The 41,538-nt window shown below is 48.3% G+C and carries 37 protein-coding genes; 18 read left to right on the top strand and 19 right to left on the bottom strand.

Annotation, left to right across the window (positions count from 1 at the left end):
- The first annotated feature begins 82 nt into the window (after nt 1–82).
- The 4 genes from A8707_RS19415 to A8707_RS19430 all read left to right on the top strand — a co-directional run bounded on the left by A8707_RS19415 (nt 83) and on the right by A8707_RS19430 (nt 3,058).
- A complete protein-coding gene (locus A8707_RS19415; protein ID WP_074382536.1) occupies nt 83–490 on the top strand; it encodes an Rpn family recombination-promoting nuclease/putative transposase in 408 nt (135 codons plus the stop codon).
- Between the two features lie 63 nt (nt 491–553).
- Nucleotides 554–964: a hypothetical protein gene (locus A8707_RS19420; protein ID WP_068818861.1), complete on the top strand. Its 411-nt coding sequence runs from the start codon at nt 554–556 to the stop codon at nt 962–964.
- An 8-nt stretch (nt 965–972) separates the two neighbouring features.
- Nucleotides 973–2,334: an ATP-binding protein gene (locus A8707_RS19425; protein ID WP_068818862.1), complete on the top strand. Its 1,362-nt coding sequence runs from the start codon at nt 973–975 to the stop codon at nt 2,332–2,334.
- Nucleotides 2,335–2,464: 130 nt separating this feature from the next.
- On the top strand, nt 2,465–3,058 hold the full coding sequence (locus A8707_RS19430) for a PDDEXK family nuclease (RefSeq protein ID WP_068818863.1): 594 nt from the start codon (nt 2,465–2,467) through the stop codon (nt 3,056–3,058).
- Nucleotides 3,059–3,075: 17 nt separating this feature from the next.
- Here A8707_RS19430 and A8707_RS19435 read toward each other — a convergent pair whose 3' ends face one another.
- The 3 genes from A8707_RS19435 to dusB all read right to left on the bottom strand — a co-directional run bounded on the left by A8707_RS19435 (nt 3,076) and on the right by dusB (nt 5,504).
- Nucleotides 3,076–4,062, bottom strand: a complete 987-nt coding sequence (locus tag A8707_RS19435; RefSeq protein WP_068818864.1) for a DNA-methyltransferase — start codon at nt 4,060–4,062, stop codon at nt 3,076–3,078.
- A gap of 44 nt (nt 4,063–4,106) precedes the next feature.
- Complete coding sequence (locus A8707_RS30695; RefSeq protein WP_074382537.1) at nt 4,107–4,355, bottom strand: helix-turn-helix domain-containing protein; 249 nt, start codon at nt 4,353–4,355, stop codon at nt 4,107–4,109.
- Between the two features lie 90 nt (nt 4,356–4,445).
- Entirely contained in the window at nt 4,446–5,504 is a 1,059-nt protein-coding gene (dusB, locus tag A8707_RS19440) for a tRNA dihydrouridine synthase DusB (RefSeq protein ID WP_068818865.1), read from the bottom strand.
- 567 nt (nt 5,505–6,071) lie between these two features.
- Here dusB and ahr point away from each other — a divergent pair.
- Nucleotides 6,072–7,073, top strand: coding sequence for an NADPH-dependent aldehyde reductase Ahr (ahr, locus tag A8707_RS19445; RefSeq protein WP_068818866.1), 1,002 nt, complete (start codon nt 6,072–6,074; stop codon nt 7,071–7,073).
- Nucleotides 7,074–7,188: 115 nt separating this feature from the next.
- On the opposite strand, the gene A8707_RS19450 is transcribed toward ahr, so the two are convergent.
- Entirely contained in the window at nt 7,189–8,805 is a 1,617-nt protein-coding gene (locus A8707_RS19450; RefSeq protein ID WP_068818867.1) for a DUF3352 domain-containing protein, read from the bottom strand.
- A gap of 563 nt (nt 8,806–9,368) precedes the next feature.
- On the opposite strand from A8707_RS19450, the gene A8707_RS19455 reads away from it, so the two are divergent.
- Entirely contained in the window at nt 9,369–9,785 is a 417-nt protein-coding gene (locus A8707_RS19455) for a fasciclin domain-containing protein (protein ID WP_068818868.1), read from the top strand.
- 83 nt (nt 9,786–9,868) lie between these two features.
- On the opposite strand, the gene A8707_RS19460 is transcribed toward A8707_RS19455, so the two are convergent.
- Nucleotides 9,869–10,399: a GAF domain-containing protein gene (locus tag A8707_RS19460; protein WP_068818869.1), complete on the bottom strand. Its 531-nt coding sequence runs from the start codon at nt 10,397–10,399 to the stop codon at nt 9,869–9,871.
- A 66-nt stretch (nt 10,400–10,465) separates the two neighbouring features.
- The gene (locus tag A8707_RS19465) at nt 10,466–13,381 is read right to left on the bottom strand and encodes a UPF0182 family protein (protein WP_068818870.1); all 2,916 of its coding nucleotides are present in this window, start codon (nt 13,379–13,381) and stop codon (nt 10,466–10,468) included.
- A 1,002-nt stretch (nt 13,382–14,383) separates the two neighbouring features.
- Here A8707_RS19465 and A8707_RS19470 point away from each other — a divergent pair.
- The 3 genes from A8707_RS19470 to A8707_RS19480 all read left to right on the top strand — a co-directional run bounded on the left by A8707_RS19470 (nt 14,384) and on the right by A8707_RS19480 (nt 21,182).
- Entirely contained in the window at nt 14,384–19,384 is a 5,001-nt protein-coding gene (locus A8707_RS19470) for a GAF domain-containing protein (RefSeq protein WP_156518738.1), read from the top strand.
- Between the two features lie 327 nt (nt 19,385–19,711).
- Nucleotides 19,712–20,305: a ribonuclease H family protein gene (locus A8707_RS19475; protein ID WP_068818871.1), complete on the top strand. Its 594-nt coding sequence runs from the start codon at nt 19,712–19,714 to the stop codon at nt 20,303–20,305.
- 289 nt (nt 20,306–20,594) lie between these two features.
- The gene (locus A8707_RS19480; protein WP_068818872.1) at nt 20,595–21,182 is read left to right on the top strand and encodes a hypothetical protein; all 588 of its coding nucleotides are present in this window, start codon (nt 20,595–20,597) and stop codon (nt 21,180–21,182) included.
- Between the two features lie 391 nt (nt 21,183–21,573).
- Here the strand turns inward: A8707_RS19480 and A8707_RS19485 are convergent, their stop codons facing one another.
- A complete protein-coding gene (locus A8707_RS19485) occupies nt 21,574–23,484 on the bottom strand; it encodes a transketolase C-terminal domain-containing protein (protein WP_068818873.1) in 1,911 nt (636 codons plus the stop codon).
- A gap of 136 nt (nt 23,485–23,620) precedes the next feature.
- Between A8707_RS19485 and A8707_RS19490 the strand changes: the two genes are divergently transcribed.
- From A8707_RS19490 to A8707_RS19500, 3 genes are all read left to right on the top strand, one after another.
- Entirely contained in the window at nt 23,621–24,409 is a 789-nt protein-coding gene (locus A8707_RS19490; RefSeq protein WP_231948210.1) for a DeoR/GlpR family DNA-binding transcription regulator, read from the top strand.
- Nucleotides 24,410–24,465: 56 nt separating this feature from the next.
- On the top strand, nt 24,466–24,960 hold the full coding sequence (gene msrB / locus A8707_RS19495) for a peptide-methionine (R)-S-oxide reductase MsrB (protein WP_068818874.1): 495 nt from the start codon (nt 24,466–24,468) through the stop codon (nt 24,958–24,960).
- 529 nt (nt 24,961–25,489) lie between these two features.
- Nucleotides 25,490–26,242, top strand: coding sequence for a YdcF family protein (locus tag A8707_RS19500; RefSeq protein WP_068818875.1), 753 nt, complete (start codon nt 25,490–25,492; stop codon nt 26,240–26,242).
- 347 nt (nt 26,243–26,589) lie between these two features.
- Here A8707_RS19500 and murD read toward each other — a convergent pair whose 3' ends face one another.
- Nucleotides 26,590–27,954 carry a UDP-N-acetylmuramoyl-L-alanine--D-glutamate ligase gene (gene murD / locus A8707_RS19505; RefSeq protein WP_068818876.1) on the bottom strand — a complete coding sequence of 455 codons (1,365 nt, stop codon included), beginning with the start codon at nt 27,952–27,954 and terminating at the stop codon, nt 26,590–26,592.
- 109 nt (nt 27,955–28,063) lie between these two features.
- Here murD and A8707_RS30700 point away from each other — a divergent pair, with 109 nt between their 5' ends.
- Together A8707_RS30700 and A8707_RS19510 are read left to right on the top strand one after the other, a co-directional pair.
- Nucleotides 28,064–28,261, top strand: coding sequence for a DUF6888 family protein (locus tag A8707_RS30700; RefSeq protein ID WP_074382538.1), 198 nt, complete (start codon nt 28,064–28,066; stop codon nt 28,259–28,261).
- Nucleotides 28,251–28,472 carry a DUF6887 family protein gene (locus tag A8707_RS19510; RefSeq protein ID WP_068818889.1) on the top strand — a complete coding sequence of 74 codons (222 nt, stop codon included), beginning with the start codon at nt 28,251–28,253 and terminating at the stop codon, nt 28,470–28,472. Before A8707_RS30700 ends, A8707_RS19510 begins: the two co-directional genes overlap by 11 nt.
- Before the next feature lie 8 nt (nt 28,473–28,480).
- Here the strand turns inward: A8707_RS19510 and glyS are convergent, their stop codons facing one another.
- The 9 genes from glyS to A8707_RS19550 all read right to left on the bottom strand — a co-directional run bounded on the left by glyS (nt 28,481) and on the right by A8707_RS19550 (nt 36,925).
- A complete protein-coding gene (glyS, locus tag A8707_RS19515; RefSeq protein ID WP_068818877.1) occupies nt 28,481–30,625 on the bottom strand; it encodes a glycine--tRNA ligase subunit beta in 2,145 nt (714 codons plus the stop codon).
- A gap of 39 nt (nt 30,626–30,664) precedes the next feature.
- Entirely contained in the window at nt 30,665–31,282 is a 618-nt protein-coding gene (locus A8707_RS19520) for a hypothetical protein (RefSeq protein WP_068818878.1), read from the bottom strand.
- Nucleotides 31,283–31,316: 34 nt separating this feature from the next.
- Nucleotides 31,317–31,610: a GtrA domain-containing protein gene (locus A8707_RS28425; RefSeq protein ID WP_156518740.1), complete on the bottom strand. Its 294-nt coding sequence runs from the start codon at nt 31,608–31,610 to the stop codon at nt 31,317–31,319.
- Nucleotides 31,589–31,891, bottom strand: coding sequence for a hypothetical protein (locus A8707_RS19525; protein WP_068818879.1), 303 nt, complete (start codon nt 31,889–31,891; stop codon nt 31,589–31,591). Before A8707_RS19525 ends, A8707_RS28425 begins: the two co-directional genes overlap by 22 nt.
- Nucleotides 31,892–32,083, bottom strand: coding sequence for a hypothetical protein (locus A8707_RS19530; protein ID WP_068818880.1), 192 nt, complete (start codon nt 32,081–32,083; stop codon nt 31,892–31,894).
- Nucleotides 32,084–32,188: 105 nt separating this feature from the next.
- Complete coding sequence (gene tkt, locus A8707_RS19535; protein ID WP_331711730.1) at nt 32,189–34,285, bottom strand: transketolase; 2,097 nt, start codon at nt 34,283–34,285, stop codon at nt 32,189–32,191.
- A 115-nt stretch (nt 34,286–34,400) separates the two neighbouring features.
- Entirely contained in the window at nt 34,401–35,654 is a 1,254-nt protein-coding gene (gene fabF / locus A8707_RS19540) for a beta-ketoacyl-ACP synthase II (protein ID WP_068818881.1), read from the bottom strand.
- Between the two features lie 115 nt (nt 35,655–35,769).
- Entirely contained in the window at nt 35,770–36,021 is a 252-nt protein-coding gene (acpP, locus tag A8707_RS19545; RefSeq protein ID WP_068818882.1) for an acyl carrier protein, read from the bottom strand.
- Nucleotides 36,022–36,241: 220 nt separating this feature from the next.
- Complete coding sequence (locus A8707_RS19550) at nt 36,242–36,925, bottom strand: Uma2 family endonuclease (protein WP_068818883.1); 684 nt, start codon at nt 36,923–36,925, stop codon at nt 36,242–36,244.
- Nucleotides 36,926–37,078: 153 nt separating this feature from the next.
- Between A8707_RS19550 and A8707_RS19555 the strand changes: the two genes are divergently transcribed.
- Nucleotides 37,079–37,984, top strand: a complete 906-nt coding sequence (locus tag A8707_RS19555; RefSeq protein ID WP_068818884.1) for a CoB--CoM heterodisulfide reductase iron-sulfur subunit B family protein — start codon at nt 37,079–37,081, stop codon at nt 37,982–37,984.
- Nucleotides 37,985–38,005: 21 nt separating this feature from the next.
- Here the strand turns inward: A8707_RS19555 and A8707_RS29220 are convergent, their stop codons facing one another.
- Complete coding sequence (locus A8707_RS29220) at nt 38,006–38,152, bottom strand: hypothetical protein (protein WP_197484903.1); 147 nt, start codon at nt 38,150–38,152, stop codon at nt 38,006–38,008.
- 3 nt (nt 38,153–38,155) lie between these two features.
- Here A8707_RS29220 and psaC point away from each other — a divergent pair, with 3 nt between their 5' ends.
- The 3 genes from psaC (at nt 38,156) to A8707_RS19565 (ending at nt 40,935) form a co-directional block, all read left to right on the top strand.
- Nucleotides 38,156–38,401: a photosystem I iron-sulfur center protein PsaC gene (gene psaC / locus A8707_RS27055; RefSeq protein WP_009458117.1), complete on the top strand. Its 246-nt coding sequence runs from the start codon at nt 38,156–38,158 to the stop codon at nt 38,399–38,401.
- 156 nt (nt 38,402–38,557) lie between these two features.
- The gene (gene glmS, locus A8707_RS19560) at nt 38,558–40,438 is read left to right on the top strand and encodes a glutamine--fructose-6-phosphate transaminase (isomerizing) (protein WP_068818885.1); all 1,881 of its coding nucleotides are present in this window, start codon (nt 38,558–38,560) and stop codon (nt 40,436–40,438) included.
- 8 nt (nt 40,439–40,446) lie between these two features.
- Entirely contained in the window at nt 40,447–40,935 is a 489-nt protein-coding gene (locus A8707_RS19565) for a hypothetical protein (protein ID WP_068818886.1), read from the top strand.
- Between the two features lie 12 nt (nt 40,936–40,947).
- Here the strand turns inward: A8707_RS19565 and A8707_RS19570 are convergent.
- Nucleotides 40,948–41,538: IS200/IS605 family accessory protein TnpB-related protein (locus tag A8707_RS19570; protein WP_156518742.1), on the bottom strand; the 591-nt coding region annotated here is incomplete at its 5' end.

Genomic DNA, 41,538 nt, shown 5'->3' on the forward strand with positions numbered 1-41,538 from the left:
TTGACGCAGGTCGTAGCTGTAGGGTTTTGACATCAATGGGTTGTCTTGAGTTGGACTTCCTTCAGTCTATGTCCTATCAGTCTTGGCGACCGCTATAGTATTTGTGGAGTTACCCAAATTCAAACAACCGTTGAACCGATTGGAAACTATTACAGACAAGTGGTTATATTTTCTCAAATGCGCCAACCAGCTTGAAGCAGTGCCGTCCAGCTTAGAGTCGATTCCGGCGATTAACCATGCTTTCAGCGTGGCGAAACAAAGCAAACTAAGCCGTAAGGAGTTAGAAGTCTTGGAGAATCGAGAGATCTTTACTCACGACAGCCGCAACGCAATTCTCAAGGCGCGACAGGAGGGACGAGAAGAAGGGGAAGCGATCGGAGCAAAGCAAAAAGCGATCACCATTGCTCGTCAGCTTCTTAACGTGCTAGATGTGGATACCATTAGTCAGATGACGGGACTCTCGATCGCAGAAATTCAAACCTTGACCTAAACTGCTTTCACGACTCGCAGATCAATATGACAAGATAGATAAGGTGTTTACTGCGTTTGTCTCATGTTTGAGGTTCCTCCTTCCCTTGATGTCAGGCTTATTCATCTCAAAGCTGTGCGAGTGTCGCTGCTGCGGCTCCACAAAGCCTTACTAGATTCTGAACGTGAAGCCTACGAGCAGACCCACGGACAAATCCGATCACAGGGCGAATTGTTTCAGCTTGTTTTAGAAGACAAGTGGTTTAGCTGGCTGCGTCCGATCTCACAATTTATTGTCCAGATCGATGAAGCATTCGCAGCAAAAGAGCCTGTGACGCTCAACCAGGCTAATCAGCTTATCGAGCAGGCGCACTCCTTGCTTAAACCCGATGCAGAAGGCGCTCCGTCACAGCAGCGTTATTATCAGGCGATTCAGCGCGATCCCAACATTGCGTTAATGAATGCAGACTTATCAATGTTGTTTGCTGAAGGGTAAAGGGCGATATGTTTCAGGTTACTCGTCGTCGTCTTGCGCTCTGGTATACTACAGTCACTGCCATATTGCTTTTAGTGTTCGCAAGCGGATTTTATTTGTATGTTCGCAGCACGCTAATTGAGCGCATTGACGACACGCTAAATCATGTGGTCGAAGTCGTGCAGCGATCGCTGGTGATTGAGCCAACCGATCCCCACTTTGAAGGCGGACAGGTGCGCGTCAACGTCGAGTCAAGCTTTCGAGATAATGCGATTCCGGTAGAGGACGACCACATCGATTTGGAGTGGTTTAGCTCACAAGGTAAATTGGTGTGGTCAACGTTTGCCGACGCGATCGCCGTTCCGCTAAACTTCAACAGCGCAGGTGAAACGGTTCACCAGTCAAAGGATCAGTTGCTGAGACAAGTCACGCAACGAGTGCAGATTGGGCGGCAAGTGTTGGGATATTTGCGGGTGAGTCATCCTTGGTTTGAGGTGACAAAACCCACTCGTGAGCTATTTTTAGATCTCACCGTTGGCACTACGGTCATGGTTGCGATCGTTGCCGCGATCGGGTGGTTTTTATCGGGTTTGGCAATGCAGCCAATTCGAGAATCGTATCAGCGATTAAAGCAGTTTACCGCCGACGCGTCTCATGAGTTGCGGAACCCGATCGCGATTATTCAAACGAATGTGCAAGTTGCACTTTCTGATCCAGATTCAGATCCCCAAATGCAACGCTATCATCTACAGGTCGTTGAACGGTTAACGCGTCGGTTAGGAAGACTGGTTGATGATCTGTTATTTCTCGCCCGACAAGACAGCAGTATGGTGCAACCGAGACGAGTTTTAATCAATCTCGATGAATTGCTGACTGAAGTAGTCGAAGAACAGCAGACGATCGCCGTCGAAAAAGGAATTTCGTTAAGTCTAAATCACAGCGCGGAATCAGAAGAACTTATCGCTAATCAGTCTACCCTTTTGAAGTCACTGCCACGGATTGAGAACTCGCTCTCGATTCAGTGTGATCGCGATCAGATTTCTCGACTCTTCACAAACCTCATCAGCAACGCCTTACAGTACACGCCGACGAATGGAAAAGTCACGATCGAGCTACAGCAACTCAAACGCACGAGTGGATCGTCTCTCCAAGTCAAAGTGATCGATACTGGAATCGGGATTCCAGAAGAAGCATTGCCGCAACTGTTCGATCGCTTCTATCGCGTCGATCCCGCCCGAACTAAATCAACAGGCGGATCGGGATTAGGGTTAGCGATCGCCCAAGTCATCATCGAAAATCATCACGGACAGATTCAAATTGAGAGCCAGGTTGGTCAAGGAACGACTGTCATCGTAACGCTGCCTCAGCAGTCCCAAGAGAATACAAGTTGACTAGCTTTGGTTGCGGATTACACATATCTGCGAGGTGACTTGTATGGTTATACAGACACAAAGCTTAACGTTCATAACAAACATGTAAAACAGCACTACTCTTACATGGCAGTGGCAGTGAGTAGTCGGTATGAAGATCGTTCAAGAGATTTCTTTAATTAGTATCGGAAGTTTTGAGGAATCAAGCGATTGGTCCGTTATTCGAGATGAGATTCGCGAAGCTATTTCCCTGATCGTTTATCCTTCTGGCGCAACAAACTTTACAATCAACCCAGTCAAACATGGCAATGGTGTCAAACCGATTAAAGAAGCTTGCATGATTGCTCTAAAGGATAGGTTTGGATGGAAACTAGAAACTTCAATCAACTATGCGACTCGATCGCCAGGAAAGGTAGATGCAACAAAAGCCCTTGACAACCATCTTTTTGCTCTTGAGTGGGAGACAGGCAACATCTCCTCAAGTCATCGAGCAGTCAATAAGATGGTTCTTGGGTTGTTACGGGGTGTTTTATTGGGCGCTGTCCTCGTACTTCCAAGTCGAAAACTCTACCCTTATTTAACTGATCGAATTGGTAACTATGAAGAGCTAGAGCCGTATTTTGATGTTTGGCGAGCAGTTCGGCTCGAAGAGGGGTTTCTTGCAATTTTCGTGATTGAACATGACCAAGTAGATGGCAACATACCGACAATTACTAAAGGAACAGACGGTCGTGCATTGATCTAAATGTTTCTATGCAAGAGCTATGTAGAGTAAGGAATGGGCAGTTGTGAGACCGTCACTCTTCGCTTCTTTAGTTTTTTGTTTCCCCTCGCTGACTCCCATTGCTCAATGATTCCATTCGCTAAGTCAGTCAAACGTTCTATTGCTGGCTCTGTGTCCCCAATTTCCGAACCAATCCAATAACGGTGAAGTTTTTCTGCTGCGTAGAACGTAGTACCAGAACCCCCGAATGGATCAACTACAACTTGACCTGGATTAGATGCCATAGCAATAATCCGTTCCATCATGATAGGAGCAAGTTCGTTAGGAACTCGCTTTTTATGGCGACGATGCCGAACGGGTGGAATATCAGTCCACATTTCCTCTGCTAGCGCCCACAACACTTCGTTGGGATCAGTTTCAGGGGCATCTTCCCAAACATCTTCTGTCATATCCCAGACATCCATTAGATTGATACCTTTTTCATTAAGGCTTTTGCGATGTCCGCCATAATCACGAATTTCTCCGCTACAATGCCGACAAACTTGAATAGGTGTATAGATTTTATTGAAAACTGCTGGCTCCCCTTTTGTGTAATAGATTAGCCCGTAGTGAGCGGGAGACATTTTCTTACCTCTAGGAAAAGCTTTCGGCATCCTGCAAGCAATCCAGTGTCGAAACCACATTCCTTTTTGATTGAGATATGCTCCATACTCTATGCACCATCTAGGCAGGTTGAATACAAATAAACTTCCACCAGGTTTAAGCACTCGGACGCTTTCATCAAGCCATTGTTGCGACCAAGCTAAATACTTCTCGATCTCCATGTGATCACTAATCCCTTTTCCATACTCTTTTCCGATGTTAAAGGGCGGGTCGGCAAATACAACATCTACAGATTCATTAGGTAACGCTGAAAGAAGTTTGAGGCAATCTCCTTGATAGAGAATGCCATGCTCACTTTTATAAACCTGTTGTAATTCCTGTTGAGTCGCTAAATCAAGTGAGATCGCTTCAAGTGGGTGCATTGATTTAGCCTCTAGTACTTTGGTATAGCTTGAGCTTACAGACTCTATTTACGATTGTCAATAGAGCCTTCCGTAGGAGTTGTACTACGTGGTTGATAAGGTCTTCCAGTAGGTTGATTCTTATAGTTCTCTAATTCAGCAGCTTCTATGTAGTAGTAACGCCCTAGCTTACAAGCTACGATCTGACCATTTTTAATCAGGTCATGAACTCGCTGACGAGTTACATCAAGTGACTTCGCAGTTTGAGCTACGGAGAGCAATTCAGAGCTATTACTTGAACTGGAGTCTGTCATAAGATGGAAGTGCTTCAGTCATTTAACTAGTCTCTTCAAGGTTACGCTTGAGGTTAAGTTGTGTGTAAGATAGGCTCAAAAGCTTCATCATTAAACCTCAACTAATTGCGATTCTGTCTCCTCAATCTCTTGCCAGTCGGATTGGGCTAACCGCTCGATCGCCAGATCAATTAACGCTAATCCCTGCCCGACATTTTCAACTAAGCTGAGTTTTCCGCGCAGATCGGCGGCACCGTCAAACCCTTTGGCATACCAGGTCATGTGTTTTCGGGCTTGTCTGACTCCCCGATCGCCCTTGTATTCCCACAGCATTTGCAGATGTTCGCGGGCGCATTCTAAACGCTCGATCGAAGTGGGTTTTAATCTTTCAATCCCAGTTTTCAAAAAGTGATCGACTTCGCCAACTAAGAATGGATACCCCAGCGTTCCGCGAGAACACATTACACCATCGGCTCCGGTTTGCTCTAAGCATTTAACGGCGGCTTCAATAGAGAACATATCGCCATTCGCGATGACAGGAATTGAGAGAATTTCTTTCACGCGTCCGATCCATTCCCATTTGGCGGCTCCATTATAGCCTTGAGCGCGAGTCCGCCCGTGAACGGTGATCATTTTCGCTCCCGCCGCTTCCATTCGTTTAGCAAAATCGAGAATGTTGATTTCTTGATCGGTCCAGCCGATGCGAGTTTTGACCGTCACCGGGACGTTGACTGCATTCACCACAGCCCGCACGATCGCTTCTGCCTTTTCGGGGTCTCGCAGCAGAGAAGAGCCGCCGCCGTTTTTAGTGATTTTGTTCACCGGGCAGCCCATGTTGATATCAACCGTATCGGCTCCTTCTGCGACCGCCATTTGTGCGGCTTCTGCTAAAAAGTCGGGGCGACAGTCAAAAAGCTGAATGCTGATCGGACGCTCGTTGGGGTCTACCTCCATAATGATCGGCAGTTCTTTGACGTAATGTAACCCTGTCGCGTTCACCATCTCGGTGTACATCATCGAATCGGGCGCATAGCGACGTACCAGACGACGAAACACCAGATCGGTTACGCCAGACAGCGGCGACTGCAACACCCGGCTTTTGACCTCAAGATCACCGATTTTGAGCGGGGCAGCGAGTCTAGCTTTGAGACTTGGAGACAGAGAAACCATAATTCACGATCGTATCAATCCATCTTTATCCTAAAGGATTGGGGGAAGTTACTGGGCTGCTTTGGGATGAAGCCAGCGATAAGCGATCAAAGAGGCGCGTGACGCGGGGGATTACGAAATTAAGTGAGCAACACCACTGAAATGCTACAGTGAGAGGCTTTACATGTTCGAGCCAACATTTGCGAACGTCTGATTCAAGCCAGGTTCTGAGATTTTTGTAGCGGTCAAATCGGAGAATCACGACATATTCAGGATGGTCGTGATCATGAGGTCGGATAATGTTGATGCCTGCATGTCCTTCAAAGCTGTGGGCAGCCACTGAAATGTCTCACTGCCATTGCTCATAAGCCTCTTCATACCCTGGTTTGACGCTTTGTGAAATGATGGCAGCGACGGGCAGGTTTTCATCGATCGAGAAGGTCATTTCAAGAGTCTCTCGCAGCATTCTCTAGAGTCCACTAATGGTCTGATATATAGTTTGAGCGGTCACAAAGATGGATGACTATTTTAATTCTCTGCTCTAAAATAAGCCGAACACTTGAACAGCCTTTCAAAGGAGCTTTCACCATGATTCACGCCTATGTAGCTGAGAAAAAGGGTGCCGACCTTAAACCCTTTGAATACGATCCGGGCGTTTTGGGAGGCGAAGAAGTCGAAATTAAGATCGAATACTGTGGGATCTGCCACAGTGATTTGAGTATGCTCAACAACGATTGGGGCATCTCGCAATATCCGTTAGTCGCTGGGCACGAAGTCGTTGGCACGATCGCCAGTGTTGGTAACTCAGTCAAAACACTCAAAGTTGGGCAGCGAGTCGGCTTAGGCTGGAACTCTCGATCCTGCATGACCTGTGAATGGTGTATGTCAGGCAATCATAATCTTTGCTTGACCGCAGAAGCCACGATCGTTGGTCGCTATGGTGGGTTTGCTGATGCAATTCGCGCTCACTCGGCGTGGGTTTTACCATTACCCGAAGCAATCGATCCAGCGACTGCGGGACCGTTGTTTTGTGGAGGCATTACGGTTTTCAATCCGCTCGTGCAATTTGACGTGAAGCCTACCGATCGAGTCGGAGTCATCGGTATTGGTGGATTGGGTCACCTGGCGTTGCAATTTCTTCACGCTTGGGGGTGTGATGTCACCGCGTTTTCGACTAGCTCTGATAAAGAAGCTGAAGCGAGAGAACTAGGTGCGGATCATTTTGTGAACTCTCGTGATGCTACGGCGCTAAAGTCAGTCGAAAACTCGTTTGATTTGATTCTCTCGACGGTGAATGCCGATCTCGACTGGAACTCTTACATCGCGTGTTTGCGTCCCAAAGGGCGACTGCACTTTGTGGGGGTGGTGCCTAACCCGGTTAGTGTCTATGTCTTCTCGTTGATGCCCGGTCAAAAGTCGATTTCTGCCAGTCCTCTCGGTAGCCCTGCAACGACGAATCAAATGCTCGATTTTGCAGCCCGACACAACATCGAACCCATCACCGAAATGTTTGCGTTTGACCAGATCAACGAGGCGTTAGAACGGCTGCATAGTGGCAAGGCACGCTATCGAATTGTACTAAAACATTAGGACGAACCCGATAGATGTCGGTTGCAGTCCGGCTCTGAGACAAGTTTGGGTTGATGATGCACCTAAGGTAAGGGGTGTATCAGAGCAAGATACACCCCTCATCAAGAGATTCAAACTACTTCGCAGGGTTAAGTGCCAGCACCGCTTCAAATTGACTCGTTGCTTTGTCGGTTGGAGTAGTCGTCCCACCAAACCCCTTAATCGAATTTAGAATCGCAGTGGCTTCTGGGTTCATGGCTGATTTTTGAGAAACTGACGTGACTCTGTTAATCAAAGTCATGGTTTTCTCCACATCCACGTAAAAGTAGCCAATATTTTGCTTAGGCAGAGAAGCCGTTACCGCCTTAAAACTATCACTGGTTTCTAAAGAAGGATTAGTTTGACTGGACAGCGTAGTCACAAGCTGATCACCCGTTGCAATAAATACAGTGTTGTTGTCTAGCCAACCGTGACCCAAAAGAGCACCTTGAGGCGTTTTCCATTCAGTCACTTTTTTGCCGTTGACATTACGCTCAACGATCGCCAGAGATTGACTCTTTGCGATCGTGTCCAGCTTACTCAACGTTGCGTCGGCGGTTTTACGATCGCTCGTGCTAAACACCATTGCCCCTCCAAATCCAAGCTGCCCCAGTATGCCTTGACTGAGCGGCATCATGCCGATCGCAAACTCGCCGTTCATCCAGCTAAAGATCTCTTTATCGAGGTCAAGACCGATCATTTGGCTGCCGCCTCGCATCGTGTCAACCACTTGCTTTTCCTGTGGGCTGTCTTTGGCTTGTGCTGCCATCTGGCTCCAATAAGAGTCAAGATTAGCGCCAGACACGAGCGCAAACGTGTCAGTTGGAAACTGGGCAACTACTTTGCCAGGGGAAGTCTTATAGTCGATCGCGGTTTTTGGGTCAACCATCACCGCCCCTTTGAGGCGTAATCCGACATCATCAATACTCACAGTGCCGACCACAGATTTGACTCGCTTTAGCTGCTCTAAAGTCGAGGTGTCCATCGGGGTGCGAGACTTGCTGCTCATAGCTTGCACCATTCCAGCATAGTCAGGCAGATAAAAGCGGGCAACAGGGGCATCTCCGTTGTCTGTTTGAGACGATTGCGGCGTGGCTTCTAGCTTGGTCGCAAAAGAGGGGCTGCCCTGGAGAGTGTCGATCGACTGCTCGATCGCTGTTTTGTTAGACGACAGCATCAGATAAGACTCTTTTAGCACTGCCGTATAAATGGGCTTTTTGCTTTTTTCCCCCACGAGTTGATTAATTTTGACCCCTTTATAATCCGTCTCAGTGTTCTTGACCTTTGCACCGCTCTTAAACTTGTTAGCAAAGCTCAGAGCACTCGCCTTATCTTTAATGGCGATCGCCATCACCACATCTGGCTCTTTAAGATTGGCGCTGGGCATGACTGCCACCATCAGGTTGCCCACCCAGGGCTTCAGGTCTTTGTCTGCATCAACGCTCGTTTCGGTCAGCATTTTTTGCTGAAATTCCTGAAGGCTTTTATCGACTGCCTGGTGAGCTTCGGGGGTGCCAAACTGCTTTAGCTTTGCCCAATTTTTTTCATCTGTAGCAATAAAGGCTGCCATATAAGCCTGATTAGGAATGACTTTAGCGATTCCTAAAGGGGTTGCACTATCGCCTGTTGCCCCGTTGAAATAAAGGTATCCTGCCACGCCTCCTGCAAGAGCAGTCGCAGCCACAGCAGGCAGAATCAACTTTTTTACAGACATTTAAGTTCCTCAACGTTCTAACAATGATTACGACTGAATTTAACTTCACCCTGATACTTAGCAAATTCGGACAAATGGATCACGAAGGTGAACGATCGTAGAGTTCCCTGTAAGTCTGGAGTTAGCGCAGAAGGTGTTTTGAGTCCATGAGGTGATGGATGTCTCGCTTTCGGCGCTTGGTGCGAGATTACGAGCGATTACCAGAAACCTGAACGGGCTTTCACCTGATTGCATTTGTCCTGTTGATGGTCATACCAAATCGATCAATGAATGCGACAGATGATGGATTTACCCGATGCTGTAGAGACGTTTCGGTGAAACGTCTTGCCAATTTTGCCATGACACAGGATCTGTCCCATTCAAAAATCAAATGAGTATTAGACAGTAGATGAGTATCGGATTCAAAAGTGCAAAACATTCTCTAGCACGATCGCATACTCCAAAGGGTAGATTGAGCGGCTTTATAATCTCGTTCGATCGATAGATTCTCTAATTTGTCTTTAGAAATATATTTTTGAAGTTCGCGACGATCGTAAATTCAAACACATTATTACTCTCAAACTATGCCTGACATTGTTGATACTGCGATGAGCGCGGGAACCTTTAGCACTTTAGTGACCGCTATTACAGCGGCTGGTCTTGATACTGCACTCAAGAGTCCGGGTCCATTCACGGTGTTTGCGCCCTCCGATGACGCTTTTTCTAAGCTGCCATCAGGAACGGTTGAATCGCTGCTAGAAGATCTTCCAACGCTAAGAAAGATATTAGAATATCACGTTGTTTCTGGAAAAGTGATGGCATCAGATGTCGTTAAGATGAACAGTGCAACGACCACTCAAGGAGAAGATGTCAAGATTGATGCTTCTAATGGCAGCGTCAAAATCAATAATGCAGTAGTCACCACGCCAGATGTTGAAGCTGACAATGGAGTGATTCATGTGATCGATTCCGTTTTATTGCCGGGGTCAATCAGTCTTTAAGCGTCATTGAGATCGCTAGCAGACTACCTATCCCATCTGCTAGCGATCGAGGGTTTCAATGCACCCAATAACCCCTGAAAATCTTATTCAGGAATCTTTTCTTTGACGTATGCAACGGAGATCGGAGTAATTTTCTGCTCTATTTGAGTCATAACATCGCGGTCAAATTCTGTCCAAACTCGCGGCTGACCAAAGACACAGGGTTGCAAAATTCCCCACGTCACGCCGTCTTGACGTAGGTGAGCATGAACTAAAGCTCTGTGCCCAAAAGACTTTTGTTCAAACTCTAAGTTGACGACTGTTGAATCAGCGGTTTCGACATCTTCGACATAGACTGACGGCTTTGCGTCTAGTGCCGCTGCAAAAAGCGGATCTTCTTCGGACAAAGATTCTGGTTCTATTTTTAGCTCCTTGCTGGTGACATCGGGAACCGCTGGGTTTCGTCGCCAACAGTAAGGCGTATGTCCCACATTCGTATTAGGATTTCGCAAGTAGAGGAAGCAGCGATCGCACTGCAACACTTCACACAACACGGGCAACAAGGCGGAAAAGACAGCATCCGGGTCGCTGGTATTGATCAAAACGTTGTCTAGCGCGTCAGGTAGCTTTTGCATTGAATTTAAGAGTGGATTGTGGGATACAAATTGAGGAGTTAAAGCCCGTTAGACAAACAATAGGGTTTAATTGCTCAAAGCAGGCTCCTCAAACGGACGGATAATCGCAGGGGCAGGCGTGACTTCTGGTTGAAAAATCGCTTGCAGGGCTTGTTCTAACGTTTGAGCCATCACAATTCGGTTTTCGTAGGCAACCACGACGCGAACAAGGGTTGGTAAGCTATTTTGGGTCGCTTCTAGATAAATCGGTTCTACATACAGCAATGATTGCTCGATCGGCACAATCAGCAAATTTCCTTGAATAGCTCTTGACCCTTGCCGATTCCACAGCGAGATTTGTTGTGAAATCACGGGATCTTGGTTGATACGTGCCTCAATTTGCTCAGTGCCATAGATCAGCCGTTCTTTGGGGAAGGTGTAGAGCAACAAGCGACCATAATTTTCACCGTCCGATCGAGCCGCTAACCAAGCAATTAAATTAGTGCGCTCTCGTGGCGTGTAGGGCAACAGCAAAATAAACTCTTCAAACGGGACGGTAGGAAGACTGGTAATCAAGTAGTACGGCTCGACCGGACGGGATTCTGCCCCATAGACTTCATTGGGAATTTGCCATTGATCTTCACGATTATAAAACACTTGAGGATCGGTCATGTGATAGGTCATTAATCGCTCAGACTGAATGTTGAAAAAGTCAGTTGGGTAACGAATATGATCACGCAGCGCGTCTGGCATCAATGCTAGAGGCTTTAATAAGGTTGGAAAAATTGCAGACCACGTTTTAATAATCGGATCGCTGGCATCGGCTACATAAAAGTTAGTAGTGCCATCATACGCATCGATTACAACTTTTACAGAATTGCGAATGTAATTGATATCGCCATTCGCTGGCTCTGAATAGGGATAATGATTGCTAGTCGTGTAGGCATCAACGATCCAGTAAAGATAGTTTTGATTGGCTGGAAACTGACCTTTGTTATTCCTGTTTGCGTCTACCGCCACTAAATAGGGATCGCGATCGTAGCGGAGAAATGGCGCGATCGCCCGAATCCGCTGATTAATATTGCGACGAAATAAAACCTTTGTCTGTGGTTGAAATTCCCGTGTTAGAAAGACTCTCCAGTCTTTTAAGTAGAGGCTAAACAATGCCCGTCGCCACCACGAGCCGATCGAGATTCCACCTTGCCCATCATAAGAGTTATAAACATTGTCACTGCCACTCGGATAATCTAACTCTCGCTGTCGCGTTCCGGTCATTACATAGTTATCTGTGATCTCACCGTAATAGATTCGAGGTCGCCCGATCGGAATTCCCGATCGAATCGCCTCACTGGATGTCACGAGCGCTCCGCCATTGGTGTCGCCAATATCTTTAACAAAATATTCTGGTAAGCCACCCGCCCCAACCGTATTCACCGGACTCACCGTAAACCCATATCCGTGCGTGTAAATCAGATGACGATTGATCCAAGTTTGTGCCTGTTGAGGCACTGCATTTACATCCATCTCCCGTGCAGCGATAAACACCTGTCGGCGTTCTGTCTCAGATTGAGCAGATGACGAGGGCTGACTAGGGGCATTCGGTCTGCGAGTTGCCACTTCAGTTGGCAGGGTGTAGCGATCGATGTTGGCATCAGAAAAGCGATAGTAGAGGCGGATTTGCTGAAGTTGACGATTGGTCGCGAGGAGGGGTCGCTGATCCCACAGGCGGATGTTGCGAATGGTCAGGTCATTGGCTCGAATATCGGCTTCGGTGAGTTGCCCTTGAGGATTGAAGGTTTGCGAATCGATCGATTCCAGCCCAAAAGCCTGCCGAGTCAATGAGATCGTGCGTTGAATATAAGGTCGCTCTCGCACCAATTCATTCGGCTGAACGATCAAATACTGAACTGCTTCTGGCAAAGCAACTCCTACTACAGACAACCCACTAAACAGCCACAGCGCTATCACAGCCCAGCGACGATGCTTTGATCTTGGCTGCCAAAAGACAGAGTGCCAGAGTAGGTAAAGCGCGATCGCCAAAGCGCTAAGGCTCAGAACAATGTAGGCAGGTAGTTTTGCTTTAACATCGGTATAGCCCGCTCCATAGATTACCCCGTTTGTAGAATAGAGCAGTTGATAACAACTCAGCCAATTGCTAAACGCGATCGCGCCCATTAAACCTGCGCTAACTCGATATAAGTGACGCTGCTGTTGGGGTGAGAACCCTGGAAACCGCCCCTGACTCAGACTATTGCCCGATAGCAGATAGGTCAGCAATACAGAAACGAAGCCGTAGAGAGAAAGCCCGATACTTAAAAACGCAATCAGTTCTGCAATAGGAAGCGCAAAAATATAAAAGCTAATATCACGGTTGAATAAAGGCTCTGTTGCATTAAAAGGAGTGGACTGAAAATATTGTAAAACCGTTGCCCAATGCTGAGAGGCAATGAATCCGAATAAAATGCTCAACACGATCGCGATCGCAATGAGTAAAAACCGAGGATAAACCAGCAATGCAATCAGTGCAGCAAAAGCAACTCCTAAATACCAGGGAGCATTTAGTTGCTGAATGATTTGCCAAAGGGCGATCGTATCAAACGTTGAAGTTGATAGACGAGTCGGCTCTGCTTGCCAATAGCTGAACGCGATTTGGCTATAGTGCGCCAGCATCAAGCCAATTAATAAGCTCAGTCCCGCTGCGATCGGTAGGAGAGTCTTAAGCCTAAATGGAACGGTTGAGTGAATCGGCTTTGCGACATCTTCGATCGGCTCAGAATAGTTGTGTCGGTGAGCCAGCCTTAAGTTTGTGAGAAAGTATCCGATCGTCAGGGCAGTTACTCCCGACCACAAAACGCCTTGAGTGGTCAGCCGCAGCAAAAACACTGATAAATAGCCTACTTCTTGAAACCAAAAAGCCTCGGCTCCTAGATGAGCAACCCCATCGAATAGAACCCACCCTCCCAGGCAGAATATTAGAAGTCGTAGGCGGTGTTTTCGCAGCACAAAATTTAGGGGGCAACGCGGATGGTTGAGTCAGACAGATTTAACATCTTACCAACCATACACACCAACCCCCCGCTATAGATAGAGCTTTAGGGCGTGTTTTAAACCTTTCTCGCTGCGATGCTGCCTCGCCCTGAACTGAAGTTCGGGCTAATTTGGGAAAGTCCGTTGAAACGGACTGAAGATCGGGCAGTGACTCGCATTTAGTCCGTTAAAACGGACTTACCACCACTAGCCCGAACTTTAGTTCAGGGCGGGACAGCAACAAAGACTAAAGGTTTAGAACACGCCCTAGTCTTAGTGAGGTGGATTTATTAAAGTGCAACTTCTTACCCTCACCCTAGCCCTCTCCCCAAGGAGAGGGAACAAGACTCTAACCCCCTTCTCCTGGGCGAGGGCTTGCCCCACTTCGTGAGGAGGGCAGAAGAGGCTCACAAGTCTGACAGATTATTTAATCCTCGATTCTCAAGGAAGTAGAAGCCGAGTTTCCCCAATCTGTGCGAACTGATACACTGCCCGTCTGCGATCGTGGTGAAGTCTCAAACGGGAAGGTTCCCTCGTTATTCACAGCCTGCTGAATCTAGCATTCGTGCTAGCTTAAGTCTCTCCATCGTTCGACAGAAACAGATTGATGTCGGCACGCATATTCTATAGGATCCACCGCTATTTCTATGGGTAGAACAAATTAATGTATAGAAAACTACATAACCTGATTCTGTCACGAAATATCATCCTCGATAGGAATAAATTCGTGCAAGATAGCTTGAACAAACAACCGACAGAAATCAAATGTAAGTATTATGACTTAACCCGTTGCGTTCCATTTATCAACTGGGTATTCTAGCAACGATCGCATCAAAGACTTGCGACGACTGAGCTTGATCACTGGGAATCTTCTCTCTGCCTTGCCTAGCGATTTGATAGAGAAAGGTGATTTGAAAAACTTTTGAGCCTGACTGTTGAGTTTTGACCGTTTTTCTTAGACTTCGCTAGATAAAGAAGATGATTCCAGCCCCACCATCGCCTGACGAAGCCGCTAGACTTCAAGCGCTCTTTCGATACAAGATTTTAGATACTCCAACCGAAGGAGTGTTTGATGACATCACGCATCTAGCTGCTTACGTTTGCCAAACACCGATCGCGCTAGTAAGTTTGATTGATTCTGAGCGGCAGTGGTTTAAGTCAAAAGTGGGGCTGGCAGCAACCCAAACTCCGCGTAAAGTGGCATTTTGCGCCCACGCCATTTTGCAGTCAGAGCCGCTGATCGTGCCGAATGCTTTGACGGATGAACGGTTTGTTGATAATCCTCTCGTGACAGGTGAGCCTCACATTCGGTTTTATGCAGGCGTGCCCTTAACCACCTCTGAGGGCTATAACCTGGGGACGCTCTGTGTGCTCGATCGCGTGCCTCGATCGCTGACTCACGAGCAGATCCAAGCTCTCAAAGTGCTGGCACATCAGGTTGTCCGGCAGATTGAGTTACGTCACACGCTCAGAGATTTGCAGCTTGTTCAGACAGGGCGTAAACAGAAATGGGAGAAAAGTCGGCATTTTTTCGCCAAAGTCGCAAGCGGGTTTGTGTTAGCCTCAGCAATTTTGGCAGTCGTTGGAGTAGTGTCTTATCAGAGCCATTCTCAAGTTCTTCAAGGCAACGTCTTAGAAGCACAGTCTCAGCAGATACTTTTAGATCTCACAGAAGTTCTCTCTTTGCTAACCGATGCAGAAACTGGACAACGAGGCTATTTGATCACAGGCAAAGAGCAGTATCTAAACTCTTATTACGCGGGGGTTCAACAGATTAGTCAAGAACTCAAGGAGTTACGATCGCAGACGTTCGCCAATTCTCAACAACAGCGTCCACTCGATGCGCTTGACGTTCTGATCAAAAGTCGGCTAGGTGAACTCAATCGAACCCTTGAGGTGCGGCGAGTGCAGGGGTTTGATGCAGCCGCCCAGATGGTTGACACTGACGATGGCAATGAAGTCATGGTGAAGATTCGCGCTGTGATTGGCGAAATGCAGACTCAAGAGAAGGCTGCGCTAAAAGAGCGATCGACGACCCTGATCATGAGTGCTCACAGAGCCACTCTGACTTCTTTTTTAGGCATTAGCTTAGATTTTGTTATTCTGACTTGGGTTTATGCTGCCATTCATCGCGAGATTCTCAATCGCAAGCGATTAGAAGAAACTCTAGAGCAAGAGCGTGACTTTATTGCAGCAACCTTAGATACGATCGCAGCCTTGGTCGTTGTTCTCGATGCTCAAGGAAGAATCATTCGCTTTAATCTCACCTGCGAGCAAGTCACAGGCTACTCGTTTGAGGAAGTTAGAAACAAATGCTTTTGGGATGTATTTTTAATCGATGAAGAAGTTGAACCTGTCAAAGCGGTCTTCGTCAGTTTGCAAACTGGACATTTTCCAAGTAGCTACGAAAATTATTGGCTTACGAGAGGGGGCGATCGGCGGCTAATTGCCTGGTCTAACACAGCGCTCACTGACTCAGAAGGCACTGTTGAATATGTGATTTGCAGTGGCATTGATATCACAGAGCGGCGGCAAGCTGAGACAGATCTAAAAGGCTCAGAGGCAGAGCTGCGTGCACTCTTTGCTGCCATGACCGATGTGGTTTTGGTCAGAGATGCAGACGGGCGGTGCATCAAGATTGCTCCGACCAATCCCGTTAATCTCTACAAACCTTCTGACGAAATGAGAGGCAAAACGCTGCATGATATGCTGCCATTCGCGAAGGCTGACCTCATCTTGAGCCACATTCAAACGGCTTTAACCACTCAGCAAACCCTGAATTGTGACTATAGTTTGGCGATCGAGGAGCAAGAAGTCTATTTCTCGACGAGCATTTCTCCCTTATCTCAAGATTCAGTGGTTTTGGTCGCACGAGACATCACCCAACTCAAGCGGGCTGAACAGCGTCGAGGCATCCAATATGAGATTGCTTGTGTCTTAGCAGAATCTTCGACGCTCAGTGAGGCAATCACTAGAGTTCTCCAGGCGCTGGGTCGCGCTTTGTGCTGGGAGTTGGGCGAGTTTTGGGTCATTGATGCTCAAGCAAATCTGCTGCGACTCGCAGAAGTCTGGGTCACACCTTTGGCTCCTTCAACCGACTTTGAGGCGATGTCTCAGCAGCTCACCTTTGCTCAAGGTGTAGGGTTGCCGGGGCAAGTGTGGCAAACCAGCAAGCCTGTTTGGATAGCCGACTTCGTGCAGGATACAAACTTTTTACGATCGCCCTCCGCCCTTAGAGCAGGGTTTAATCAAGCGATCGGGTTTCCTGTTTTAGGCAATGATCAGACGTTAGGGATCATCACATTTTTTAGTCACAAGATTCGTCAATCTGATCAAGATTTGCTAGAGATGGTGACTGATCTCGGTCGGCAAATCGGTCAATTTGTTGAGAAAAAACAAGCAGAAGAAGAAGTGCGGCAGCAAAATCGGCGATCGCAACTGCTCTCTGACGTGACTTTGCGAATTCGACAATCTCTCAATCTTCAAGAGATTCTCAGCACAACTGTAGAAGAAGTCCGTCAGTTTCTCAAGGCAGATCGGGTGGTGCTTTATCAGTTTGACCCAGATTGGAACGGCACCGTCGTGGTTGAATCGGTTGGAGTAGGTTGGACATCTGCGTTGAATGCAAAAATCGAAGACAACTGCTTCCAGCATGGGTATAGACAGAGATATGAGAACGGGGAGACCTCGACGATCGACAACGTTGTGCAAGCAGACCTTACACTGTGTCATCAAGAAATGCTGGCAGGGTTTGAGGTGCAGGCAAACCTGTTAGTGCCCATTCTAGGTGTCAACGGGCTTTGGGGTTTGTTGGTGGCTCATCAATGTTCTGCCCCTCGTCACTGGCGATCGTTTGAGGTTGATTTTCTGGTTCAACTTGCCAATCAGGTTGGCATTGCTTTAGAACAATCTCGTCTGTTGACTCAAGAAACTCGGCAGCGAGAACAGCTAGCACACCAAAATCTGGCGTTAGAACAGGCTCGCAGAGAATCAGAGCAGGCAACTCGCATGAAGAGTGAATTTTTAGCCACTATGAGTCATGAGATTCGCACTCCGATGAATGCGATTATCGGCATGACAGGCTTGCTGATCGACTCTAACCTCGACCCGCAGCAGCAAGACTTTGCTGAAACTATTCGGATCAGTGGAGATAGTCTGCTCACTCTCATTAACGAAGTCTTAGATTTCTCTAAACTAGAAGCTAATCGGATGGAGTTAGAAATTCTAGAGTTTGATCTCAAGAATTGCATCGAAGAGATTACTGATTTGTTAGCATTTTCTGCTCATAAAAAAGGAATCGAGATTGCAATCTTTATCGACCAAAAGGTTCCGATTCATTTGCGCGGAGATGTCAGCCGATTGCGTCAGATTCTGATGAATTTGACAGGAAACGCGATCAAATTTACTGAAGTTGGAGAAGTGGTGATTCAGGCGTTTCTTTTAGGAGAAACTCCAGATACCGCTATCATTTCATTCTCAGTCACCGATACTGGAATTGGCATTTCTCCAGACGCTCAACGAAAGTTATTTAGACCTTTTTCTCAAGTAGATGCCTCCACCACTCGAAAGTATGGAGGAACGGGTTTAGGATTAGCGATTTGCAAACAATTGGTCGATTTAATGGGAGGCACGATCGCGGTCGAAAGTCGTGCAAGACAGGGTTCTAATTTCTCGTTTACCCTCTCACTCAAAAAGCAGCTTCATCCGACGATCAGTCAGTTTACTCAATTCACAGCCGCTAGTTTGAGGGGTCTCAAACTCTTAGTCGTAGATGACAGCGCGACTAACCGAAAGATCATTCGTCATCAAGCCTCTGCTTGGGGCGTGCAAGTAGGCGAGGCAGAAAGTGTCAATGCAGCATTAGAAGCGATGCAAAACGCGATCGAGCAAAAGACTCCTTATAACATTGTGATTCTCGATATGCAGATGCCCGATGGCGAGATGCTAGTTCAGCAAATTAGCCTAAGTCCGCCGCTATCAAACAGCCGATTAGTGATGATGATTTCGCTCTACCATCCCAACGGAACGGAGTATGCATCAAAGCTTGGTTCTGCCTATTTAGTCAAGCCTGTTAAGCAGTCTCGTTTGTTTGATTGCTTAATGGAGGCGGCGAACAAATCGAATGACAAGCCGATTCAATCAGTGACACAAGGAGAGTCTGATCGATTTGCTTTAGAACTCATTGCTGGTGAGCAGAGTCGTATAAAGCTCAAGGTTTTGCTGGCAGAAGACAGTTTAGTCAATCAGAAAGTAGCGCTGAATCAGTTAAAAAACCTGGGCTATGAAGCAGATGTTGCAGCCAATGGTCAAGAAGTTTTGGATCTGCTCACAAAAATTCACTACGATCTGATTTTAATGGACTGCCAAATGCCTGAATTAGATGGCTATGAAGCAACGCAAGAAATTCGTCGATCGCCAGGAAAAATCAAAGACACGATCGTCATTGCGCTGACTGCAAATGCGATGAAAGAAGATCGAGCACGCTGTTTAGATGCTGGAATGAACGACTATCTCAGTAAGCCAGTTCGCCAAGAAGAGTTAGCGGCTAAACTGAGTCATTGGAGCCAAATCATTAAGACTGCAAAAGAGCAGATAAATGAATGCTCGATAAGCGCTCATTCTCCGAATCAGGAAGACGGTGTAGCAGGGGATGGTTTGATTGATTGGGGTTATCTTCGCAGGCTTTCTAATGGAAACGAAGCCTTTGAATTAGAACTTTTAAAGACATTAGTTGAGACATTGCCCGATCGTTTAAAGGCATTAGAATCTGCTATCTGTGCCCATGATCGTCACAACATTAGGCGCGAAGCCCACTATATTAAAGGCTCAAGTGCAAACACGGGTGCGATCGCGATTCAAGTTTCAGCAGACCAGCTAGAGAAGAAAGCCGCATCAGGTGAGCTAGAAGGGGTTTCAGAATTATTCGTAGAACTGATGGATAATTTCAATCGAACCCGGAATCTTGTCAAATCTGAATAATAGTCGCTGGTTGCAGTTCTCATTCTGCTTAGCATCGCGAATTAAATAAGGTCGGTTATTGCAAAATGGGGTTGCCCTCCTCACGAAGTGGGGCGAAGCCCTCGCCTAACCCCTTCTCCCTGGGGAGAAGGGGAACTAGACGTTTGCTCCCTCTCCCTGGGGAGAAGGGGAACTAGACGTTTGCTCCCTCTCCCTGGGGAGAAGGGGAACTAGACGTTTGCTCCCTCTCCCTAGGGAGAGGGTTGGGGTGAGGGAGAATTTGGTTTTATTTAATTCACGATCCTTAGTCTTTTGTGGAAGCATGGAGCATGAATCTAGACATCGACCATGAATAATTCTCTTGTTCGAGCAATTTATACAGACGGCAGTGGGAATGTGGGCGTGTGCGGCTATGCGGCGGTCGTGCGATTTGCTGACAGCACCACGATCGAGCTAGGCGGCTATGAGCCAGATAGCACAAACCTACGGGCTGAGTTACTCGGCGTAATCACTGCATTGGAGTATCTGCGAGCGAATCCACAGCCTCTTAAAGCGCCGATTTTCTCTGATTCTAAATACGCGATCGACGGACTTAATGAGCAGTGGGTTTCGATTTGGCAGCAGCGCAGTTGGCTAACCATCAAAGGAAAACCTGTGGTGAATCGGGATCTGTGGGAGCGGCTTGAGGCGTTACGATCGGTTCCCGCCACCTTTCATCATCTGCGAGGGCACACCGATGCAGCCGGAAAAAAAGGTCGAGATGCTCTCGCTCAAAACCGCGCCTGCTTTGGTGAAGACACCCCTTTACACAACGCGGGAAATCAAGCTGCCGATCGTGCGGCTGACGGTTTCCGGCTAAATTGGGCGACTCTCAAGCCGGACGAACAAACTGATATCACAGCAAAAGCCGTCTCATACGTGAAAAATTCTCTCCCAGATTGAGTCTAAGCTTTCGCCATTTCTCAGAGATTAGATATCAGTCGGCTGGTGCAGCTCCTGCATCAAAGCCTTTGCACGCGATCGCACCTTTCTTAGCACTCTCATCGCATCATTAATTTATAGGTTGAACTATAGGGACTGAGATTGTAGACATATCAGAATACTACAAAGCCCAATAGAGATCAGATAAGAAAGTATTACTCAATTTCTTGACTCGCTGACGAAAAGTATTCTTTCAGGTGTGCCCTGGTTAAGTTATAGTCTACATACTAACTTCAATAAATGGACTCTCATGCCTCGTAACTCTAATGACTTATCGCCGACAGAGAAAGTTAAAGTCGCTTTAGATTGCTTACATCGAGAATTATTGGGTGACTCAAATGCCAGCAAAACGGTCGCCAAGAAATATGATCTCTCGACTCGCGGAGTTACTACTCTTAGAAATCTAGCTCTAGACATCCTTCAAAAGGGCTTTAGTCCTTCGATGACTCCTGCTCCATCGGTGACGGCTGCTCTCAACGACAAAACGCTCGATCGCAACTTAGATTCTCTTCTAAATTCTTCTACTTCGATAGGAGACTCGCAGCTAGAAGCGTCAGAATCTGAAGCAGATGACACTGATGAAATCGCGATCGATGAAGTAGTCGCTGCCATCATCGACTACAATAAGTCGAAAAAAGAACCTCCTGTCTACATCTCGCAGGGCATTCTTCAAAAGATTAGCGGTCAGTCTGTCGCAGAGGTCAAATCGTGGTTTGCCGATCACGAGCAGGAAGTCAATAAGCACAACGCAAAATATGACCTCACTCCGGTTACCAATCGCAGGGTCAAGCGCAATTTTAATTATCGGCAGGAGTTAGGGTTGGACGATTCTGAATAACTTGGACAGACAAGGGGCTTAAGCAGTGTTTTAAAACCCTGGTCTTCGCTGCTATCCCGCCCTGAACTCAAGTTCGGGCTGACAGTGGGAAGTCCGTTAAAACGGACTGAACGCGAGTCAGACCAGATCCTGAGTCCGTTTCAACGGACTTTCTCTCGTTAGCCTGAGCTTCAGTTCGGGACGAGGTAGAATCGCAGCGAGAGAGATTTTAAACACGCCCTAAGCCCCTCGTTTAGCACGATCGTGACCTGCGAAAAGGTTCAACTTATTTTTACTAGCCTCCTTAGTGCTCTGATTGATTCACTCTTTTAAAGAACAAACGCCGCCTTGTTATCTAAGACGACGTTTGCTCGATCGCGCTCTTATTCCCCTAAAGAATTGGACAGAGACATCACTTAATCAACTCTTTCACTTTGCTGATGATGCCATCTGGATCAAGTCCTTGATGAGGATACTGTTCCCACAAACCGCCACAGCCTTCTTTGTGGGTGCCAAGATGTGCAAACTTGGGAGTCAAACCCCGCTCTAGTAGCCAAGAACCAAAGCGGATTCCTAGCCCAGTGCGGCGGTTAAAGGCTTCGACCACGAGCACAAACGGCGCAGCCCCGATTTTTGTCATCATTGCTTCATCAATGACATTCAGCGTCGGTTTGTTAATCAAGCCCACATCAATGCCTTCTTGCTTGAGTCGTTCTACCGCATCGGCGGCGCGATATAACGCCTCTCCAAAGGCGACGATGTAGCCTGCGGTTCCTTCTCGCACCACTTCATCTTTGCTCGGAACAAAGGTGTAGTCGCCCCCATAGAGATCGGTGTTGTTTACGTCGAGAATATTGGGCGTTTTGGAGCGAGTTGAGAAGATGAACCGCAGTCCGGGCTGGTGGAACACAGCTTTGACGCAGGCTCTCATCTGTGCGGCATCGGCGGGGAAGTAAAGCCGGGTTTCATAGCCGTCATCGAGTCCATTATCGGCAAAGAAGTTGTTGATCCCAAAGTGACAGGTGTTGTCTGCCATATCGTCAACGCCAGAGTGCGAAAAGTGGCAAAGCAAGTTGGAGTAGTTGAGCCGCGCCATCGTGATTTCTGACACGCACATTTCAAGAAACGCCGCGAAGGTGGAGAAGATGCCCTGCTTACCCGCGACCATGCCAAACCCAGCCGCAGCCGAGATGTTGCCCCGCTCCATGATGCCAGACGAAATAAAGACTTCAGGATGGGCATCGTGAATCTTTTTTAACCCGGTGGAGCCTTCTAGGTCGCTGTCAATCACGAGGACATTGGCTTTGCGATCGGCTTCACTCATTTCATCCAACATGGCGACTACTGCCTCGCCAAACACGATGCGATTGGAACTCCAGTTTTTGCCCGACCCGACAAAGTTGTAGGGGTTCCCGGTCGGCTTGATGCCCTTGAGATACTCGACAGCGGAGGTTAGTCCGCGCTTTTCGAGATACGCGATCGCTGCCTTAACGGGAATCACATCGTGACCGTGGGTGCTGCCTTCAATCCCTTCAATGCCGACCGACATTGGGCGATAGTTGACGACAGCGATCGGTCCTGGAGTGGTGATGGCTTCGCAGATCCGACGATACAAATCATCAATATCTTCGCCGTTGCCTTCTAGCACTTTCATGCCTTCTCCCGCCAGGGTTTTAGCCACCTTAAATCCGGGCAGATATTTAGAAGGATGCCCCGCGATCGTCACGTCGTTGTCGTCGATAATTAGCTTGATGTTGATGTGTTGAGCCACTGCCAGCCGCGCCGCTTCTGCATCGTTGCCTTCTTGCTGTGCGCCATCAGAGCCGAGACAAAACACCGTCTTGCCAGGGTTAGCGATCGCGACCCCATTCACATAGCCCCACAGATGCCCCAGACGACCTGAACTAAATTTTACCCCCGGAGTCAGCCGCAGTTCGGGGTGCCCAGGTAGGTGAGAATAGGCTTCACGATAGTGGGCAAGCTGCTCGACGGGGAGGTCGCCGTGAATCGCGGACATCAAATACTGTGTGGCAACCCGATGTCCAGCTTCGTCGAAGAAAATCGGCACAAACTGGTCGGGGGTTCCTCTAAAAAGCGCATCTAGGATCATCACTTCGGGAACGGTGTCATACGGTCCGCCTGTGTGTCCGCCTACGCCTCTAGCCGCCCCGGTTGCGGTGAAGAACACGATCGCGTCGCGGCAAAATTGGATGTTGGCTTTCAAACTCGATCGCTGCTCATCGGTGAGGATCGGATTGGCTACGTCGAGCTTTAACGGTTTGTAGTGGCTGAGGTCGATCGGAAACGAAGTAGTAGGATTCATGGGTTGTTTTTGAAAAGGATTAGACAGTACAGATTGCACGAATGTGCTTGAATTCAAGTGAAAGTGCAGGTTTAATGCATGATAATAGGAACATCAATGAGTATAAACTCACAAACGTGCGATTTCAAGACCAAACATGCAATTTCAGGAAAACTTGATTATGCTGACTGCGGAGCGGAGGCAATTTATCTTAGAACTCTTGCAGCGAGAGAAGAAGGTGCTGTCTTCAGACCTGAGTGCAGTTCTCAAAGTTTCTGAAGATACGATTCGGCGTGACCTGCGAGAGCTGGCAGAGTTAGGTCTATTGCAGCGCGTTCATGGAGGCGCACTCCTTACCTCTCCAGCGATCGCTAGCTACGCCGATCGTCAGAAACAAGCGCCTAAAGAAAAAGAAGCGATCGCCCGCACCGCCGCAAAGTTAGTGCGTCCGGGACAGGTTGTGATCTTAGATGGGGGAACTACGACACTGCAAGTTGCTCGTCATTTACCATTAGGTCTGCACGCGACGATCGTGACTAACAGCCCGCCGATCGCGATCGCCCTTGCCGATCATCCCCACATTGAAGTGGTGATGCTGGGCGGACAACTTTATAAGAAGGCACTGGTGAACGTCGGCGCTGCAACGGTTGAGGCATTACGAATGATTCGGGCAGATCTGTGTCTGCTGGGCGTTTGCAGTCTGCATCCAGATATAGGAATCAGCGTCACAAACTTAAACGAGGCTCATGTAAAACGAGCTATGATCGCGAGAGCCACTGAGGTAGTCGGATTAGTGACTGCTGCAAAGTTAGATACGGCAGCCTCTTATGTTGTGGAATCGATTCAGGCGCTTACTTACTTAGTCACTGCGCCAACCGTGACAGATGAAATGCTGATTGCCTACAAAAGCTTGGGGCTAACGGTCATCCGAGATGAGTTTTCCTAGTCGATCGAGTGCATTTCTAACCATTAACTTAATCGTTCTACAACACACGATCGCTCATGAAAAAACGAACATTTTTATTCTCAGGAACTGCGATTGCTGGAATGGTTTTATTATCCTATTATCCATTCAGAAAAGCGCAAGGAATGAAGGCAACCAGCCGTCTTTTTGAAATCACGAAACCTGAAGAAGAGTGGCGCAGACTTCTAACGCCAGAACAATTTAGTGTACTGCGACAGCAGGGAACCGAACGAGCGCGAACTAGCCCACTTGATAAGCAATACGGCAAGGGGACGTATCGTTGTGCGGGGTGCGACTTATCTCTTTTTACTTCAAAAACGAAGTTTGATAGCGGTACAGGATGGCCCAGTTTCTACGCACCGATCGAGGGAGCGATCGAGACGACCTCCGATCGTTCGCTCTTAATCGCTCGTACTGAAGTTCACTGTCGTCGTTGTGGTGGGCATTTAGGGCACGTCTTCGACGATGGTCCTAAACCTACAGGCGATCGCTATTGTATGAACGGTGTGGCACTGAAGTTTGTTTCGGGATGAGCAACTGGGGGACAAAAGATTTGCTGAATTCAGCTTTTTAGGCATCGGTCGTAAATGGGTTGAGGGTTACTGAGCGACAGACTAAACTTCCTGCACGAATACTTCGCCCTCACCCTAGCCCTCTCCCTAAGGAGCTACTGTGTATACACAAGTCCTCATAGCTTCATTTGAGTCGGCTTGTGTCCCCTAAATCCCCCAATTTTGGGGGACTTTGAATCAGATAAATGGCTTGACCTCCAAAACCTCGTTTCATCTCAAAGTCCCCCAGAATGGGGAATTTAGGGGGCGAGGGTCTCAGCGATGACTGATAGACTTCACGCAGAAGGTCTATTGTTAAGCAGCTTCAAAACCTGTGAGGGAGTGCATCTACTCACTACTACTCCCCAAACTTTTTAGCTCAACGATGACTCACAGCAGCTTTGGTCTTAACCAATGCGATTTTTGCCAAACACGGATATCTTGAGCCATAATGCTAACAAATTCATATCATTAAAAATTGTTCACGTTTATTGCCCAAAGCAGGTTATCCATGCTTGATTCCAGCCAGTGCCCGACCAACCTTTCAACGCTTTATTGGACGAGCTTGAGTTGGCAGATTTTCAATGGGCTGACGAACCCGGCACTCGTACTTCCAATCCTGTTCATCTTGATCACCCTACCGTGGGCAATCAAATCGATTCGCCACAAACGCCGATGGAGCGCAGGGGCAACCGGACTGTTATTGATTTATCTGCTAGCGCTCTCTCCCCAAGCGATCGCAGTAGGCAATCAAGTTTTGGTTCAAAACTTACCTCACGATGATGGCACCTCAGCCGACGCGATCGTGGTATTGGGACGAGGCGCAGAATTACGACAAGACCGGGTGAATGTAGCGGCTCAGTTGTGGAAGGCTCAACGCGCCCCGCTCATTTTTGCAAGCGGGATGGGCGACGGGGAAGAAATTGCTCAACGGCTGCAAGAGCAGAGTATTCCTCAACGTGCGATCGACGAAGAATCCTGTTCACGCACTACTGGAGAGAATGCTCTATTCACTGCCTCAAAACTCTACCCTCGGCACGTTCGGCGAATTATATTAGTCACCGATCCGCCTCATATGCTGCGCTCTGCTCTGACGTTTCAGGGGCAGGGGTTTGACGTAATTTCTCACCCAAATCCTTTCCCTAAACAATTGAGTGAGAAAAAGAGAGGGTTTTTGGTGTTTAGAGAATATCTTGGGCTGGTCAGCTATAAGCTACAGGGACGATTTGACGCTAAAAATACGCCTTCCGCCTATCACGCCTAGAAGCCTTACTTTAGACGAAGGCAATCATGGCTGCTCTTCCTTCAATACGTCAGTAATATAAAAGCTACGATCGTGATTAAGGCAAGAACTAATGCAAAAATAATTGCCTTATCTAACGTCTTGCCAGACGCGCTAACAACTACAGTTAAGCAAATAGCAATCACCAGAAATCATACATACGCTGCATTCTGCCAGCCGTGAGCAACTAAGGAATTGTTATCAATGACTTAGGAGTGGTAAGGATTAACCGGATCTTCTGAGGTGGCTGCGATGAGCGTAGATGCTGAACTCTGTGGAGTGCAATGGGTCGAATTTAGCAGAACAAGGGATATTTTGACTTTATCTTTCTATTGAAGCGACTCTAAGCAAAGTTGACGAAAGTGATCCCCGCGCTGCTCAAAGTTTGGATATTGGTCAAAACTCGCACAGGCAGGAGATAACAGAACAACTTGGACAGACCGCTGTTTTGCCAAGTCGGTCGATCGCTGTACGGCTCGTTCCATCGTCTCCACAATTTCATAGTGAGTGTAACCAATCTGATCTAACCGTTGGGCAAAGGTTTCTGCTGCACTTCCAATCAGCAACACCGCCGCCGCTTTTTCTTGAATCACCTTCAGCCAAGCTGCATCTTCGCCCATCTTGGCTTCACCGCCTGCAATCAAAATCGCTGGACTGTTGACCGCCGATAACCCGACTTCTGCCGCATCATAATTGGTGGCTTTGCTGTCGTTAATAAAGTCAACGCCTTGCCAAGTGCAAATGTGCTCTAACCGATGAGGCACACCGGGGAAATTGGCGATCGCGTCTACAATAGCGGCTTTCTCAATGCCTGCAAGATGGGCGGCAGCAACTGCCATCAAAAGGTTTTGCTGATTGTGAGATCCGGGCATCCGCAGAGTGTTGACCTCGACGATCGGGACATTCTGAACGATCGCCCAGCCATCTTCAATATAAGCGCCTAATTCAGGATTTCCAACTAGCTGCGATCGCCCTTTGACACTGGTCCAGCAGGCATTTGCAGCAACGGGATCGGATTGCTTAACCCCCAAATTCCTCAAAAAGGGATCATCGCCGTTAAAAATCTGCTGTCCAGACTGATGCAGGAGATGAGCTTTGATGTTGAAGTAATTCTCTAATGTTTTGTGGCGGCTAAGATGATCTGGGGTAAAGGTCGTCCAAACGCCGATTTGAGGGGCGACGGTCGGTGCAGCTTCGATCTGATAGCTGCTAAACTCAGCGATCGCCCAATCAGGTTGAGGTTCTAACATCGCCGCTTCACAGGCAGCATAGCCGATGTTACCAAAGGCGGGAGCGTGAAAGCCAGCGGTTTGAAAGATAGCGGCAATCAGCGCAGTCGTCGTGGTTTTACCGTTTGTGCCTGTGATGCCAATCCACGGACAGGACTGTAGATTTTTCCAGGCTAATTCCATTTCTCCGATCGTTTCGATTCCCATACCTCTCGCTTTCACTAAAGCAGAAGCATCCCACGGCACACCAGGACTAACCACGATTAACTCTGGTGTTGTCAATTCTGGATCAAAAGAGTCTCCGATCGTGACGTAAATTCCTTCAGCGCTGAGTTGGTTTTTTTGTTGTTGCAGACTATCAGACGTGCCTCGATCGCTAATCGTAACCTCCCACCCGTTGCGCTTGAGTAATCGAGCCGCCGCGTTCCCTGATTTTCCGAGTCCGATTACATAAGCGTGGGGCATGGTCTGATTACAATCAACAATTTTGCATTCTTTATCGTACTGCTTAACAGTTCCTACAATCACTCAATTGTGACATGCTGAATTCCAGCAAATAAAAAATCCCGCTAGAATGAGAAGACCGCTATACCCAACCTCAAAACAAGAAGCTCGGTGCTTCATCTTTTGTCAAAATCTTACGACTCTGTACCGTTCAATTTATCTTGTCAGATTGGATGAGCGGGCAGGAGATGTTTGCATCTTGGCAGGGGAAGAAATAGAAATTATCATCACCCGTGATGGGGAATGGAGTTTTGAAAATGAAGCCTAATTTTAATGCCATGACCCGGAAGGAACTCAGAGCTTATGTTCTTGAGCATCGAGATGATGCGGAAGCGATTAGTGTAATTGTTGAAAAAATTAAAGCAGACCCCAATACCCACTGGTATAAGCCTGAAGACACCGATCGCTTTCCCGAAATTTATGCAGAGCATCAAAAACGTCGAGAAGAAGCTCAGAGAAGTCAGGAAAACGAACCATAAATCTCCCTTTAGCTTTTGACGATCGCTCCAAAGTCTGCCAGAACGCGGGCATGATTTCGCAACACACCCAGTAAGTTAAGACGATTTTGCTTGATTGCCGAATCAGAGTCCATCACCAAAACACTATCTTCACCGTCAAAAAACTTGCTAACCGCAGGCGCAATCTGACTCAGTGACTCAACGAGCTTAGGGTAGTCTTGTTGTCCTTGCTGAGAAAGGGTGACCAATGCATCGTAAAACGTCTGCTCTGAGGCTTTTTGAAATCGATCGGGATGCACCACTTCGACGGGATTTAGCGGTTGGGTATCCAGGGTTCCTTGGGCAGCAAGACGAGAAGCACGATTCACCGTTTCGTAGATTGCGGCAAGTCTACCATCATCACGAATCGTTTGCAGAAACTGAGCACGATCGCGCACATCTAATAAATTCCTCAGCGATCGCTCTGCGTATTCGGGATCATTCTCGCCCACTACAGCGTTAACGAGATCATAATCAATTTCGCGATCTTCTCGTAGTAGCGTATGAACACGCTGTAAGAAGAAATCTTTTAACTGTTGCAGCAATTCTGAAGCAGAAACTTTTAATACGTGAGCATGATTGCTAGAGAAATTACGAACAATCTGTTCTAGAAGTTGATAGAGATCAATCGTGAGATTCGCTGACCACGTAATATTGACAACAGCATTTGCAGCCCGACGCAGCGCGAATGGATCAGACGAGCCAGACGGAATCATGCCCAATCCAAAAATGCTGACGAGTGTATCGAGACGATCGCTCAACCCCACCACTTGACCTGTGATCGTTTGCGGTAGGGTATCTCCGGCACCGCGAGGTAAATAATGCTCAAAAATTGCCGTGGCAACCGCTTCGGGTTCTTGGCTGTTGAGCGCATATTTCTGACCCATCACGCCTTGCAGCTCAGGAAACTCACCGACCATTTGCGTCACCAGATCCGCTTTACATAACAAAGCAGCCCGCTGGATGTGCGCGTTTGGCTCACCGACGATCTGAAGCTGATCTGCAATTTGGTTGGCGATCGTCCCGATGCGATCGACTTTGCCCCGCACCGATCCCAAATCAGCTTGAAAAGTGACGGTTTCGAGTTTGGGGAGATAGCGATCGAGCGAGATTTTACGATCGGCATCAAAGAAGAATTTGCCGTCTGACAGACGCGCTCGAATCACGCGCTCGTTTCCGGCAGCAATAATGGCAGACTTGGCAGGATCGCCATTTGAGGCAGTGATGAAGTAAGGCAGCAGTTCGCTAGAATCCTGACGTTTGCGAACCGGGAAGTAGCGCTGATGGCTCTCCATCTCAGTCGTAATCACTTCTGAAGGCAGTTCTAAAAATTCAGCATCAAATTTGCCTACCACAGCAGACGGATATTCCACTAGGTTTGTGACTTCACGAAGCAGATCAGGCGAGATAGTGGCAACTCCTCCAATCTTGGCGGCGGCGGCTTCTACTTGCTGTTGAATCGTGGCTTGTCGCTGGTCAGGGTCAACTTCAACAAATGCAGTCCTTAACGTTGAAACATACGAATCTGCGCTAGTAATCGAAACGGTATCGGGATGCAAAACGCGATGTCCGTAAGAAACTCGATCGCTTTCATAGTGAATGGAATGACTGACGATCGAGATTGGCAACACGACTTGATCTAACAACGCGACTAACCATCGAATCGGGCGAGAAAACTTTAACTCACCATCGCCCCAACGCATCAGACGTTTACCCTCTAGTCCGGTGATCCATGAGGGCACCAATTCAGTCAAAATCTCAGAAATCGGGCGACCCTTGATCACCTTGCGGACAAATACAAAATCGCCCTTCTCAGTCGGACGAATCTCTAACGCATCGACTGAAACACCTTGCTTTTGAGCAAATCCTGTGGCTGCTTTTGTGGGCTTGCCCTCTTTAAAAGCCGCTTGAGCAGGCGGACCTTTAACCTCTTCTTCTTGATCGGCTTGCTGAAGGGGTAAGCCTTTGATTAGGACAGCAAGACGGCGAGGAGTGCCGTAATAAGCGATCGAGTCTGGAGTCAAATAATGGTCAGCCAGAATTTTGGGAATGCGCGATCGCCACTGTGCCAGCGCTTCATCGATAAAGCTTGCGGGGAGTTCTTCTGTGCCAACTTCTAATAAGAACGATGCCATGAGTTTGAGTCGCTAGAGGCAAAACGGAGAGTCAGTTCCTCAGTTTACCGTGTTGGCTGATATCTTGACCGATTGCACACGCCCATTAGTAGAGACGATCGCGCAAAGCTCCGAGTCGGAAAATTCTGGCTCTAACTTAGCAGACTCATTTTTGACATTAACGTGTTTGAGCCGAAAGTTACCTGATGTTTTTTCATTAAACAGAACCCAGAGCGGATATTCCCAGTCATCTTCTCCAGAAATTAACCCGACCGTATGACAATGATCTCGATCGACAACTGTATCTACAATTTTGCGATAGGTGACATCTAAATATTTAAGAGAACCACTGAAGTAAATTTGTTGGCGCGGCAATAACAAGATTGATTCTGACTGCTGAGAGGCTAAATAAGATGACCAATTTGGCAATGAGATGAGGGGATGACGAATCGGAGTTAAGGCATATAAGATAGCGACGATACCAATAATACCTAACAACTTTATGAATAGTTTGTTGTATTTGACACTCAGATGGCGCATAAAATAATAGCTAATGATTGGAGTTTGCACCATAAATAGGGGCAATAACAGCCGATTTCCCCAAGGCTGCCATTTTAACAAATAGCAATATAGTAGATAATCAGCGGCGATCGCGCTTAGAAAAAGCAATAAATACACGGACTGCGACCATTACCAAGGGAGAGACTGTTCTTCAACGGACGAAAGATCGGGCAGATTGCGCTTGACCAAACGAACATAGTCGATGCTCCACAAAGCTCAACAACGCTACACAGCCTGCACTTGTCAGCCGCGCGATCGTGGTGCTCCAATGCAAGTCATTGACTAATACCTGAAGCAATCCTAAATTTGCTAATAAACTGTTTATGGCAACTGCTGTAAAGACTGCGTTCTGTATTTGCGTTACAAGTGAGAAGAGCGTTACATCCACGATCGTGGCAAATCCACCTGCTACCAGATAGCCACTCAACTGCTTTGCAGTCTCCACAATCTGACGATGCTTTGATGGAGCAGCACTTTTGCGGCAGTCGTGGCAACATCTGCCTGAGCTTCTTTAGCATAGTCACTGTCATAGTTGACCGCCCACAGGTTATGCTTTCCAGGAATTAGCACGTTTTCGGCATCTAAAATGCCCATCAGCAAACTGTGATTTTGATTGTTATATTTGAATGCGCCATAGCGTCCGAAACTGCACGACAAATCCTCCCGATTCTCGGTGCATACCTCAAAGAAAATTTCAACCAGGCGTTTGCCAAAACGAGCACTCACCTACTCAGAGAAGTTTTTAGGATAGGAAGGAGGAAACAACCGCGTTTGTGCATAAAAAATAATGATGCGGAGGCTCTCGACGATTCCTAAAGCTGAAAGCGTTTCGATCACTAGCGGGTAATTGAAGTATTTTCTGCCGTAGTAGATGCGAGTTGAGTGAGAACTCTGAGCACGATCGATGAGACGTTCCACCGACACGTCTCTACAGCATCGGGTGAATCTATTGACTATTTCTTCAAATAAATAAGGCTCCCGCAAAGGAGCCATTTCAGATCACTCAAAGATCACAGTCGTTGATTAGCCGAGAACTTTTTTGGCTTCAGCCACCACGTTATCAACTGTGAAACCAAATTTCTCCATTGCAATGTTGCCAGGAGAAGAAACCCCAAACCGATCGATGCTGACGATCGCGCCTTCGCTGCCGCAATATTTGTGCCAGCCAAAGCTAGAAGCCGCTTCGACGACCAGCCGCTTTTGATCTGCTTTGGGCAGAACGGCGTTTTTGTAATGCTCGTCTTGCTCCTCAAACAGTTCCCAGCAGGGCATTGAGACGACACGAACTTTGCGACCCTCTGCGCGCAGCTTCTCAGCCGCCTGGACGCAAAGACTGACTTCGCTTCCGGTGCCAATCAGGATGATATCGGGCAAGTCATCGCTCCCAGACAGGATGTAAGCACCACGAGCAACGCCCTCAAAGGAGCTTCCCTCTAGATTAGGCAACGCTTGACGAGTCATTGCCAATAGCGAAGGCTGCTTACGACGCTCGATCGCAATCTTATAAGCCCCAGAAGTCTCGTTTCCATCGGCGGGACGGAAGACTAACAGGTTGGGAATGGCGCGGAGAGACGCGATCGTTTCGACAGGTTGGTGAGTTGGACCATCTTCACCCAGTGCGATCGAGTCGTGGGTCATGACATAAATCACGCCCGCTTGAGACAGCGCCGATAGACGAATCGCTGCTCTCATGTAATCTGCAAACACTAAGAACGTCGCGCAGTAGGGAATCAATCCCGAACCGGATAGCGCAATTCCATTACAAATCGCGCCCATGCCGTGCTCACGGACTCCAAAACGGAGGTTGCGTCCTGCATAGCTGCCCTTCTGGAAATCAGGAAAGCCTTTCAGCAACGTCAAGTTGGAGTGGGTCAAGTCAGCCGAACCGCCAATCAGTTCAGGAATTGCTTGAGCCAGCGCGTTCAAAGTCTTCTCAGAGGTTTGACGAGTTGCGAGTGCCTTGTCTGCGGGAGTGTAGGTCGGCAGCGAACTCACCCAGCCTTCCGGGAGCTTGCCGCTCAACCGCCGCTCAAACTCAGCCGCCTCTGCGGGATATTTTGATTTGTAGCGGTCTAGTGCGCTGTTCCAGTCAGACTCAAGTTTTGCGCCACGATCGATCGCTTTCCGCCAGTGATTCAGCGCATCTTCAGGAACTTCAAACGGAGCGTAATTCCAGCCCAGGTTTTGACGAGTTGCGGTGATTTCATCGCTACCCAGTGCCGCCCCGTGAACGCCTGCGGTGTTTTGCTTGTTGGGAGACCCGTAGCCGATCGTGGTTCTGACTTTAATTAGAGAAGGCTTGTCGGTGACGGCTTTTGCTGCCTCGATCGCCGCTTGAATTGCCTCTAAATTTGTGTCGCCATCGGACACTGCCTGAACGTGCCAACCGTAAGCTTCAAACCGCATTCCGACATCTTCGGTGAATGAAACTGCGGTGTCACCATCGATCGAGATGTGGTTATCGTCATACAGCGCAATCAGTTTGCCTAACCCCAAGTGACCTGCAAGAGAACATGCTTCACCCGAAACGCCTTCCATGTTGCAGCCGTCGCCCAAAATCACATAGGTGTAGTGATCGACGATCGTCGCATCAGGCTTATTAAAGGTCGCTGCCATGTGCGCTTCTGCAATCGCCAACCCAACGCCGTTGCAAACCCCTTGACCGAGCGGACCGGTCGTAACTTCTACCCCGGCGGTCTCAAAGTTTTCAGGGTGTCCAGGAGTCTTTGATCCCCACTGGCGAAACTGCTTGAGATCTTCTAAACCCACGCTGTCATAGCCTGCCAGATAGAGCAGGGCATATTGCAGCATTGACCCGTGACCTGCCGACAAGACGAAGCGATCGCGGTTATACCAGGATGGATTTTTGGGGTTAAACCGCATGAACTTGTCCCACAGGACAAACGACATCGGAGCCGCACCCATCGGCAAGCCAGGGTGTCCTGATTTTGCTTTTTCAACCCCATCGATCGCCAAAAAGCGAATCGCGTTAATACAAAGTTCTTCGAGTGACTGGGCTGCAACGACCATGATCTGTGTGTAATGAAGGACGGTTTCGCGCTGGGCGGACATGATGGGCAGAAAGAGTTCAGGTGGCACCATTTCCTGAACGTGAATCACATACTCTTCATAATGGCGAAAAGTGAGCGATTTTATCTAGCGACAAAAATGATTAGAAGCTGCCAATTTCTCACAACTTCTTAATAATTTCAGACAAGCGGGCATAACACAAGCATTACCCAACGTATTTTCTAAACGCTAACGTGACGTTGTGCCCGCCAAACCCAAAGGAATTAGAGAGCGCAACATCGACTTGCAGATCGCGGCTTTTGTTAGCGACATAATCTAAATCACAGTCGGGATCGGGGTTCTCTAAGTTGATTGTGGGCGGCACTTTGTTATGAGCGATCGCCATTACTGCTGCGACTCCTTCAATGCCTCCCGATCCGCCCAAGAGATGCCCCGTCATCGATTTAGTCGAACTCACCGCAACCTTATACGCGTATTCACCCAGCGCTTTTTTCATCGCGGCGGTTTCGGTCGAGTCATTCATCGGAGTGCTGGTGCCGTGAGCGTTGATGTAGCTCACCTGTTTGGGAGTCAAGCCACCATCTTTGAGCGCAAGCTGAATCGCTCTCGCTGCCCCTTCTCCGCCGGGAACTGGAGATGTGATGTGATAAGCGTCGCAGGTCATGCCATAGCCCACGATCTCGGCGTAAATTTTGGCTCCTCGGCTCAGCGCGTGTTCCAACTCTTCGAGAATCAAAATCCCGGCACCTTCGCCTAAGACAAAGCCATCGCGACTTTGGTCAAATGGGCGGCTGGCATGAGCCGGATCATCGTTGCGGCTAGACATTGCTTTACACGCCACAAATCCTGCTACACATAACGGAGTGACAGCGGCTTCCGTCCCACCGCAGATCATTGCCTGGGCATAGCCGCGCTGCACTAATCGAAAGGCATCTCCGATCGCGTTTGACCCTGCCGCACACGCTGTCACTGGGCAAGAGTTAGGACCCTTTGCCCCTGTGTGAATCGCGGTCAGCCCTGCTGCCATATTCGCGATCATCATCGGAATCATGAACGGACTACAGCGATCGGGTCCCTTCGTTAAATTAATTTCTTGCTGATCTTCCAGCACTTTCAGCCCACCGATGCCTGTGCCAATCATCACGCCCACCTGTTCTGCATTCAGGTCGTTAATGGTGAACTGAGCGTCTGCAAGCGCTTGCTTACTCGCTGCCACGGCAAGTTGAGCAAACCGATCCATCCGTTTGGCTTCTTTGCGCTCCATATAGTCGTGAGGGTCAAAGCCTTTTACCTCACCCGCAATGCGACAGCCGTGGCGAGAAGCGTCAAACAGCGTAATCGGTGCAATACCATTCCGCCCACTGATCAAGCCATCCCAATAGTCAGAGAGGGTGTTGCCAATGGGAGTGATCGCGCCCAGACCTGTGATAACAACGCGCTTACTTACAAGATTTGTCATGATGTCGGCTCAAAGGGGTTTCAACACCCAAGATTAAAAAAGGTTTGAACTCTGAACGGGGACGATCGAGAAAGAAGGGCAATTCATTGCTCGATCGTCAACACTCAAAATTCGGTTAAGCGGAGGCGGTGACTTTGCTGTTGATGTAGTCTACTGCCGATTGCACCGTCAAAATTTCTTCTGCGGCTTCGTCAGGAATTTCGATCTCAAATTCCTCTTCTAGCGCCATCACCAGCTCGACCGTATCTAACGAGTCTGCGCCCAAGTCGTTTTGAAAACTGGCTTGAGGAACCACGGCACTGGTTTCTACACCCAATTGATCGGCAACAATTTTTTGCACTTTCTCGAAAATCTCATTTGCGCTCATAGTCTTCCTCACTCGTTGCGGCAGCAACCGTTCTCGCTAATGTCTGATGTAGTTCTACGCCCGTCATGTCAGCCGTTGAGACGTGTCACACGTACTTTAGGAGAAGACATGACTTTAAGCATTTTTTCATCTTATCTGAAAGCGCGATCCTTAGATCTGTGCAAGGCGATTCGTCAGCCAGTTTCCGATCTGGTTGTTTATGAAAGGAACGGGTATCGATTCAACCAGCTATTAATTTTTGAACAAAAGCACTGTGTTCGGGAGAGCGAGTCCCGGCTTGTAAAGTCGCTAATACCCGTCGCATATCTCCTGCCAATAGTTTTTCAACGTCTAGCCACAGTCCTGGAAAAACTTGACTTCTCAGGACTCCATTAGGATCAGGCGATCGCTCCAGATATTCCCCTTTTAAATAAAACCCGCTAATCTTTTGGTCAAGAACTTGCCAGACAATATATTCGTTTACGCCATTGCGACGGTAGGCTTGCTTTTTAGCGTGAAGGTCGATCGCGGCACTGCTGGCAGCAATTTCGACGACTAGCTCTGGTGCCCCTTCAATATAGTCATCGTCATTGAGTCGGGTTTGACCACCTGATTCTTCGTTGATCAAAAGAACGACATCTGGCTGAAACTCGTTGTCTAGATCTAAGCGCACCGTTGGCTCGACTCCTAAAGCCACCCCCGGAGTCATCGCTTCGTAGTTTCCTAGCCATGCCATGACCCAACCGTGAGGTTGACTGTGGCTTTTAAAGCGCAAGGCAGCAGGCATATAGACGATTCCTTCAATCAACTCAGCTTTTTTGAGACTGGGCATTGAGTCATAACGACGCTTAAATTCGCAGCGATTTAAGCGATCGCCATTCTCTAATGGAGGAATTGTCAAACGTTGGGAATGTGTTTCAACCATGACCGTTGAAGTTGAGAGCAGCGTAGATTCATCCTATCGAGTTTAAACGGTGAAAAGATTCTTCATCTAAAAATCGGCGATGATACATTTGAATGGCGAGTTTTGGGTAACTTTGCTCAAGCTCGGTGATTGATATTGTTTTTCTGAATAACCATGCGATCGTCCACGCTCAAATACGCCTATTTCCCCGGTTGTGTTGCTCAAGGAGCGTGCCGGGAGCTTGACCAATCGACCAAAGCTTTGACGAAGATTCTGGGAATCGAGCTAGTTGAGCTTAAAAAAGCCTCCTGCTGTGGCTCTGGCACTTTTAAAGAAGATTCTCAACTGCTCGAAGACACCGTAAACGCCCGAAATATTGCCTTAGCCGAGCAGTTAAATCTGCCGCTGCTGACCCATTGCAGCACTTGTCAGGGCGTGATTGGTCATGTGGATGAGCGATTAAAAGACGCACAAATCAACGATCGGGCTTATCTCGACCAGGTGAATGGATTTCTCAAAAAAGAAGGCTGTTCACCCTATCAAGGCTCGACGGATGTTAAACATCTACTTTGGGCACTCGTCGCCGATTATGGACTGGAGGCGATCGCCGATCGAGTCACTCGCAAACTTTCTAATCTGAACTGCGCTGCCTTCTACGGCTGCTATCTATTGCGCGGGCAAGACCACATCCGCTATGACGATCCGTTTAAGCCAGAGTCGATGGAGAACGTCTTCCGAACCGTGGGCGCAACTCCGATCTATTATCGCGGTCGGACTCAGTGCTGCGGATGGCCGCTTTCAAGTTACGCCACCGACCAATCGTTCAAAATGGCAGGGGCGCACATTCAGGAGGCGATCGCCGCCGGAGCCGATTGCATCGTCACACCCTGTCCGCTTTGTCATTTGAATCTCGACTCTCGCCAACCCGAAGTTGAAAAAGTGATTGGTCAGAAGCTGGGGTTGCCTGTGCTGCATTTGCCTCAGCTTGTGGCGTTGGCGCTGGGCGTGAGTCCGAGTGAGTTGGGACTCGATCGACATATCGTTTCAACCCGTTCTGTTTTAGAAAAACTAGGGTTTTAGTCATCTGTCACGTAACGGAGTTTAAAGTTTTGCAACTGTCTGAAAGAGTGCGTCAAGCTCGTAGAGTAAACTGAGCAATGATTCTGAGGTTGAACAGTGATCCATACTGGGCGATCGCAGAATTGCAGACGTTGCCACAGCAACACGCACGAATCTGGAGTCATTCATAACATGTCTCATACAGTCAAAATCTATGACACCTGCATTGGGTGTACTCAATGCGTCCGCGCTTGCCCTACTGACGTTCTAGAGATGGTTCCCTGGGACGGGTGTAGAGCAGGACAGATCGCATCTTCTCCCCGAACGGAAGATTGTGTAGGCTGCAAGCGGTGTGAAACGGCTTGTCCTACCGACTTTTTGAGCATTCGGGTCTACCTGGGTGCCGAAACGACTCGCAGTATGGGATTAGCTTACTAGGCAAACCTGATACGCAATCTATTTTTCATTCATGTGGGTTCAAAGCTAAGGGGGCACGTTGCCTCCTTTTTTTTGGCGACAGTGGGTGAGTCAACGCAAAAATAATTAGGTGTAGAGTAGCTTAGATACACGATCGCCAAAGGAAAATGAACTCATATGTGCGGAATTGTTGGCTATATCGGCACCCAAGCAGCCAGCGGCATTTTGCTTGAAGGGCTTCGCAAACTAGAATATCGAGGCTATGACTCTGCCGGAATCGCCACAGTCTTAGAAGGTGAGATTCACTGTGTCCGGGCGAAGGGGAAGCTAATCAACCTCGAAGAAAAACTGGCTGGCGAAGACAATCCCGCTCGCATTGGCATCGCCCACACTCGTTGGGCAACCCACGGCAAACCCGAAGAATATAACGCCCATCCCCACATGGACACTGCAAAGCGAATTGCGGTGATTCAAAACGGCATTATTGAAAACTATCGCGACCTGCGCGAAGAGTTAAAGAGTCGTGGCTGTGAGTTTCGATCGGACACCGACACCGAAGTCATTCCCCACTTAATTGCAGAACAGCTTGCCGAGTCGGACACGTCTTTGTTAGAAGCCGTCCGTTTAGTCGTGAATCGGCTGAAGGGCGCGTTTGCGATCGCCGTCATTTCCGCCGACTATCCCGATGAATTGATCGTGGGGCGGCAGCAAGCTCCCGTCGTGCTGGGTTTTGGACAAGGTGAGTTTTACTGTGCGTCAGACACACCTGCTCTGGTGCCTTACACTCGCGCTGTGTTGCCGCTAGAGAATGGCGAATTAGCACGCATGACTCCGCTAGGCGTAGAGATTTATAGCTTTGATGGACATCGCCTCAAAAAGACTCCGCGCACGCTGAACTGGAACCCTGTCATGGTCGAAAAACAGGGGTTCAAACACTTCATGCTCAAAGAAATTTATGAGCAGCCTGGAGTCGTCAGAGCCTGTTTGGAAGCTTACTTTGATGGAGAGTGGGCGGCGACAGACGCAGACAAATCACCGACTCATCTCGGTTTACCGCCCGAACTGTTGACCGATTTACAGCACATTCAAATCGTGGCGTGCGGGACGAGTTGGCACGCTGGCTTAGTCGGCAAATATCTGATTGAGCAGGTGGCAGGAGTCCCAACTACGGTGCATTACGCATCAGAATTTCGCTATGCTCCGGCACCGATTACGTCCAACACGCTGACGATCGGAGTCACTCAATCCGGTGAGACTGCCGACACATTAGCCGCCTTGGAGATGGAGAAGAAACGTCGATCGGGCTTCACTCAACCTGAATTACAGTCTCGTCTGCTCGGCATCACCAATCGTCCTGAAAGCTCGTTGGGCGATCTGGTTCCCCATATTATCGATACCCACGCAGGCATCGAGATTGGCGTAGCAGCCACCAAAACCTTTGTGGCTCAAGTGATGGCATTCTACGCCCTCGCTTTGGATTTGACCTATCGCCGCACTGCCAAGTCTCCAGAACAGCTTGAAGAAATCTTGATCGGGCTGCGACAGCTTCCGGCGCAAATGGAAGTCGTGCTAGAAAGCCAGGAACGCTATATCGAAGAACTGGCGCATGACTTTGCTGAGACTCAAGACTTCATCTTTTTGGGACGGGGCATTAACTTCCCGATCGCCCTCGAAGGTGCCTTGAAGCTCAAAGAAATCAGCTACATTCACGCCGAAGGCTATCCCGCTGGTGAGATGAAACACGGTCCGATCGCGCTTTTAGATGCCAAGGTGCCTGTGGTGGCGATCGCCATGCCGGGAGCGGTTTACGAAAAGGTGCTTTCTAATGCTCAAGAAGCACGAGCGAGAGATGCTCGACTGATCGGCGTGACCCCAATGGATGAGCAGGAAGCCGCAGATACATTTGACACGCTGATTCCGGTGCCCCATGTAGATGAACTGCTGTCTCCGATTTTGACGGTGATTCCGCTTCAGTTGTTGGCATATCACATTGCGGCTCGACGCGGATTGGATGTCGATCAACCTCGCAACCTCGCCAAAAGTGTCACTGTGGAGTAGGTCAACCTATGCAACTGGCAGATCTTCCAGATGAAGTGATAGCGGATCTCTGTCAGGACGATCGTTGGAGGTTAGACATCGATCCTGGACTTGATGCCAAGCATGAGTTCTTTCTATCTTGGCAGCATTTCGTGGCTTTACCAGAAAGTGCCTCTCCCTACTATGAAACAACCGAAGCAGATTTGGCGGATTTTTTAACGTTTGATGGTTTTGAGGTGCTGTTGCCAGTGCCCCGTTCTCATCATCCAACTATTGAGCTTATTCGTCTCATTCCAGGGGTGAATCATCAAACATTAACGCTATTTCTACATGACTCGTTTCATGAATCCTACTTCAACGACGAATGGTCAGCGCGGTATGGCTTTCTGGCAGTTGCCGATCGCTATCAACAATTTGGCTGTGATTTCTACCTCGCAAGTTACTATCACTTCTCCTATCTCATTGGTGAAGATTATGAAGTTGCCAGAGAAGTGATGCGAAGGAAGCTGAATTTTTGATACTCCCCATGCCTAAAGGCGAGGGGATTCTTGAAGAGTCCACAAGCGAACCTTCAAAGGCGTTAACAAAGCGCCCCTACTGACTCCCTCAAGGCATAGCCCTAAAGTTGTCGCTACTTTTCGCAAGATGTTTGCCGCACCGTTGCAATCAGCATTGATGTACTGATTGTTTTGAGTGCGGTACAAGCCACGTTTAACTCGTCTGCCTGACTCCTTCCACCCTTCGGGTTTCTCACCGATTTTAGGCAGGAAATCATCATCCACAAACGAAGCCTTAGACGTATAGCTTTCTTCCGTCTCAACGAATCGAATCCCGTGCTGTTCGCACAGTTGCGAGACTCTCTCTTTGAGTCTGCCCGTGGGAATCTGGACAAACTTCTGATTGGTTTTAGCACCCATATTGGCACCGTCTTTCTGCCCTCGATTCCAGCCAAACACGACGGTGCCGATTCTGTTCTCAAGACAATGATTGATCACCTTTCTAGCCGCTTTATTGACCGCATCCCTAACCTGACGATTGCGTTTCTCAGTGATGGCAGCTAATCGCTTAGACCAAAAACCTTGAGGCTGATTCTCTTTGAGGGTGGCAACTTGCTTGTTTTT

Origin of the sequence: Phormidesmis priestleyi BC1401, from assembly GCF_001650195.1 — a bacterium.
GTDB lineage: Bacteria > Cyanobacteriota > Cyanobacteriia > Leptolyngbyales > Leptolyngbyaceae > Phormidesmis_A > Phormidesmis_A priestleyi_B.

Coding starts and splice junctions, on each gene's coding strand:
- A8707_RS19565 (WP_068818886.1), top strand. CDS start 40,447: ATGCAACTGGCAGATCTTCCAGATGAAGTGATAGCGGATCTCTGTCAG.
- msrB (WP_068818874.1), top strand. CDS start 24,466: ATGAAAAAACGAACATTTTTATTCTCAGGAACTGCGATTGCTGGAATG.
- fabF (WP_068818881.1), bottom strand. CDS start 35,654: ATGACAAATCTTGTAAGTAAGCGCGTTGTTATCACAGGTCTGGGCGCG.
- A8707_RS19460 (WP_068818869.1), bottom strand. CDS start 10,399: ATGCAAAAGCTACCTGACGCGCTAGACAACGTTTTGATCAATACCAGC.
- dusB (WP_068818865.1), bottom strand. CDS start 5,504: ATGGTTTCTCTGTCTCCAAGTCTCAAAGCTAGACTCGCTGCCCCGCTC.
- A8707_RS30695 (WP_074382537.1), bottom strand. CDS start 4,355: ATGACAGACTCCAGTTCAAGTAATAGCTCTGAATTGCTCTCCGTAGCT.
- murD (WP_068818876.1), bottom strand. CDS start 27,954: ATGCCCCACGCTTATGTAATCGGACTCGGAAAATCAGGGAACGCGGCG.
- A8707_RS30700 (WP_074382538.1), top strand. CDS start 28,064: ATGAGAAGACCGCTATACCCAACCTCAAAACAAGAAGCTCGGTGCTTC.
- A8707_RS19555 (WP_068818884.1), top strand. CDS start 37,079: ATGCGATCGTCCACGCTCAAATACGCCTATTTCCCCGGTTGTGTTGCT.
- A8707_RS19450 (WP_068818867.1), bottom strand. CDS start 8,805: ATGTCTGTAAAAAAGTTGATTCTGCCTGCTGTGGCTGCGACTGCTCTT.
- ahr (WP_068818866.1), top strand. CDS start 6,072: ATGATTCACGCCTATGTAGCTGAGAAAAAGGGTGCCGACCTTAAACCC.
- A8707_RS19490 (WP_231948210.1), top strand. CDS start 23,621: ATGCAATTTCAGGAAAACTTGATTATGCTGACTGCGGAGCGGAGGCAA.
- acpP (WP_068818882.1), bottom strand. CDS start 36,021: ATGAGCGCAAATGAGATTTTCGAGAAAGTGCAAAAAATTGTTGCCGAT.
- A8707_RS19485 (WP_068818873.1), bottom strand. CDS start 23,484: ATGAATCCTACTACTTCGTTTCCGATCGACCTCAGCCACTACAAACCG.
- A8707_RS19550 (WP_068818883.1), bottom strand. CDS start 36,925: ATGGTTGAAACACATTCCCAACGTTTGACAATTCCTCCATTAGAGAAT.
- glmS (WP_068818885.1), top strand. CDS start 38,558: ATGTGCGGAATTGTTGGCTATATCGGCACCCAAGCAGCCAGCGGCATT.
- glyS (WP_068818877.1), bottom strand. CDS start 30,625: ATGGCATCGTTCTTATTAGAAGTTGGCACAGAAGAACTCCCCGCAAGC.
- A8707_RS19500 (WP_068818875.1), top strand. CDS start 25,490: ATGCTTGATTCCAGCCAGTGCCCGACCAACCTTTCAACGCTTTATTGG.
- A8707_RS19470 (WP_156518738.1), top strand. CDS start 14,384: ATGATTCCAGCCCCACCATCGCCTGACGAAGCCGCTAGACTTCAAGCG.
- A8707_RS19510 (WP_068818889.1), top strand. CDS start 28,251: ATGAAGCCTAATTTTAATGCCATGACCCGGAAGGAACTCAGAGCTTAT.
- A8707_RS19420 (WP_068818861.1), top strand. CDS start 554: ATGTTTGAGGTTCCTCCTTCCCTTGATGTCAGGCTTATTCATCTCAAA.
- psaC (WP_009458117.1), top strand. CDS start 38,156: ATGTCTCATACAGTCAAAATCTATGACACCTGCATTGGGTGTACTCAA.
- A8707_RS19430 (WP_068818863.1), top strand. CDS start 2,465: ATGAAGATCGTTCAAGAGATTTCTTTAATTAGTATCGGAAGTTTTGAG.
- A8707_RS19480 (WP_068818872.1), top strand. CDS start 20,595: ATGCCTCGTAACTCTAATGACTTATCGCCGACAGAGAAAGTTAAAGTC.
- A8707_RS29220 (WP_197484903.1), bottom strand. CDS start 38,152: ATGAATGACTCCAGATTCGTGCGTGTTGCTGTGGCAACGTCTGCAATT.
- A8707_RS19435 (WP_068818864.1), bottom strand. CDS start 4,062: ATGCACCCACTTGAAGCGATCTCACTTGATTTAGCGACTCAACAGGAA.
- A8707_RS19455 (WP_068818868.1), top strand. CDS start 9,369: ATGCCTGACATTGTTGATACTGCGATGAGCGCGGGAACCTTTAGCACT.
- A8707_RS19475 (WP_068818871.1), top strand. CDS start 19,712: ATGAATAATTCTCTTGTTCGAGCAATTTATACAGACGGCAGTGGGAAT.
- A8707_RS19425 (WP_068818862.1), top strand. CDS start 973: ATGTTTCAGGTTACTCGTCGTCGTCTTGCGCTCTGGTATACTACAGTC.